The 57,671-nt window shown below is 67.1% G+C and carries 43 protein-coding genes and 1 pseudogene (1 of these 44 running past the window's edge); 24 read left to right on the plus strand and 20 right to left on the minus strand.

What is annotated here, in order from left to right; all coding sequences use genetic code 11:
* Nucleotides 1–37: 37 nt before the first annotated feature.
* Together HV742_RS25860 and HV742_RS25865 are read right to left on the minus strand one after the other, a co-directional pair.
* On the minus strand, nucleotides 38–967 hold the full coding sequence (locus tag HV742_RS25860) for a c-type cytochrome (protein ID WP_175146710.1): 930 nt from the start codon (nucleotides 965–967) through the stop codon (nucleotides 38–40).
* The gene (locus HV742_RS25865) at nucleotides 964–1,689 is read right to left on the minus strand and encodes a c-type cytochrome (protein WP_068950312.1); all 726 of its coding nucleotides are present in this window, start codon (nucleotides 1,687–1,689) and stop codon (nucleotides 964–966) included. The genes HV742_RS25860 and HV742_RS25865 overlap by 4 nt, the downstream gene beginning before the upstream one ends.
* Before the next feature lie 279 nt (nucleotides 1,690–1,968).
* Between HV742_RS25865 and HV742_RS25870 the strand changes: the two genes are divergently transcribed.
* The 8 genes from HV742_RS25870 (at nucleotide 1,969) to HV742_RS25905 (ending at nucleotide 17,126) form a co-directional block, all read left to right on the plus strand.
* Nucleotides 1,969–2,739: an SDR family oxidoreductase gene (locus HV742_RS25870; protein ID WP_049073504.1), complete on the plus strand. Its 771-nt coding sequence runs from the start codon at nucleotides 1,969–1,971 to the stop codon at nucleotides 2,737–2,739.
* Nucleotides 2,740–3,033: 294 nt separating this feature from the next.
* Nucleotides 3,034–4,683 carry a ShlB/FhaC/HecB family hemolysin secretion/activation protein gene (locus HV742_RS25875; protein WP_254601254.1) on the plus strand — a complete coding sequence of 550 codons (1,650 nt, stop codon included), beginning with the start codon at nucleotides 3,034–3,036 and terminating at the stop codon, nucleotides 4,681–4,683.
* Between the two features lie 27 nt (nucleotides 4,684–4,710).
* On the plus strand, nucleotides 4,711–14,580 hold the full coding sequence (locus tag HV742_RS25880) for a two-partner secretion domain-containing protein (protein ID WP_175146712.1): 9,870 nt from the start codon (nucleotides 4,711–4,713) through the stop codon (nucleotides 14,578–14,580).
* On the plus strand, nucleotides 14,580–15,074 hold the full coding sequence (locus HV742_RS25885) for a contact-dependent growth inhibition system immunity protein (RefSeq protein ID WP_175142385.1): 495 nt from the start codon (nucleotides 14,580–14,582) through the stop codon (nucleotides 15,072–15,074). Before HV742_RS25880 ends, HV742_RS25885 begins: the two co-directional genes overlap by 1 nt.
* A gap of 122 nt (nucleotides 15,075–15,196) precedes the next feature.
* The gene (locus HV742_RS25890) at nucleotides 15,197–15,604 is read left to right on the plus strand and encodes an endonuclease toxin domain-containing protein (protein WP_175146713.1); all 408 of its coding nucleotides are present in this window, start codon (nucleotides 15,197–15,199) and stop codon (nucleotides 15,602–15,604) included.
* Nucleotides 15,605–15,609: 5 nt separating this feature from the next.
* Nucleotides 15,610–16,098, plus strand: a complete 489-nt coding sequence (locus tag HV742_RS25895) for a contact-dependent growth inhibition system immunity protein (protein WP_175146714.1) — start codon at nucleotides 15,610–15,612, stop codon at nucleotides 16,096–16,098.
* 117 nt (nucleotides 16,099–16,215) lie between these two features.
* Nucleotides 16,216–16,632 carry an endonuclease toxin domain-containing protein gene (locus tag HV742_RS25900; RefSeq protein ID WP_175146715.1) on the plus strand — a complete coding sequence of 139 codons (417 nt, stop codon included), beginning with the start codon at nucleotides 16,216–16,218 and terminating at the stop codon, nucleotides 16,630–16,632.
* A 5-nt stretch (nucleotides 16,633–16,637) separates the two neighbouring features.
* Nucleotides 16,638–17,126, plus strand: coding sequence for a contact-dependent growth inhibition system immunity protein (locus tag HV742_RS25905; protein ID WP_175146716.1), 489 nt, complete (start codon nucleotides 16,638–16,640; stop codon nucleotides 17,124–17,126).
* 467 nt (nucleotides 17,127–17,593) lie between these two features.
* Here HV742_RS25905 and HV742_RS25910 read toward each other — a convergent pair whose 3' ends face one another.
* The 3 genes from HV742_RS25910 to HV742_RS25920 form a co-directional block, all read right to left on the minus strand.
* Nucleotides 17,594–18,187, minus strand: coding sequence for a C40 family peptidase (locus HV742_RS25910; protein ID WP_175146717.1), 594 nt, complete (start codon nucleotides 18,185–18,187; stop codon nucleotides 17,594–17,596).
* Between the two features lie 210 nt (nucleotides 18,188–18,397).
* On the minus strand, nucleotides 18,398–20,488 hold the full coding sequence (locus HV742_RS25915) for a TonB-dependent receptor (RefSeq protein ID WP_175146718.1): 2,091 nt from the start codon (nucleotides 20,486–20,488) through the stop codon (nucleotides 18,398–18,400).
* A 58-nt stretch (nucleotides 20,489–20,546) separates the two neighbouring features.
* Nucleotides 20,547–20,894, minus strand: coding sequence for a hypothetical protein (locus HV742_RS25920; protein WP_175146719.1), 348 nt, complete (start codon nucleotides 20,892–20,894; stop codon nucleotides 20,547–20,549).
* Between the two features lie 210 nt (nucleotides 20,895–21,104).
* Here HV742_RS25920 and HV742_RS25925 point away from each other — a divergent pair, with 210 nt between their 5' ends.
* Together HV742_RS25925 and HV742_RS25930 are read left to right on the plus strand one after the other, a co-directional pair.
* Nucleotides 21,105–22,604 (plus strand): AMP nucleosidase, encoded by a 1,500-nt coding sequence (locus tag HV742_RS25925; RefSeq protein ID WP_374700498.1) that lies wholly within the window; start codon nucleotides 21,105–21,107, stop codon nucleotides 22,602–22,604.
* Between the two features lie 169 nt (nucleotides 22,605–22,773).
* A complete protein-coding gene (locus tag HV742_RS25930) occupies nucleotides 22,774–24,348 on the plus strand; it encodes an amino acid permease (RefSeq protein ID WP_063581706.1) in 1,575 nt (524 codons plus the stop codon).
* An 81-nt stretch (nucleotides 24,349–24,429) separates the two neighbouring features.
* Here HV742_RS25930 and HV742_RS25935 read toward each other — a convergent pair whose 3' ends face one another.
* The gene (locus tag HV742_RS25935; RefSeq protein WP_049073510.1) at nucleotides 24,430–25,359 is read right to left on the minus strand and encodes a YicC/YloC family endoribonuclease; all 930 of its coding nucleotides are present in this window, start codon (nucleotides 25,357–25,359) and stop codon (nucleotides 24,430–24,432) included.
* A 178-nt stretch (nucleotides 25,360–25,537) separates the two neighbouring features.
* Between HV742_RS25935 and rph the strand changes: the two genes are divergently transcribed.
* Entirely contained in the window at nucleotides 25,538–26,272 is a 735-nt protein-coding gene (gene rph, locus HV742_RS25940) for a ribonuclease PH (RefSeq protein ID WP_049073511.1), read from the plus strand.
* A gap of 145 nt (nucleotides 26,273–26,417) precedes the next feature.
* On the opposite strand, the gene HV742_RS25945 is transcribed toward rph, so the two are convergent.
* Both HV742_RS25945 and HV742_RS25950 read right to left on the minus strand, forming a co-directional pair.
* On the minus strand, nucleotides 26,418–27,788 hold the full coding sequence (locus HV742_RS25945) for an MmgE/PrpD family protein (RefSeq protein WP_174539049.1): 1,371 nt from the start codon (nucleotides 27,786–27,788) through the stop codon (nucleotides 26,418–26,420).
* On the minus strand, nucleotides 27,785–28,945 hold the full coding sequence (locus HV742_RS25950) for an acyl-CoA dehydrogenase family protein (RefSeq protein ID WP_175146720.1): 1,161 nt from the start codon (nucleotides 28,943–28,945) through the stop codon (nucleotides 27,785–27,787). The genes HV742_RS25945 and HV742_RS25950 overlap by 4 nt, the downstream gene beginning before the upstream one ends.
* Before the next feature lie 233 nt (nucleotides 28,946–29,178).
* Here HV742_RS25950 and HV742_RS25955 point away from each other — a divergent pair.
* Nucleotides 29,179–30,612: pseudogene (locus tag HV742_RS25955) on the plus strand (methyl-accepting chemotaxis protein); the annotation flags it as partial.
* Between the two features lie 144 nt (nucleotides 30,613–30,756).
* Here the strand turns inward: HV742_RS25955 and HV742_RS25960 are convergent.
* The gene (locus HV742_RS25960; protein WP_238922503.1) at nucleotides 30,757–32,613 is read right to left on the minus strand and encodes an EAL domain-containing protein; all 1,857 of its coding nucleotides are present in this window, start codon (nucleotides 32,611–32,613) and stop codon (nucleotides 30,757–30,759) included.
* Between the two features lie 127 nt (nucleotides 32,614–32,740).
* Between HV742_RS25960 and rdgB the strand changes: the two genes are divergently transcribed.
* The 5 genes from rdgB to ntrC all read left to right on the plus strand — a co-directional run bounded on the left by rdgB (nucleotide 32,741) and on the right by ntrC (nucleotide 38,979).
* Nucleotides 32,741–33,364: an RdgB/HAM1 family non-canonical purine NTP pyrophosphatase gene (rdgB, locus tag HV742_RS25965; protein WP_100505209.1), complete on the plus strand. Its 624-nt coding sequence runs from the start codon at nucleotides 32,741–32,743 to the stop codon at nucleotides 33,362–33,364.
* Between the two features lie 36 nt (nucleotides 33,365–33,400).
* Complete coding sequence (hemW, locus tag HV742_RS25970) at nucleotides 33,401–34,624, plus strand: radical SAM family heme chaperone HemW (RefSeq protein WP_175146721.1); 1,224 nt, start codon at nucleotides 33,401–33,403, stop codon at nucleotides 34,622–34,624.
* 184 nt (nucleotides 34,625–34,808) lie between these two features.
* On the plus strand, nucleotides 34,809–36,221 hold the full coding sequence (glnA, locus tag HV742_RS25975; protein ID WP_049073515.1) for a type I glutamate--ammonia ligase: 1,413 nt from the start codon (nucleotides 34,809–34,811) through the stop codon (nucleotides 36,219–36,221).
* Between the two features lie 188 nt (nucleotides 36,222–36,409).
* Entirely contained in the window at nucleotides 36,410–37,474 is a 1,065-nt protein-coding gene (glnL, locus tag HV742_RS25980) for a nitrogen regulation protein NR(II) (RefSeq protein ID WP_049073516.1), read from the plus strand.
* Entirely contained in the window at nucleotides 37,474–38,979 is a 1,506-nt protein-coding gene (ntrC, locus tag HV742_RS25985) for a nitrogen regulation protein NR(I) (protein WP_175146722.1), read from the plus strand. Before glnL ends, ntrC begins: the two co-directional genes overlap by 1 nt.
* A gap of 71 nt (nucleotides 38,980–39,050) precedes the next feature.
* Here ntrC and HV742_RS25990 read toward each other — a convergent pair whose 3' ends face one another.
* Nucleotides 39,051–39,965 (minus strand): LysR family transcriptional regulator, encoded by a 915-nt coding sequence (locus HV742_RS25990; protein WP_049073518.1) that lies wholly within the window; start codon nucleotides 39,963–39,965, stop codon nucleotides 39,051–39,053.
* Nucleotides 39,966–40,149: 184 nt separating this feature from the next.
* Between HV742_RS25990 and HV742_RS25995 the strand changes: the two genes are divergently transcribed.
* Both HV742_RS25995 and HV742_RS26000 read left to right on the plus strand, forming a co-directional pair.
* Nucleotides 40,150–40,848 (plus strand): pirin family protein, encoded by a 699-nt coding sequence (locus tag HV742_RS25995; RefSeq protein ID WP_049073519.1) that lies wholly within the window; start codon nucleotides 40,150–40,152, stop codon nucleotides 40,846–40,848.
* 154 nt (nucleotides 40,849–41,002) lie between these two features.
* Nucleotides 41,003–41,908, plus strand: coding sequence for a pirin family protein (locus HV742_RS26000; protein ID WP_175146723.1), 906 nt, complete (start codon nucleotides 41,003–41,005; stop codon nucleotides 41,906–41,908).
* Between the two features lie 57 nt (nucleotides 41,909–41,965).
* Here HV742_RS26000 and prfH read toward each other — a convergent pair whose 3' ends face one another.
* Nucleotides 41,966–42,589, minus strand: coding sequence for a peptide chain release factor H (gene prfH, locus HV742_RS26005; protein ID WP_063583849.1), 624 nt, complete (start codon nucleotides 42,587–42,589; stop codon nucleotides 41,966–41,968).
* On the minus strand, nucleotides 42,589–43,725 hold the full coding sequence (locus tag HV742_RS26010; protein ID WP_175146724.1) for an RNA ligase RtcB family protein: 1,137 nt from the start codon (nucleotides 43,723–43,725) through the stop codon (nucleotides 42,589–42,591). Before HV742_RS26010 ends, prfH begins: the two co-directional genes overlap by 1 nt.
* A 522-nt stretch (nucleotides 43,726–44,247) precedes the next feature.
* Here HV742_RS26010 and HV742_RS26015 point away from each other — a divergent pair.
* Nucleotides 44,248–45,225: a Bug family tripartite tricarboxylate transporter substrate binding protein gene (locus HV742_RS26015; protein WP_175146725.1), complete on the plus strand. Its 978-nt coding sequence runs from the start codon at nucleotides 44,248–44,250 to the stop codon at nucleotides 45,223–45,225.
* Between the two features lie 96 nt (nucleotides 45,226–45,321).
* Here the strand turns inward: HV742_RS26015 and HV742_RS26020 are convergent, their stop codons facing one another.
* The 3 genes from HV742_RS26020 to HV742_RS26030 form a co-directional block, all read right to left on the minus strand.
* On the minus strand, nucleotides 45,322–46,098 hold the full coding sequence (locus HV742_RS26020; RefSeq protein ID WP_049077764.1) for an ABC transporter ATP-binding protein: 777 nt from the start codon (nucleotides 46,096–46,098) through the stop codon (nucleotides 45,322–45,324).
* 5 nt (nucleotides 46,099–46,103) lie between these two features.
* A complete protein-coding gene (locus HV742_RS26025; RefSeq protein WP_049073523.1) occupies nucleotides 46,104–47,774 on the minus strand; it encodes an ABC transporter permease in 1,671 nt (556 codons plus the stop codon).
* A gap of 152 nt (nucleotides 47,775–47,926) precedes the next feature.
* Nucleotides 47,927–48,970: a Fe(3+) ABC transporter substrate-binding protein gene (locus HV742_RS26030; protein WP_006388240.1), complete on the minus strand. Its 1,044-nt coding sequence runs from the start codon at nucleotides 48,968–48,970 to the stop codon at nucleotides 47,927–47,929.
* 299 nt (nucleotides 48,971–49,269) lie between these two features.
* Between HV742_RS26030 and HV742_RS26035 the strand changes: the two genes are divergently transcribed.
* Nucleotides 49,270–50,046 carry a ferredoxin--NADP reductase gene (locus HV742_RS26035; protein WP_026383518.1) on the plus strand — a complete coding sequence of 259 codons (777 nt, stop codon included), beginning with the start codon at nucleotides 49,270–49,272 and terminating at the stop codon, nucleotides 50,044–50,046.
* Nucleotides 50,047–50,152: 106 nt separating this feature from the next.
* Here the strand turns inward: HV742_RS26035 and HV742_RS26040 are convergent, their stop codons facing one another.
* Genes HV742_RS26040 through HV742_RS26050 form a run of 3 tightly spaced genes read right to left on the minus strand, consistent with a single transcriptional unit; the run spans nucleotide 50,153 to nucleotide 52,923 of the window.
* The gene (locus HV742_RS26040) at nucleotides 50,153–51,130 is read right to left on the minus strand and encodes a Bug family tripartite tricarboxylate transporter substrate binding protein (protein WP_175146726.1); all 978 of its coding nucleotides are present in this window, start codon (nucleotides 51,128–51,130) and stop codon (nucleotides 50,153–50,155) included.
* A gap of 54 nt (nucleotides 51,131–51,184) precedes the next feature.
* On the minus strand, nucleotides 51,185–51,568 hold the full coding sequence (locus HV742_RS26045) for an AtuA-related protein (protein ID WP_116791212.1): 384 nt from the start codon (nucleotides 51,566–51,568) through the stop codon (nucleotides 51,185–51,187).
* Nucleotides 51,565–52,923: an acyclic terpene utilization AtuA family protein gene (locus tag HV742_RS26050; protein WP_175146727.1), complete on the minus strand. Its 1,359-nt coding sequence runs from the start codon at nucleotides 52,921–52,923 to the stop codon at nucleotides 51,565–51,567. The genes HV742_RS26045 and HV742_RS26050 overlap by 4 nt, the downstream gene beginning before the upstream one ends.
* A 91-nt stretch (nucleotides 52,924–53,014) precedes the next feature.
* Between HV742_RS26050 and HV742_RS26055 the strand changes: the two genes are divergently transcribed.
* A complete protein-coding gene (locus HV742_RS26055) occupies nucleotides 53,015–53,929 on the plus strand; it encodes a LysR family transcriptional regulator (RefSeq protein WP_054495535.1) in 915 nt (304 codons plus the stop codon).
* Between the two features lie 37 nt (nucleotides 53,930–53,966).
* Here HV742_RS26055 and HV742_RS26060 read toward each other — a convergent pair whose 3' ends face one another.
* On the minus strand, nucleotides 53,967–55,247 hold the full coding sequence (locus tag HV742_RS26060; RefSeq protein ID WP_175146728.1) for a hypothetical protein: 1,281 nt from the start codon (nucleotides 55,245–55,247) through the stop codon (nucleotides 53,967–53,969).
* A gap of 17 nt (nucleotides 55,248–55,264) precedes the next feature.
* Nucleotides 55,265–55,735 carry a YbjN domain-containing protein gene (locus HV742_RS26065; RefSeq protein ID WP_175146729.1) on the minus strand — a complete coding sequence of 157 codons (471 nt, stop codon included), beginning with the start codon at nucleotides 55,733–55,735 and terminating at the stop codon, nucleotides 55,265–55,267.
* 185 nt (nucleotides 55,736–55,920) lie between these two features.
* On the opposite strand from HV742_RS26065, the gene HV742_RS26070 reads away from it, so the two are divergent.
* Both HV742_RS26070 and recG read left to right on the plus strand, forming a co-directional pair.
* Complete coding sequence (locus HV742_RS26070) at nucleotides 55,921–56,307, plus strand: Rid family detoxifying hydrolase (RefSeq protein ID WP_049073531.1); 387 nt, start codon at nucleotides 55,921–55,923, stop codon at nucleotides 56,305–56,307.
* Between the two features lie 35 nt (nucleotides 56,308–56,342).
* Nucleotides 56,343–57,671 carry the 5' portion of an ATP-dependent DNA helicase RecG gene (gene recG, locus HV742_RS26075; protein ID WP_175146730.1) on the plus strand. It continues 762 nt past the right edge of the window, so the window shows 1,329 of its 2,091 coding nt (coding positions 1–1,329); the start codon lies at nucleotides 56,343–56,345; the stop codon falls past the right edge of the window.

A 57,671-nucleotide genomic window follows, 5' to 3' on the forward strand; every position in this document is an offset into this window, starting at 1 on the left:
CTGGCCCGCCGGCGGGCCGACGCCGCGCGCGGCCGCGTCAGCGCGCCGCCGCCTGCGCCAGCTTGCCGCCGGGGGCGGGCGAATCGCTGCCGAGCAGGTGCCCGTTGACCTCGATGCCGTACAGCGAATCCTCGGAGTCGTGATACTTGGCGCGGGTCTTGGCCACCGACTCGGTATAGCGCGGATCCTGCGGCCGCTCGTGCGCGTTCATGAAATACGCCACGTCCCAGGCGTCCTGGTCGCTCAGCATGCCAGCCTGTCCCAGCGGCATGTTGGCCTTGATGAAGCCGGCGGCATTGCCGATCTGGTGCATGCCGGCGCCCCAGTTGAACGAATCCGGCCCCCACAGCGCGGGAAAGACCCAGTGGTCGCCGTTCTTCTGTCCCTTGCCGTCGGCGCCGTGGCAGACGGCGCAGTACTGCGCGTAGACCTCGCTGCCGCGCACGTAGTCGGCCTTCTGGGCCGGCTTGGGCAGTTTGAGGTAGCCCTGGCCCTTGAGCGGCACGCCGGTGGGCGCTTTGCTGGCCAGCCAGAACATATACGTTTGGAGGGCCGTCAGCACCGGGTCGTCGGCCGCCGGCGGCTTGCCGTTCATGCTGAAGCGGAAACAGCCTTGCAGGCGTTCGGCCAGCGTGTTGACGTGCCCGTTCTTCGCGCGGTAGGCCGGATACAGCACGTAGGCCGCCCACATCGGCGCGGAATCGGGGCGGCGGCCGGCGTCCAGGTGGCAACTGGCGCAGTTCAGGTCATTGCCGACGAACTTGCCGGCATTCTGCGGCGTGTGCAGGAAGATCTGCTCGCCCTGGCGCACGATCTTGCCGAATTCCGTGTCGGGCAGCGAGGCGGCGCTGGGCGGCGTGAATTCGGGACGCGTGTCGGCGGCGAAGGCCGCCGTGGCCGACAGCAGCGCGCCGGTTCCGGCGACGGCGAGCAGGAGACGGGCGATTGGGTGGCGGATCGGATTCATTGCTTGGCTCCCGGGGCGGCGTTGGCTTGCGCGGCAAGCAGGTCGGCGGCCTTGGGCAGGCCCGCGTAGTAGGCGGACACGGCGTCGATCTCGGCGTCGGTCAGACGGGTGGCCACGGCCGGCATCAGGCCGAGCGGGCCGGGCGGACGCTGGCCCTGGCGCCAGGCGCGCAACTGGCCGGCGATGTAAGCCGCGGGCTGACCCGCCAGGCTGGGGAAATTGGCGCCCACGCCGATGCCACCCGGGCCGTGGCATTGGTTACAGGCCGGGACGTTCTTGTCCCATGCGCCACGCGTGGCCAGCCAGGCGCCGGTATCGTCGGGCTTGACCGGATGCAGGGCCGTGGCCGCCAGCCGGTCGACGTTCAACGGCGCCGGCAGGCCGGCGTAATAGGCGGCGACCGCCTGGCGCTGCGCCGGGTCCAGCGCCTTGGCGGTGGCGGCCATCACCGGGCTCACGCGCGAGCCGTTGGCCATGGCGTCGAGCTGCTCGGCCAGGTAGGCGGCGCCCAGGCCCGCCAGATGAGGAAAGCCGGCGGCGGGATTGCCTTCGCCATTGGCGCCGTGACAGGTCACACAGGCCGGCGCGCCGTTGGCGCCCTGGGTGCTGATCTGGCGCCCGTCGGCGGCGGCCTGCGCGGGACCGGACAATGCGCCGAGCGCGCCGGCCCCCAAGGCCAGCGCGCCCGCCCAGCGAATGGCGGAATAGGGCAGTGATGCCATGGTCGAACTCCGAAGATTATTGGAATTTTGGTAATAAGTTAATTTCCCAAAATTATATGGAAATTTGTGACAGATCAAAGCTCGATCCCTTGATTTGCCTGCGCTCAATTCGCAACAGGGCGACCGGGCAACGCAACGGCGCGTCATCCGCCCGCCGGCCCGGGCGCCGGTTTCTCCTCTGTCCGGCCGAGAGCCGGGTGTCGCGAATGGAACGTTCGCTTGCACCATCGCCAGAATGATTCGGGTAGCATTTCGCCGACAGATAACAAGGAGCATCCGATGCACACGAACGAGATCGACCCTCCCCGCGTTGCGCTGGTCACCGGCGCCGGCACCGGCATTGGCCGCGCGGTGGCGCTGGAATTCCTGGCGCAAGGCTATCGCGTGGTGCTGGCCGGCCGCCGGCGCGAGCCGCTCGAGGCCACGCGCACGGCGGCGGGCGAGGACGGTGTGCGGGCGCTGGTGGTGCCCACCGACGTGTCGAACGAACAGGCGGTGCGCGAACTGTTCGACACCACCCAGCGCGAATATGGCCGCCTGGATGTGCTGTTCAACAATGCCGGGCGCGGCGCGCCGGCCATGCCGATCGAGGAACTGCCGGTGGCGGTCTGGCGCGAGGTGGTCGATACCAACCTGACCGGCATGTTCCTGTGCGCGCAGGCCGCCATCCGGGTCATGAAGGCGCAGACGCCGCAGGGCGGGCGCATCATCAACAACGGTTCGATTTCGGCGCATGCGCCGCGGCCGTTCTCGATTGCCTACACCGCCACCAAGCACGCGGTGACCGGCCTGACCAAGTCGATTTCGCTGGACTGCCGGCCCTACCACATTGCCTGCGGCCAGATCGACATCGGCAACGCCGCCACCGACATGACCGAACGCATGGCCGCCGGCATCCTGCAGGCCGATGGCAGCACCAAGGTCGAGCCGCGCATGGACGTCGCCCACGTCGCGCAGGCCGTCGCCGCCATGGCGCGCCTGCCGCTGGAGGCCAATGTGCAGTTCATGACGATCATGGCGACCAACATGCCGTTCGTCGGCCGCGGCTGACCGGGGCTTCGCCCTCAACAAAAAAGCGCCTTCGGGCGCTTTTTTGTTGAGGGTCGCTTTCCTTTGCCGTGCCCGACGCCTGCGGCGCGGCAGCCGTTTACCGCCGATAGGTTAGGTGATCCGAGATCGCTAGTGACGGCTAACGCCTGGTCTGACAAACCAGCTCGCCGTATCCCCATAACCGCCTTACCGCCATCCAATCCCGAAGCACACCTGCGCACGGAGACATAGGGAGGGAGGATGGTCGGTTGGTTGTGGCAGCACGCGTGGATCTCGTTCAGCCTGCTGCTGTTCATGGTGTCGGCGTCCGCACAGACGCAGGCTGGCGCCGCGCAGGAACTGCTGCGTCAGCAGGAGCGCGAAAGGATATTGCGCAAACAGCAGGAAGCCGCGCCGAATGTACGGGCGCGGTCGCCGCACGCGCCGTCGCCGGACCTGTTGCCTCGGGACGAGACGCCATGCTTTCCGATTGGCCGTATCCGTCTTGATGGCGAAGACGCGCAGCGCTTTCTCTGGGCCTTGCGCGCCGCCGACCCCGAGAGCGACGCCGCCACGGGGCGCTGTCTTGGCGCCGTGGGCATCAGCGTGGTCATGGCGCGCGTGCAGAACGCCGTCGTTGCGAGGGGTTTCGTCACCACTCGCATCCTTGCCGCGCCCCAGGATCTGACGAGCGGCACGCTGACGCTTACCGTCGTGCCCGGTCGCATCCACGCCATTTTTTTCGCGCCCGGTACTTCGCGCGCGGCCACCGCCTGGAATGCCGTGCCGGTCGGGCGTGGCGACCTGCTCAATCTGCGCGATATCGAACAGGCGCTGGAAAACTTCAAGCGCGTGCCGACGGTGGAGGCTGACACCCAGATCGTCCCCGCCGATGGCGAAGATGCCCGTCCCGGCCAAAGCGACCTGGTCATCGCCTGGCGGCAGCGCTCCCCCCCGATCCGCGTGTCCGCATCCCTGGATGACGCCGGCAGCAAGGCGACCGGCAAGCGCCAGGGTGCGTTGACCGTCTCCCTTGACGGCCTCCTCATGCTGAACGACCTGTTCTACGTCAACCTCAGCCATGACGTGTTCAACGGCAGCCGCAAGGGCACCAGGGGCTACACCGCGCACTACAGCTTGCCCCATGGCTATTGGTCGCTCAGCGCCACGGCCAGCGGCTACGGGTATCGCCAGGCGGTCGCCGGCTATAGCCAGAACTATGTCTACAGCGGCGCCAGTCATAACGCCGAGCTGCGCCTGTCGCGGCTTGTCCATCGCGATGCCACGCGCAAGACCGCCGTCTACGGCCGCGGTTGGCTGCGCCGGTCCAGCAACTTCATCGACGATACGGAAATCGAGGTCCAGCGCCGCCGCGCCGGCGGCTGGGAGCTGGGCCTGACGCACCGGGAATACCTGGGTGAAAGCACGCTCGATGCGAGCCTGGCCTACCGGCGCGGCACCGGTGCTTTCAACGCGATGGCCGCGCCCGAGGAAGACTTCGGCGAAGGCACTTCGCGGATGAAGGTCATCACCGCCGACGCCCAGCTCATGGTTCCCCTGTCGCTCGGGTCGCAACGTGCCCGCTACATCGGCAGCTGGCGGGCGCAATGGGACCGCACGCCGTTGGTGCCCCAGGATCGCTTCTCGATCGGCGGGCGCTACAGCGTGCGCGGCTTCGACGGTGAGCTGACCCTGATGGGCGAGCGCGGCTGGGTCTGGCGCAACGAATTCGGTCTGCTGCTTGGCGCCGGCCAGGAACTCTATTTCGGCGCCGACTACGGCCACGTCGGCGGCCCGTCAACGCGCTGGCTGCGGGGCCGCAACCTGGCCGGCTCGGTCATTGGCCTGCGCGGCGGCGCCAAGGGATTCCATTGGGACCTCTTCGCCGGTACGCCGCTCTCCAGGCCCAAGGGCTTCAAGACCGACGCGCTCACCGTCGGCTTCAGCCTTGGCTGGTCCTGCTGAATCCGCGCAGGCAAGGGCAGTGATGACATGAACAAGAACTTTTATCGCGTCGTTTTCAACCGGGCGTTGGGCCTGTTCCAGGTCGTCGCGGAGATTGCCCGCCGCGATGGGCCGGGCGCGAGCCGCGCATATGTCGCCGCCGCCGGCAGCAGGTTCCTTGCCACAGTAAGGCCCTTGCGCGTTGCGCTGGCGCTCGCGTTCGGCCAAGCCGTCATCGTGCCGCTGGCGAACGCCCAGGTCGTCGCCGACCCCGGCGCTCCCGGCAATCAGCGCCCGACAGTGCTGGAGGCCGCCAACGGCGTGCCCCTGGTGAACATCCAGACGCCGAGCGCCGCTGGCGTCTCGCGCAATACCTACAGGCAATTCGACGTCGACCAGCAGGGCGCCATCCTCAACAACGCGCGCGTCAACACGCAGACGCAGTTGGGCGGCTGGGTACAAGGCAACCCGTGGCTGGCGCGCGGCACCGCCCGCGTCATCCTCAACGAAGTGAACGCCAGCGACCCGAGCCGATTGCGCGGCTACGTGGAAGTGGCCGGCGACCGCGCGCAACTGGTCATCGCCAACCCGGCGGGCATTTCCTGCGACGGCTGCGGCTTCATCAACGCCGACCGCGCCACCCTCACCACCGGCAAGCCGATCATCAACGGCGGATCGCTGGAAGGCTATCGCGTGGCAGGCGGCGCCATCCGGGTCGACGGCAAAGGCATGGACGCCAGCGCCATCAACTATACGGACCTGATCGCCCGTTCCGTGGAGGCCAATGCCGGCATCTGGGCGCGGCAACTCCAGGTCACCACCGGGACCAACGAGGTCAGCGCCGACCACGGCAAGGTGCAGAACACCGCCGCCAGCGGCGATGCGCCGGCCTTCGCGCTGGACGTAGGCGCGCTCGGCGGCATGTACAGCCAGAAAATCGTGTTGGTGGGCACCGAGCACGGTGTTGGCGTGCGCAACGCCGGCACCCTCGGCGCGCAGGCCGGTCAATTGGTCGTCACCGCCGATGGCCGCCTGGAAAACAGCGGCACGATGCAGGCCAGGACCGACACCCGCATCGACGCGAGCGGCGGCCTTGCCAATGCCGGCGCGGTCAGCGCCGGCCGCGAACTGGCGGTCAGCACGCCGAAGGACATCGACAACAGCAACGGCACGCTCAATGCACGGCGTATCGAGGCCAACGCCCAGTCGCTGAAGAACCGCGGCGGCGCCATCGAGCAGACCGGCACACAGGACATGGCGCTGCGCGCCGCGCGGTTGAGCAATCGCGATGGAGGCCGTGTCGGGCTGGCGGCAGCCGATACCGGCGCCACGCCGGACAACGGCGGCAACACGGGCAATGGCAGCGCCACGGGCGTAGAAGCGGGCGGCACCGGCGACGGCGGCCAGCCCGGCGCCGGCGTCGCGCCGCTGGCCAGCGGCGTGCTGAACATCGCGTCCGCGCTGGACAACGACGGCGGTCGCATCCTGGCCGGCGGCGATATCGACGTGACGGCCAGGGCAGGCCTTAACAACGATGGCGGCCATCTTGGCGCGCGGCGGCTCGACGTGAGCGGCGGCGACCTCGGCAACCGCAAGGGCGAATTCAAGGTCGCCGAGGCGCGCATCGCGGCGGGCCAACTCAACAACGATGCCGGCCTGATGCAGCTGGCCGGTCCCGTTGCCCTGAGCGCGCAGGACTTCTCCAACCGCGCCGGCATCTTCCAGCACAGCGACGAGGCCGACACCCACATCAAGGTCAAGGGGCAACTCGACAACAGCGAGGGCACCCTGGCCAGCAATGCGAAGCGCCTGACTCTGGACGCCGGCCAGTTGGTCAACACCGATGGCCACATCACCCATGCCGGCGAAGGAGGCCTGCAGGTCAATGCCGGCGCGTTCAGCGGCGTGGGCGGCGAGACGGCCACGGCCGGCGCCGCCACCCTGCGCCTGGGGGACGGCGACCATCGCAAGGCCACGCTCAGCGCCGCCCGGATCGACCTCGCTGCACTGTCATTCGACAACCGTGGCGGCAAGCTCTTCGCCGGCGGCAACCAGGCCAACCGCATCGACGTGGCCGGTATGTTCGAGAACGGCAACGGGGGCACGCTCGCCAGCAATGCCGACCTGGACATTCGCGCCGGCGCCCTCCGCAATTCGGAGGGCGGCATCCTGGAAGTTGGCGACGGCCGCCTCGACATCCAGGCCCAAACGCTGCGCGGCGAGAACGCCACGATTGCCAGCCACGGCGCGTTGAGCCTGAAAGGCGAAACGACCGACCTGACCGGCGCCACCACGCGGGCCAAGGCCATCACCGTCAACACCGGCACGCTGACCACCGCCAAGGGCTCGCTCGCGGCCAGCGGCGGCCAGCCGCTGGAACTCACGGTCCGCGGCGCGATGGACAACCGCGACGGCACTATCGCCGGCAACGGCGCCGTGGATCTCCGCGCCAAGTCTCTCGATAATGCCCGCGGCACGGTATCGGCCGCCGGCACGGACGCGAGCCACTTCACCGTCACTGACCGACTCGACAACACTGACGGCGCCTTGGCCGGCAACGGCGCGCTGGCGCTCCAGGCTGGCGCGCTCATCAATCGTGGCGGCACGGTGCGGGCGGCTGGCGATGCCGCGACCCGCATCGATGTGACGCGCATGCTGGACAACACCGGTGGCGCCCTGGTCGCGGCCGGCGCCGCCATCGTCACGGCGAGCGAAATGGCCAATCTGGGCGGCAAGGTGCAGACGTCCAGTGCCGCCGGCCTGGCCGTGTACATCGGCAGCACGCTGGACAACCGGCACGATGGCCTCGTTGCCAGCGCCGGCAAGGCCGATGTCAGCGCCGGCTCCTTGGAAAACCGTGGCGGCGCGGTCAATGCCGCCGGCCCGTTGACCGCCATTGTCCGAGAGGCCGTGGACAACCGGGGCGGCAAGCTGGTCAGCGCCGAAGACCTCGCCGTCAGGGCGGGCACGCTGGTCAACCGTGACGCCGGCCTGATCGTCTCCACCGACGGCAAGCTCAACGTGGATACCCAGGGCCGTATCGAGAACGCAGGCGGCACGCTGCAAGGCGGCGGCGATGTCCGCGTGGCCGCGGCGGGGCTCGGCAATGCCGGTGGCACGGTGCTCGGGGCCAATGTCGAAGTCGATACCCGGCTGGGCTCGCTCGACAATGGCGGCGGCACCATCGCCAGCACCCGCGGCACACTCAGCGCGGACAGCGGCGTCCTGAACAACGCTGGCGGCCTGTTGCAGTCGGCGCAAGGGATGCGCGTGGACACTCACGGCCAGTCGCTGGCCAACTCCGGCGCCGGCAACACGGGCGGCATGCTCAGCGGCGACGCGCTGGCGCTTGCCAGCGGCAGCCTGGACAATCGCGGCGGCATCGTGCACAGCCAGGGCGATGCCCTCATCCGTAGCGGCGGCATCCACAACACTGCCGGCCAACTGGGCGGCAATGCCCATGTCGATATCGCTGGCGCCGCGCTCAGCAACGGTGGCGGCCGGGTCCGGGCAGGCCGGGACCTGAACGTCCACCTATCCGGCGTGGCGGACAACAACGCTGGCCTGATGGCCGCCGGCGACGGGCTGACGGTCAGCGCCGCGCGGATTTTCAACCGCGACACGCAGGGCGCGCAGGCCAACAAGCCCCTCGGTTTGCAGGGCGACAGCGTGGCCCTGTCCGCGAACCGCATCGACAACACCGCCGGCGCCATTGTCGCCGACACCCACGTCGGGATCCTTGGCGCGGGCACGGACAGCGTCCTGGACAACACGCGCGGCACCGTCACCGCCGGCGGCGGCATAGAGGTGGGGGTCAACCGGGCGCTCAACCCGCTCGGCACGCTGCTGGCGGGCAAGTCGCTCAGCGTCACCGCGGACAGCCTGGGCGGCGACGGCAGCCTGCTGTCCAAGGGAGATTCGAGCCTCATCCTCCAGCAGGACTTCACCAACCTCAAGGAGATCACCGCCAACGGTCGCGCGCGCATCAGCACCGCCGGCCTGTTGACCAACCGCGGCCTGCTTCGGGCGGGCGACCTCGAAGCGCGCGGCGCCAACGTCGACAACACCGCCACCGGCGAAATGAGCGCGGGCCGCGCCACGGTCGTCGCGCTCGACACCCTGACCAACCGTGGCCTCATCGACGGCGGCCAGGCCCGGATCGAGGCCGGCACGCTCGACAACGTCGGCACCGGCCGCATCCATGGCGACCACCTGGCCATCAAGGGGGGCACGGTCATCAACCGCGAGGAAGGCGGCCGCGCCGCCGTCATCGCCGCGCGCGGCCGGCTGGATATCGGCGCCAGCACGCTCGACAACCGCGAGCATGCCCTGATATTCAGCGCGGGCGGCGGCAGCGATGCCTTGAACATCGGCGGCACGCTGGACGCGGACACCCAGGCGGCTGGCCGCGCCAGTCTCATCCTCAACGACAGCGCCACCATCGAATCGCTGGGGGGGCTGACCATCGACAGCGCTCGCCTGCTTAATCGCAACCTGCATTTCCGCACGGAGCTGGCACGGATCAGCGGCCCGACCAGGTATTTTTACATCCAGCCTGAAGGCGATCCCGAAAAACACGATGCCAGCGAATACCGCTGGGAGCACTGGAGCCACGCCAATCGTTATCGCCACAGGGAAACCGGCGCGAAGATTCACGACTGGACCCAATACGACGTAAAGCAGACCGAGTACCAAACGCAGGTGATCGAAAGCGCGCCGGCGCTCATCCGCGCGGGCGGCAATATGACCCTGCGCGGTGACGGGCTTGTCAACGACAAAAGCCGCATTGCCGCCGGCGGCACTCTGCAGGGCGATCTGGATCGCCTCGACAATGTAGCCGCCGTTGGCGAACATGTAATCCACCAGACCGGCACCAGCCAGTACACCTACTCAAGGTGGCGCGGTGGCGGTAGACGCTACCACCAGCGCAAATGGCGCGGAAAGATTGCCTACGCCCCCAAGGACATTGCGACAACGTTCGACCTCAATGTTTCAAGCGTCGCGCAACACGCCGCAGGCGCAGGCAGCGGCTTGACGGTGACTGACCGCCGGGACCATCAGCTCGGCGGCGCCATCGAGGGCGGCCTCGTCCGTGCCACGGGCACTATCGGCCCTGGACAGATAACGGAAGTCCGGGCTGGCGTAAACAACGTCGACAGTCCCGCCACTGTCACGGGCCCACACGTCACAGACCTCAATGCTCCCGTCCGGGGCCCCGCACAGGGGGTGACAGGTGCTAACAGCAACGCGGTGACGATCATTCGTACGGTCCAGATCGACACAGCCGCACCTGCCAACAGCCTGTTCCGCACTGGCCCCGACGCCGCCGGCTACCTCATCGAAACCGACCCGCGCTTCGCCGACTACCGCAACTGGCTCAGTTCCGACTACATGCTGTCACAGCTCGGCCATGACCCGGCCGCGGTGCACAAGCGGCTGGGCGATGGCTTTTACGAACAGAAGCTGGTGCGCGACCAGATAGGCCAGTTGACGGGCCTCCGATTCCTCGCGAACTACGCCAGCGACGACGCGCAGTACCAGGCCTTGCTGGATGCAGGCGTCACCTACGCCAAGGAATGGAATCTGCGTCCCGGCGTGGCGCTCAGCGCCAGGCAGATGGCCCAGCTCACCAGCGATATCGTCTGGCTGGTCGAACGCGACGTGACGCTGGCCGACGGCAGTATCACGCGCGCCCTGGCGCCGCAGGTCTACGTCCGCGTACAACCTGGCGACATCGACGGCAACGGCACCCTGCTGGCCGCCAGCGCCATCGATCTCAACCTGAAAGGCGATCTCGTTAATTCCGGCGCCATTGCGGGACGCGCGGTGGTCAATCTCAGCGGCGACAACCTGCGTATTCTCGGCGGCCGCATCACCGGCGATGCCGTGGCGCTCAGCGCCCGCGCCGACATCGACAGTATCGGCGGCACGCTGGATGCCGGTTCTACGCTGCGGCTCGGTGCCGGACGCGACCTCAACGTGGTCAGCACCACTCGCGGCGGCGCCACGCGGGCCGGACGCAGCGACTTCAGCCGGACCAACCTGGATCGCGTGGCCGGTCTCTACGTCACCAACCCGAATGGCCTCCTGCTGGCCTCGGCGGGGCGTGACGCCAAGCTGATCGCGGCCCGGGTCGGCAACCGCGGCAAGGATGGTCAGACCGCCATGGTCGCCGGCCGGGACCTGACGCTGGGCACCGTCACCATTGCCGAGCAGGAGAACAACGTACGCGATGCCAGCAACTATCTCAGGCAGGGTTACGAGCAGGATGTCGGCAGCACCATCACCACGGCCGGCGACGTGCGCCTGCAGGCTGGCCGCGATCTGAGTAGCACCGCGGGCGCTGTCACCAGCGAGCAGGGAGCCCTGATTGCCGTTGCGCGGGGCGACGTGAATATCCTGGCAGGCAAAGCGAACCGCAACTGGGCCGAAGGCCATCGCCATTCGTCCAAGAGCCTGCTGGGCTCCAGCACGAAGACGACCCACGACAGCCTGGAAGAGACCACGGCGCTATCCAGCACCTTCAGCGGCAACACCGTCGCCATCCGGGGCGAGAACGTCACCATCACCGGCAGCAACGTCGTCTCCGATGCCGGCACGGCCATCGTGGCCAACAACAACCTGACCCTCCTGGCCGCCTCCGAAACCAGCCAGGAAAGCCACTTCAAGGAAAACCGGAAAAGCGGCTTCCTCTACAACGGGGGGCTCGCCTTCACCATCGGCAGCCAGATGCAAAGCGGCGACCGCCGGGACGCCAGTACCCATGCGGCGGCCTCAACCGTGGGTTCCACGGCCGGTGACGTGACCCTGGCGGCGGACGGCCACTACCAGCAGACCGGCAGCCATGTCCTGGCGCCCAAGGGCGGCATCGATATCCAGGCCAAGAAGGTCGATATCGTCGACGCGCGGGAAACCGGCAAGCGCGTGGAACAGAGCAAGTTCCGCCAGTCCGGCCTGACCGTGGCGATTTCCGCGCCGGCGTTGTCGGCCATTGAGACCGCCGGGCAGATGAAGCGCGCTGCCGGCCAGACGAATGACGGACGTATGCAGGTGTTGGCAGGCGCGGCCACGGGGCTGGCGGCCAAGAACGCCTACGATGCGGTCCAGGCCGACCCGCAGTCGGCCGGCGGCGTCAATATCTCGATCACCGTTGGCGCCAGTAAAAGCGACAGCAAATCCACCGCCACCACCGATACGGCCGCCGGTTCAGCCGTGGCTGCGGGCGGCGATGTGCGCATCGACGCCAGCGGCGGCCCGGATTCCAACCTGACCGTGCGCGGCAGCGACATCCGCGCGGGCGGGGACGCGGTGCTCAAGGCCGATGGCGATATCAATCTGCTGGCGGCGCAGAACATCATTGAAACCCGCCGAACCAGCAGCAACTCCAGCGCGGGAGTGGGTGTGGCGATCTCTGTCGGCCAGGGCGGCGCCGCCATGGGCGTCACGGCGAACGCCAGCATTGGCAGAGGTAAGGGAGAAGGCAAGGATGTCACCTGGACCAACAGCCACGTAACAGCCGGCGAACGTTTGATCCTGGGATCCGGCGGCGACACCCGCCTGCGCGGCGCGGTCGCCAGCGGCAGGCAGGTGGTGGCCGACGTAGGCGGCAACCTCAGCATCGAGAGCCTGCAGGACACCAGTACCTTCAGGAGCAAAGACACCAACGTTGGCGGCAGCGTGACCGTGGGCGCGGGCTTCTCGGGCAGCGTAAACCTCAGCCAGCAGAAGATACACAGCGACTATGCCAGCGTCACCGAGCAGTCGCGCATCGAAGCCGGCGCGGGCGGGTTCCAGATAAGAGCCAGGGACAACACCGACCTCAGGGGAGCCGCCATCACGTCGTCCGAACAGGCGGTCAGGGATGGTCTGAACACGCTGACCACCGGCACACTCACCACGAGTGAGATCAGCAACCACGCCGAATACTCCGCCAGCAGCATCAGTGTTGGCGGCGGGTACAGCAGTGGCAATGGCGACAGGAAGGAAGCCGGCCCCGGCGGCGGTGTGGGTACCAACCAGCAGGGGCAGGCCGCCACCGGCGGCCAGGTGCCCGGCAGTACCTTGCCGACCCTGGGCAACTTCAGCGCCAGTCCGCCGGTTGTCATGGCCGCCAGCGGCAACGGTACCCGTACAACTCGCAGCGGTATCAGCGGGGCGCGCGTAACGATCGCCAACGAACCCGCTCAGCAGGCCCTGTCGGGCAGGTCGGTCGACGAAATGATGGCCGGACTGAACCGTGACGTGTTCACCGGACAGGACGGCGCCAACGCTCTCAAACCCATCTTCAACGAGCAGGAGATCAGGGCAGGCTTCGAGATCGTGGGGGCGCTGACGCGGGAAACCGGCACGCTGCTCAACAATATGGCGAAGAAGGCCGATGTCATAGTCAGCGAAGCCAAAGCAGCTGAAGCAATGGCCGCGGACCCCGGCAATGGTCTTTCGGATGCTCAACGGCAGGCTCTCAGGGATCAGGCAGCGGCAAGCTACGCCGAAGCACGAAACATTGACGCCAATTGGGGGGCGGGCGGCACGTACCGGCAGATTGCTGCCGCCCTTACCGCTGCGGCTGGCGGCAACGTTACTGGCACGACTTCGCAGTTCGCTCAGAACATGCTGGTCAACTACGTGCAGCAACAGGGGGCGGGCTACGTCGGCAAACTGGTCGCCAACGGAACGCTGACCGAAGGCAGTGCGCTGCATGCGTCGATGCACGCGATAGTGGCCTGCGCCGGCGCCGCGGCGAGTAGCCAGAGTTGCACTAGCGCCGCGCTGGGAGCATCGGCCAGCAGTCTTCTGACAGGATTGTTCGGCGAAACGACACCCAATGAAAAAGCGACTGAGCGCGAAGCCAAACGCAATCTCATAGTCAGCATCGTGACAGGCATCGGTGCGGCAGGCGGCCTGGATGCAGCCCCGGCATCGACCGCCGCGGCAACCGCGGTGGACAACAACTGGCTGGCAACCCAGCAGATCGTCCAGATGAACAAGGAACTCGCGGCCGCCGACGGCATGCTTGAGTACCTGAAGATTCAGGGCAAATGGGTCTACATATCGGGCAAGCAGGATGTGCTGACGACTGCCGGCATTGGCAAAGGTCTCGCCCTGGCGGGCTGGGATGACGTCAAGGGTCTTGCGGCATTCCTGTCCGACCCGATCGCGGGATTGAACGGAATCAAGGAGCTCATCACCGATCCTGATATGCGGAAACAACTCGGCGACTCGCTGGTCGCCGAATTCGACGCGAAGATCACTCGGATGCGTCAGGCCATTGAGGTTGGTGGCACCGACCATGCCCTTCAACTTGGCGAGGACCTCGGCAATCTGGCGTGGCAGGTTGGCACCGCAGTGACGGGTGTCGGTACTGCGGCAAAGGGGGGAATTGCACTTGCAAAGGCAGGCATCAACGTAAGCGCCAAGACCCTGGACGTCATGAAGCTTGGCGCTCAACTGCTGAAGGCTGAAGGCAAAGGCCTGGGCGGTACAGTTTCGATGAGCGAGATCGGGATGCAATGGGGGAAGGGGATCGAACAGCAAGGCAAGCCATTCGAAGCTTTCGTTCAGGCGAAATTACCGCCGGGATCACGCGATCTAAACGCGGTCAAAAGCAATTTCTCAACCTTTGATCATCTTACCCCGGACGGAATCGCTATAAGCACAAAAACGCTGGATACAACGGCAAAAACCTATCAACAACCTGCGGCAATTACAAGAAAACTCAACAACTATGTGGATGATATGGTGAATTTCACGAGAGATGGCGTAGATAATAATATCATCAGTTCAAGTTCTTTTACCGGACGCGAGATGCATCTTGCTGTCCCGGCGAGTACGACGGCTGAACAGTTTTCAGCCATCGCGAAAACCATTGAATATGCAAAACAGTTTGGCATAAATGTCGTTGTGACTAAGATGAGGTAATGGATATGCAGAAATTTGCCCCGCACGCCATCGTGTATTCAAATGATAGATTTTACAAAATTAGTTCCCAGGCCGTTGAATTGATGATTATTGGCGATCCGGAGGGGGTTCGACTATTTCTGCCTCCGGACGAAAAAGACGAAGTGCTGGGCCGCGCTGTTAGGCAGGCTCTTGCTGCGAGCAGAGCTGTACCTAGAGAGTATGTGAGTCAACTGATTAATTCTGGTGAGCTTAAAAGAATGGGGGAGGAAGAAAGCTCCTTGATGATGCGAAAGTTTGGGTATACGGGCAAGCGGGCTTTATATAAGAGCATGAAGTTTTGTCCGGTCTCCGTGATGAGCGAGGGAATCGAATTCCAGCCGACTCACCGCAAAGGGTTGAACGGCTTCACGGTGCGTACAAATTTAGATCTTGTCCCAGTAATCGTTCCGCAGACTGCCAGCGACATGGAGCTGGGTCTTGCTTTGCGGGAGGCATTTACTCGCTGCACATGATCGATCGCATCGGCCCAAACGGAGAGCGTGGCCGTTTATCTACTTCTGAGCCTGCATCTGGCCGTTGGCCGTATCGAGGTAGCTGAGCGCGGCGAGATAACGCTTGTATAAGCGAAATTGCAATGGGGAAGGGGATCGTTCAGCAGGGCAAACCATTCGAAGCTTTCGTTCAGGCGAAATTACCGCCGGGAACACGCGATCTGAACGCGGTCAAAAGTAATTTTTCAACCTTTGATCATCTCACCCCGGACGGAATCGCTATAAGCACAAAAACGCTGGATACAACGGTAAAGACTTATCAACAACCTGCGGCGATTACGAGGACGCTCCGTAAGTATGTGGATGAGATGGTTAAGTTCACGGAAGATGGCTCAAAGGGAGAAGTGATCTACGGGAGTTCTTTTACGGGGCGCGAGATGCATCTGGCTGTCCCGGCAAGTACAACGGCAGAACAATTTTCAGCTATCGCGAAAACCATTGAGTATGCAAAACAGTTTGATATAAATATCGTCGTAACCAAAGTGAGGTAATGGGTATGCAGAAATTTACTCCGCGTGCGATCATTCTTTTGAATGAAAAATTTTACCGGGTAAGTTCCCTGGCCGTTGCGCCAATTACCATTGGCGATCCGGATGGGCTTCGACTATTTCTGCCGCCGGAGGCAAACGATGAAGTATTGGGCAGCGCTGTCAGGCAGGCTCTTGCTACGAGCAGAGCCGTTCCTAGAGAGTATGTGAGCCAAATGATTAATTCGGGTGAACTTAAAAAAAGGGACAAAGAAGAAGACACCTTGATGATGCGAAAGTTTGGATATACCAGCAAGCGATCTTTATATAAGAGCATGAAATTTTGCTCGATCTCTATGGTAAGCGAGGGGATTAAATTTCAGCCGACTCATCGCAAAGGGTTGGATGGTTACACGGTACGCACCGATTTAGACCTTGTCCCAGTAATCGTCCCGCAGACTGCCAGCGACATGGAGCTGGGTCTTGCTTTGCGGGAGGCATTTACTCGCTGCACATGATCGATCGCATCGGCCTGAAGCGCATAGCGTGGCGGCTTATCCACTTCTGCACCAGCATCTGGCCTTGGCCGTATCGATGTGGCTGCGCGCGCCGAGATAGCGCTCGAATAAGCGAAATTGGAATGGAATGGGAGAGGAATCGCTCAGCAGGGCAAACCATTCGAAGCATTCGTTCAGGCGAAATTACCTCCGGGAACAGACGACCTGAATATGATCAAAAGTAATTTCTTAACTTTTGATCATCTCACCCCGGATGGAACCGCCATCAGCACAAAAACGCTGGATACAGGGGCAAAGAGCTATCAACAACCTGCGGCGATCACAAGAACGCTCAACAAATACGTGGATGAGATGGTTGAGTTCACAAGGGATGGCGCACAGGGAGAAATGATCTATGGAAGTTCTTTTGCGGGGCGCGAGATGCATCTGGCTGTCCCGGCAAGTACAACGGCAGAACAATTTTCAGCCATCGCGAAAACCATCGAATATGCAAAGCAGTTCGATATAAATATCGTTGTAACCAAAGTTAGGTAAGAGGCATGCAGAAATTTACTCCCCGCGTAATGACGCTTCTGAATGAGAAATTCTACAGAGTGAGTTCCCTTGCCGTTGAGTTAATGGCCATTAGCGATCCGGAGGGCTTTAAAATATTTCTGCCGCCGGAAGAGAGCGATGAGGTGCTGGGTGACGCAATTAGGCGGGCTCTTGCCGCGAGCAGGCCTGTTTCTCGAGATTATATAAATCAAATTATTAATTCGGGTGAGCAAAAGCGAAGAGGTGACGAAGAAAACCTCTTGATGATGAAAAAATTCGGATATGCCGGGAAGCGGGCTTTATATAAGAGCATGAAGTTTTGTCCGGTCTCCGTGATAAGCGAGGGAATCGAATTCCAGCCGACTCACCGCAAAGGGCTGGACGGCTTCACGGTGCGTACTAATTTAGATCTTGTCCCAGTAATCGTTCCGCAGACTGCCAGCGACATGGAGCTGGGTCTTGCTTTGCGGGAGGCATTTACTCGCTGCACATGATCGATCGCATCGGCCCCAAGCGCTTAACGGATGTTTCGGCGCAAGCAGGGCGCGTCTACACCCTCAAGGCTCGTCCGAAGCGACGGTGAGGGGGAATGCCGTGATGAGGCGAAGCTTGACCGTCAGTGACATCGAGAGCGGCAGCTTTACAAGGTGCCCCGGGCGAGCCTGTTGTGCGGCTTCAGCGTTACCGGGGATGCGAGCTGTTCAGAACTTGGGTGCCGGCGCCAGCGCCGGGCATGCGCACGCTCCTGAGCAGCAAAGCAACGTGACGCACAGCAGTATCTGCCGTGCGGCCGTGTCCATCGCCGGTATCAACGCCCAACGGAATCGCACCGGCAAGACCGCCAATCAGGTGCTGGCAATGCCGGATCCGAACTCGCGGAAGGGCGACGGCGCCGCGCCCTCACGACAAGACATTCCCTACACGGCGCCGCGAGCACACGGCACGCGGCGCGGCGGCTTATCTACTTCTGCGCCAGCATCTGGCCCTTGGCCGTATCGATGTAGCTGCGCGCGCCGAGATAGCGCTTGGACCAGTACGGATTCTTCATCTCGTCCACGCGCACTTTGGCGCCTCGGCGCGGGGCGTGCACGAATTTGTCCTGGCCGATGTAGATGCCCACGTGCGAGGTGATGCCGCGCCCGCGGGTGGCGAAGAACACCAGGTCGCCGGGCTTGAGCTGTTTCTTGTTGTTGACCGTATCGCCCTGGGTGCGCTGTTGGCGCGCGGTGCGCGGCAGTTCCAGGCCGGCGATCTCGCGAAACACGTACAGCACCAGGCCGCTGCAGTCGAAGCCTTCGGCGGCGTCGTCGCCGCCCCAGCTGTAGGGCGTGCCGATGGCGGCCAGGCCGGCTTGCACCACGCGTTCGCGCAGGGTGGGCACGGTGGGTTCCTGCGCCAGGCTCAGGCCGGACAGGGTGGCGCGGGCTTGTTGGGAGGGGATGGACGCCTGGGCGGCGCCGGGTAACCAGGAGAACGTCAGGGCCAGCAGGGGCGCTGACAGCAAAGCGGGGAGGCGGAAAAAGGCAAAGCGGGCTTTTCGCGTAGGCGGCGTCATTACGTCACTTCAGGAATCGGAGTGGGCGGCATGGCTTTGTCCGGGGGACAAGCCGGCGGAAAGGGGGCAGGGGAGGCTTGAGCTTCACGAACTGCCATCGCATTGTAATGGAATAAAGTTTCATTACATTTGTAGTGCAATGCAGCATTCTCACGTCCCGCCCGTTACCTCATTCCTTCGGGAAAAGGTAACGGGCGCCAGGCGTGGGGCTTAGAAACTGCCGCGCAGGCCGACCATCACGGCGCGGCCGCCCTCGGGAGCGACGTCGCGCAGCACCGAGGTGGCGTAGCGGATGTCCTGGTTGGTCAGGTTGATGCCGCGCACGTAGGCCTGCCATTGCACCGCCGCAACCTTGAAGCGGTAGCCGGCGTTGGCGTCCAGGCTGTAGTAGCCGGCGGTGGCTGTGTCGTTGTCCGGGCGGCTGTGCTGGGCGAAGGCCTTGGATACGCTGACACCGGCGCTGTAAGGCCCATAGCCGTAGTCCAGCGCCACGCGCAGGCGCAGCGGCGGAATGCGCGGCAGCGAGCGGCCGGTGTCGCTGTTGCGGGCCACCGTGTAGTCGCCCGACAGGCCCAGGTCCAGTTTGTGGCCTCCCGATTGCAGCACGCGCGTGCTGCTTTCGGCTTCCACGCCGTACAGGCGCGCGGACACGCCCTGGTAGCGGGCCTCGGGCAGGGCGCCGTCATCGCCGGCCGCGACCAGGTCGCCGTCATCGTTGCGGAAACGGCCGGTGTTCATTTCGGCCAGGTAGTTGGAAAAGCGGCTGTAGAACACGCCGATGCTGGCGCTGTCGGCGTCCTTCTTGTAGCGCAGCGACAGGTCGCCGGACCAGGCGCGTTCCTTGGCCAGATTCTGATCGCCCACCAGGTATTGGCCGGTGGCGGCGTGCGGGCCGTTGGCGTACAGCTCGTAGAAGGTGGGCGCGCGCTCGGTGTAGGCGGTGTTGGCGGCCACCGACCAGGCGCTGTCCAGCTTGTAGATGCCGCCCAGCGAGAAGCTGCCGGCGGTGAAGGTGCGGCGGTTGGAGCCGTCGAAGCGCTCGTTGCCGCCGCCGCCCGGCGTCAGGCGGGTGTGGTCGGCACGCGCGCCAGCGCTCAGCGTCAGGCGGTCGTTGATCTTCCATTCCTCCAGTGCGAACAAGGCGACGGAATCGGTGTCGGTGGTGGGCACCAGCGCTTCGTCGCCCAGCGCCGAGAAGCGCGTCTGGCCCAGTTGCAGGCCGACCACGCCGCGCAGCGGTCCGATGTCGGCGTGGCGGGCCTCGATGCGGGCCTCGTAGCCGCGGTTCTTGAAGATGGTGCCGGTTTCGCCGTCCTCGATTTCCTTGTGCTGGTAATCGGTGTAGGCGAAGTTCATTTTGACGCTGGTGAACAGGCCTTCCAGGTCGCGCAGCTCGCTGGCGAAGCCGAAGCGTTCCTGGCGCATCCTGATGCGCACGTCCGGCTCGGCCACCGAGCCGTAGTTCGAGTCGTAGCCGCTGTAGGACAGGCCGGCGTAGCCGCGGTCGCCGGTCCAGGACATGCCGAGCGCGCCGCCGCTGGCCTGGCCGTCGCTGTTGGGCAGGGTGCCGCGCGGCTGGTCCCGGTCGGGGCCGTCGATCGCGCGTTGCTGTGAAGTGCGGGCGTAGCCGGGAATGCGCAGGTCGCCGGTCTTGCGGCTGAAGGCGTCGGCGTGGATGGCGAAGTTGCCGTCGCCGCCTTCGAGCTGGATCGCGCCGTTGCGGTCGTTGTTGGCGCCGCCGTACCCGCCGGCGACGTCGCCGTGGATGCCGTCGATGGGTTCGGTGGGGATGCGGTTGTCGATGGTGTTGACCACGCCGCCGATGGCGCTGCCGCCGTACAGCAGGGCGGCCGGGCCGCGCAGGATTTCGACGCGGTTGGTGGTCAGCGGGTCTTGCGGCACGGCGTGGTCGAACGACAGCGACGAGGCGTCGAGTGAGCCGACGCCATTGTTGAGCAGGCGGATGCGGTCGCCGTCCATGCCGCGGATGATGGGGCGGCCCACCATCGGGCCATAGGTGGTGGTCGACACGCCGGGCAGGCCATTGAGGGTTTCGCCCAGGTTCGAGGCGCGCCGCAGGTCCAGGCCGGCGCCTTGCACCACGGTGGATGGCGAGGCCAGCGCCTCGCTGCCCAGCGGGTTGGCGGTGATGATGACGGGAGACAGGGTGGGGGCGTCGGGGGCGGCGGCCTGGGCGCGTGTGGCTTGCGGCAGGGCGAGCAGGCAGGCGAGGGCGAGTGGGCTCAGGGAAAAGGCGCGCAGGGACGAACGCGTCCCCGCGTGGGAAGAAGCAAAAGACATGGTGGCAGTCCTGGTGGCCGCCCGGCGGGCGGCGCGGTTGAAATCGGGCGGGCGGATGTCAGGCCGTGGCGGGCGGCGCGCGCGATTGGAACCAGGGCAGGGCGGCGATGGTGTTGCCGCGCGGGGCCGGCGCGGGCGGCGCGATACGGGGCGCGCTGCCGGTGACGGGGACGAAGGACGCCGGGAGCGTGGCATCCAGCAGATCCCAGATATGGCACAGGTCGCAGTGTCCCGGCTTGTCCGGCGCGTGGGCATCGTCCTGGCTGGAGGCCGGGGCGCCCGGCAGGTGCGACAGCACGTGGCGCACGCCGCCCAGCGGAGACAGCAGCAGGCAGGCGCACAGCCAGCCCAGCGCCGCCCATCGGGCAAGGCGCGGAGCGGGGCGGAGACGGTGAGCCGGCGGCATGGGCAAGGGGGGAATACGAGAAAAACGGAATGATATATTGTTTCTGTGACTGTGGCGATATGTGTCCGCCCCGTCGCGCCGCTCGCCGCGGCCGAATATGACACTTCATGGCGTCCTAGGCTCGGGCATAATCGTCGGCATCGGCCCTCCCGGCTTGATCGCCGAGAGCAGCCGCTGAAAGAAGACCATAAGAAAGCGGAGTCAAGCTCAATGATGAACGCAGTACACCCTTTGTCCTCGATGAACCGGCCCGAGGCGATTCCTTTCGAGCCCTACCACGATGCGGTCGCGGCAGTGGACCGGCTGGCCGAAATCTATGCGCGCAACACGGCCTTCCTGCGCGCCGCGTTCCGCGACGTCCTGAAGGGTTCGTCCAGCGGCCGCGAACGGGCCCGCGCCTACTATCCCGCCATCCGCATCCTGGTCGAGACCTACGACCCCATCGACACCCGCCTGTCGTACGGCCACGTGGCCGAACCCGGCATCTACCAGACCACCATCACCCAGCCGGCGCTGTTTCGCGACTACCTGATCGAGCAGGTCGGCCAGCTGCTGCAGAACCACCGCGTGGCGGTGGAGGTCGGCGAATCCGATTCGCCCATTCCGTTGCATTTCGCCTTCCCCGAGGGCGCGTATGTCGAAGGCGAGCACCTGGAGGCGCTCAAGCGCCCGCTGCGCGACCTGTTCGACGTGCCCGACCTGGCGGTGACGGACGACGCCATCGTCAACGGCTCATGGCGCGGCAAGGACGGCGAACCCAAGCCGCTGGCGCCCTTCACGGCGCAACGGGTGGACTACTCGCTGCACCGGCTGCAGCACTACACCGCGACGGCGCCGGCGCATTTCCAGAATTTCGTGCTGTTCACCAACTACCAGTTCTACGTCGACGAGTTCTGCGCCCGCGCCCGCGCGCTGATGGCCAGCGGCAACGAGGACTACGAGATGCTGGTGGAGCCGGGCAACCGCATCACCCGCCGCGGCGAATCCGGCCCGGCCGACGACGGCCAGGCGCAGCGCCTGCCGCAGATGCCGGCCTACCATCTGGTGCGCGGCGACCATTCCGGCATCACGCTGGTGAACATCGGCGTGGGGCCGTCCAACGCCAAGACCATCACCGACCACATCGCGGTGCTGCGCCCGCACGCCTGGCTGATGCTGGGCCACTGCGCCGGCCTGCGCGATTCGCAGCGCCTGGGCGACTACGTGCTGGCTCACGGCTATGTGCGCGAAGACCACGTGCTGGATGACGACCTGCCCACCTGGGTGCCAGTGCCGGCGCTGGCCGAGGTGCAGGTGGCGCTGGAGCAGGCGGTGGAAGAGGTGGCCGGGCTGTCCGGCTGGGACCTCAAGCGCATCATGCGCACCGGCACCGTGGCCACCATCGACAACCGCAACTGGGAATTGCGCGACCACGTCGAGCTGGTCGAGCGCTTCGCGCAGTCGCGCGCCATCGCGCTGGACATGGAGTCCGCCACCATCGCCGCCAACGGCTTCCGCTTCCGCGTGCCGTACGGCACGCTGCTGTGCGTGTCCGACAAGCCGCTGCATGGCGAACTCAAGCTGCCGGGCATGGCCAGCGCGTTCTACCGCCGCCAGGTCAACCAGCACCTGGAAATCGGCATCCGGGCGCTGGAGCGCTTGCGCGACATGCCGCCTGAGCGGCTGCATTCGCGCAAGTTGCGCACCTTCATGGAAACGGCGTTTCAATAGACCCGTAGCAGGGATATCCGGGGCGGGGACGGATCCTCGCCCGCCTTCGGCCGTTTCGACGGCCGGGGGCAGTTGCGCTATGCTCGCGCGTTGCGTGGAAATCCCACGGCGCCCGGGGGCACAATCCGCGGGGGCTTTTTCGCTCTGAAGGAACACGACTTTGGCATTGATGGAACACGACCCGCACCGCGACGGCGGCAAGAAAGGGACGACGGAACCGTCCGAATTGCGCCGCGCCCTGTCCGCGCGCCACCTGACGATGATCGCGGTGGGCGGCTCCATCGGGACGGGCCTGTTCGTGGCCTCCGGCGCCACCATTGCCCAGGCCGGACCGGGCGGGGCGTTGCTGGGCTATGTGCTGATCGGCGTGATGGTCTATTTCCTGATGACCAGCCTGGGTGAACTGGCCGCCGCGATGCCGGTATCCGGGTCGTTCTCGACCTACGGCGCGCGCTACGTCGAAGACGGCTTCGGCTTCGCGCTGGGCTGGAACTACTGGTACAACTGGGCCGTCACGGTGGCGGTGGACCTGGTGGCCGCGCAGCTGGTGATGGCGTATTGGTTTCCGGACGTGCCGGGGGTGTACTGGAGCGCCTTGTTCCTGGCCATCACCTTCGGCCTGAACGCGCTGTCGGCGCGCGGCTTCGGCGAGGCCGAGTTCTGGTTCGCGCTGATCAAGGTGATCGCGGTGCTGGCGTTCGTCGCCATGGGCGTGATGATGCTGCTGGGCATCATCCGCGGCGGCGAGGATGGCGGCGTGGCCAACTGGACCGTGGGCGACGCGCCGTTCGCCGGCGGTTTCGCGGCGTTGATCGGGGTGGCCATGGTGGTGGGATTTTCGTTCCAGGGCACCGAACTCATCGGCATCGCCGCGGGCGAATCCAAGGACCCGGCGCGCAACCTGCCGCGCGCCGTGCGCCAGGTGTTCTGGCGCATCCTGCTGTTCTACGTGATGGCGATCCTGGTGATCGGCCTGCTGATCCCCTATACCGACCCGCACCTGCTGCGCAACGACGTCACCGACGTCAGCGTCAGTCCGTTCGCGCTGATCTTCGAGCGCGCCGGGCTGCTGGCGGCGGCCTCGATCATGAACGCGGTGGTGCTGACCTCGGTGCTGTCGGCCGGCAATTCCGGCATGTACGCGGCTACCCGCATGCTCTACAGCCTGGCGCGTGACGGCAAGGCGCCGCGTATTTTCGGCCGGGTGGCGCGCAACGGCGTGCCGCTGTGGGCGCTGCTGGCCACCACCGTGGTGGCGGCGCTTTGCTTCTTCTCGTTCATCTTCAGTCCCAAGGCGGTCTATATCTGGCTGCTGAACACCTCGGGCATGACCGGCTTCATCGCCTGGCTGGGCATTGCCATCAGCCATTACCGGTTCCGCCGTGGCTACGTCAAGCAGGGCCGCAACCTGGCCGACCTGCCGTACGTGTCGCCGTTCTTCCCGTTCGGCCCGATCTTCGCTTTCGTGCTGTGCCTGGTGATCACGCTGGGGCAGAACTACCAGGCCTTCCTGGAGCATCGGATCGACTGGGGCGGCGTGGCCGCCACCTATATCGGCATTCCCCTGTTTCTGCTGATCTGGCTGGGCTACCGGCTGGTCAAGGGTTCGCGCTTTGTCAGCTACAAGGACATGACGTTCCCGGACGCCCGGGCGCGCAGCGCCTACCTGGATTCGGCCCTGCGCGGCGAGCCCGCCACGGTCGGGCCGGAGACGGCGACAGCGCCCGGTACCAACGCGCGATGAGAAAAGGCCGCGGAACTCCGCGGCCTTCTTGCATCCGGCCAAGGCCGCCGCAGTGATTGCGGCGGCCTTGGCGTTTGCGGGTCACTCGATGTTCTGCGCCTGTTCCCGCATCTGCTCGATCAGCAGCTTCAGGTCCATGGCGGCGCGGGTGACTTCCATGCTGCCGGCCTTGGAGCCCAGCGTATTGGCCTCGCGGTTCATTTCCTGGAACAGGAAGTCCAGGCGCTTGCCGGCGCTGCCGGCGTTTTTCTTGCCTTCGGCCTTGCCGCCGCCGTCGGTCAGCAGGTGACGCAGCTCCGCCACGTGCGAGCGCAGGCGCGACAGTTCCTCGGCGACGTCGATACGCAGCGCGAACAGGTTGGCTTCCTGCGACAGCCGCTCGGACAATTCGGCGCCCGAGATATGGGTGAAACCGCCGGGGAAGGCCGTTTCCACGCTTTCGCGCAGCTTGGCGGCGAGCTTGTCGCGGTGGTCGGCCAGCAGCTGGGGCAGGTGGTTCTGCACCAGTTCGACGATGCCGGCCACGCCATCGGCGCAATCGCGCATCATGCCGGCCAGGCGTTCGCCTTCGCGCGCGCGGCCTTCCTGCAGCTGCTTGAGCGCTTCCTGGGCGGCCTGCATGCAGGCCGCGCCCCAGACCTGCGGGTCGAGCGCGTCGTTGGCGCGCTGGCCGGGCCAGTTGAACAGCTCGACCAGTCGAGGCGCCGCGATGTCGGGCAGGACGCGGCGCGCGGCCTGCAGTTGTTCGGCCAGGGTTTCGAGCCAGGCGGGGTCCAGCTTGGACAGGTCGGCGCTGACGTTGCGGGTGTAGGACACGCGGATCTCGACCTTGCCGCGCGCCAGCTGCGCCGTCAGCAGTTCGCGCAGCGGCGTCTCGACGTGGCGCAGCTCGTCGGGCAGGCGGAAATAGAGGTCGAGGAAGCGGCTGTTGACGCTGCGCAGTTCCAGCGCCAGCGTGCCTTGTTCCAGGTCTGCCCGGGCGTTGCCGAAGGCGGTCATGCTGCGAATCATGGTGTCGATATCCTGTTGCTTGTTTTGGATCGGGCCGCGCCGGTTCCGCCGGTCCGCCGTGCGCGGACCCGGGCGGGTATATGCAGCCCGTGTATCGCGGCAGGATACTCCAAACCCGGCCGGGGCATCGATTCCAGCCCGTACAATGCCGCCAATCGAATCTGATTGGAGCCTTGTCATGACCACTGCCACCGCCATTGCGCGCCCGTCGGGCCGCGCCGTCGACGAACTGCGGCCGTTCAGCCTGGAGCGCGGTTTCACGCGCTACGCCGAAGGGTCGGTGCTGGTGAAGGCCGGCAACACCCACGTGCTGTGCACCGCCAGCGTGCTGGAAAAGGTGCCGCCGTTCCTCAAGGGCAAGGGCGAGGGTTGGGTCACGGCCGAGTACGGCATGCTGCCGCGCGCTACCCATACCCGCGGCGACCGCGAGGCCGCGCGCGGCAAGCAGAGCGGCCGTACCCAGGAGATCCAGCGCCTGATCGGCCGCAGCCTGCGCGCCGTGTTCGACATGCGGGCGCTGGGCGAGCGCACGCTGCACCTGGATTGCGACGTGCTGCAGGCCGACGGCGGCACGCGCTGCGCCAGCATCACCGGCGCCTGGGTGGCCGCGTCCGACGCGGTGGCGCTGCTGATGCAACGCGGCGACCTGGCCGTGAACCCGATCCGCGACGCGGTGGCGGCGGTGTCGGTCGGGTTGGTGCAGGGCCGCCCGGTGCTGGACCTGGACTATGAGGAAGACTCGGCCTGCGACGCCGACGTCAACGTCATCATGACGGGCGGCGGGGCCTTCGTGGAAGTGCAGGGCACGGGCGAGGGCGCGACCTTCACGCGCGCCGAACTGGACGCGATGCTGGGCCTGGCCGAGACCGGCATCGCCGGCTTGGTGCGGGCGCAGCGGGCGGCGCTGGCGTAAGCGGCGGGGGACGCTTCGGCTCGGGCATGCATCGCGGCCCCGGGCCGGAAATGGCGCCGCGCGCGCCAAACAGAACGGGATCACGGCCGAGCGCGGCGTGATCCCGTTTTTGGTTTGCCGGCGCTCGTGTCGCGGGCGCGGGGCCTCAGGGCAGCAGGGCGCCCACCTTGCCGGCCCGCTCCAGGTCCCAGATCGCTTTGATCAGGCCGCGCAGCTCGGCCTCGGTGGCGGCGTCGGCATAGCGGCCAAGGCTCAGTGTCTTGGTTTCGATCTCGTCGCGCGACAGGGTGTTGCCGGGATCGCCCTTGGGTTCGTCGACGCGGCCGTGCAGCACGCGGCCGTCGCGCGTATGCACCGTGACCTTGCCGATCCAGCGCTGCGGATAGGCGCCGTCGACTTCCGGATCCAGTTCCATCGTGACCCGGCCTCGGAAGTCGGCCACCGCCGGATCGTCCAGCGCGGCGTCGAATTCCGGCAGGCCGGCGCGGCCCTGGCGCGCGATCAGGCCCAGCACCGTGCCCATCGAGAACTTGGACTGGTGCACCGTGCGCGGATCAACCACCGGCCCCAGCACATCGATGGCGCCCTGGTGCACGTGCGCCACCACGCGCGCGATATCGCTTTCGGCCAGCTTGTGTTCGCGCAGCACCTGTTGCAGCGCGTCCGCCGCCGGATGGGTGTGCCGGCACGATGCATGGAACTTGAACGAGGTTTCGGCCAGCGCCCAGCGCGTGCCAAGGCGGTCGGTCAGGCGGGCCGGGTCGGCGTCGCTCGACATGCCGGCGGCCATGCCCTGCGGCCCTTCGAGGATGTGGCGCGCGCCGGTGAAACCTTCCTGCGCCAGATAGGCCGCGGCGATGCCGTTGGCGGCGGCGCGGGCGGTATGCAGTTGTTTGGAATCGGCGGCGTCGCGCAGGAATTCCCACAGGCCGGCGGCCTGGGTGCCGGCCGAGCCAAAGGCGTCCAGCATGGCGGCGGGCGACAGGCCCAGCAGGCGGCCGGTGGCCGCGGCGGCGGCCAGCGTGCCGGCGGTGCCGGTGGTATGGAAGATCTTGTAGTGCGAGCGGCCCAGGAATTCGCCGACGCGAATGCCGACCTCGTAGCCGGCCACGGCGGCCACCAGCAGGTCGCGGCCGGAACGGCCCAGCGCCTGGGCCACCGCCAGCACCGGCGGGAACACCACGGCCGCGGGGTGGAACACCGACCCGTTGTGCACGTCGTCCTGCTCGACCACGTGGGCGGCGGCGGCATTGACCATGGCGGCGAACACCGGCGAGGTGCGGCGCCGGTTGATCAGGATCTCGCTGGGGCCGTCCGCCGGCCCCATGGCGGCGGCGTAGCGGTCGATGGCCTGCACCGGGCGCGACGCGGCGCCCGCCAGGATCGAAGCCAGGCAGTCCAGCAACAGGTCTTCGGCGCGGCGCAGCACCGGGGCGGGGATGTCCTCGAAGCGCAGGTTGGCGGCGAAGGCGGCGAGGGTGGCGCTGGGGTGGGAGGTGTCGGGGGTCATGGTCAGAAGGAGCGCGGCAGGCCCAGGATGTGTTCGGCGACGTAGGACAGGATCAGGTTGGTCGAGATCGGCGCGACCTGATAGAGACGGGTCTCGCGGAACTTGCGCTCGACGTCGTATTCGGTGGCGAAGCCGAAGCCGCCGTGGAACTGCAGGCAGGCGTTGGCGGCCTCCCAGGACGCGTCGGCGGCCAGCAGCTTGGCCATGTTGGCCTGCGCGCCGCAGGGCTCGTGGGCGTCGAACAGGCGGCAGGCCTCGTAGCGCATCAGGCTGGCGGCCTCGACGTTGATGTGGGCGCGGGCGATGGGGAACTGCACGCCCTGGTTCTGGCCGATGGGGCGGCCGAACACCATGCGCTCCTTGGCGTAGGCGGTGACCTTGTCGACGAACCAGTAGCCGTCGCCGATGCACTCGGCGGCGATCAGGGTGCGCTCGGCGTTCAGGCCGTCCAGGATGTACTTGAAACCCTTGCCTTCCTCGCCGATCAGGTTGTCGACCGGAATCTCCAGGTTGTCGAAGAACAGCTCGTTGGTCTCGTGGTTGACCATGTTGGGAATGGGGCGGATCGACATGCCGTGCTTGACCGCCTCGTGCAGGTCCACCAGGAAGATCGACATGCCCTCGGACTTGCGCGTGACCTGGTCCAGCGGCGTGGTGCGGGCCAGCAGGATCATCAGGTCGGAATGCTGCACCCGCGAGATCCAGACCTTCTGGCCGTTGATGACGTAGCGGTCGCCGCGGCGCACGGCGGTGGTCTTGATCTTGGTGGTGTCGGTGCCGGTGGTGGGCTCGGTCACGCCCATCGACTGCAGGCGCAGCTCGCCGGCGGCGATGCGCGGCAGGTATTCGCGCTTCTGCGCCTCGGAGCCGTGCCGCAGCAGGGTGCCCATGTTGTACATCTGGCCGTGGCAGGCGCCGGAGTTGCCGCCGCTGCGGTTGATTTCTTCCATGATGACCGAGGCTTCGGTCAGGCCCAGGCCGGAGCCGCCGTACTCCTGGGGAATCAGCGCCGCCAGCCAGCCGGCTTCGGTCAGGGCGCGCACGAAGGCGTCGGGGTAGCCGCGTTCTTCATCGACCTTGCGGAAATATTCGGCGGGGAATTGGGCGCACAGGTCGCGGACGGCTTCGCGGATGTCCTGGTAGGCGTGGGAGGCTTGAGGCATGGGGTGGGCTGCGATGTCGACAATGAAATGGAATTCGGGACAGGATCGAATGTGCCGCAAGGCGCCGCGCCTGCCAATTCACAATTCATTAATACCGGGTTCCTGTTCGCAAAAGCGCATTTGTGTGACGGCCGTTCGTCATGTGGCGGGCGGGGTTGTGTCAAGAAATTGCCAAACTGCATCTCCATAATCGCCGGGATACGCCTAGGTGGCGATGCAACAGACGGATGGATATGCGGAAAAATCTCAGGGTGACGACGGCGGTTTCCGCCATTCTCGCGGTGTTCGTGGCGCTGTTCGCGCTGGCGGCGGCGGCCGGCATCCATGTGCTGCGCGAGAACCGCGCCGACATCGAGGCGCTGGGCCGGGGCAGCATCGAGCGCGCCAGCGACCTGTCGGACATGACGAGCCGCCTGTTCCAGGCGCGCGCCGCGCTGACCGATGCCAAGACCGCCATGGAGGGCGGGCTGGAAGAGGCCCGCGACCAGTCGCTGAACCACGCCGACGCGCTGCTCAAGCAGGCCGCCGCCAGCCTGGCGCGGCTGCGCGCCAATCCCGACACCAGCGCCGAGGGCGCGCCGTTGTTCGACCAGGCGCTGGCGGCCTATGCCGCTTTCGCCGACCAGACGCTGGCGCCCATGTTCAAGGCCATCAAGGGCTGGAACGGCATCGAGGTGAATCGATTGGTCGACAAGGTGTTGCCGGCATCCGGCTCGGCCTACGTGAAGCAGGCCGACGCCTACCAGGCCTACGCCCGCCAGCAGGGCCAGGCCGCGGTGGCCGGCGCCAGCCAGACCATGCAGCGCGTGACCGTGGTGGCCGCCGCGGTGCTGGGCTTCGTGCTGGTGCTGGCGGTACTGATCCGGCTGGGCTTTCGCCGCCGCATCCTGCGGCCGCTGAACGAGGCCGGCGCGCATTTCGACCGCATCGCCGACGGCGACCTGACCGGCCACATCGCCGTCCATGGCGACAACGAGATCGGCGTGCTGTATTCGGCCATGCGCCGCATGCAGACCGGCCTGTCGGCGGCGGTGGCGTCGGTGCGCCATGGCGTCGAGGAGATCCATACGGGCTCGGGCGAGATCGCGGCCGGCGGCGCCGACATGTCGGACCGCACCGCGCGCCAGGCCGGCTCGCTGCAGGAAGCGGCGGCCAACATGACGCAGCTGGCGCATACGGTGCAGATGACCGCCGGCAATGCCGACCTGGCCAGCCGCCAGGCGCTCAGCGCGACCCAGCTGGCCCGGCATGGCGGTCAGGCCGTGCAGGAGGTCGTGGCCAGCATGCAGGGTATTGCCGACAGCGCGCGCCGCATCGGTGAAATCGTGGGGGTGGTGGACAGCATCGCCTTCCAGACCAACATCCTGGCATTGAATGCGGCGGTGGAAGCCGCGCGCGCCGGCGAGCAGGGCAAGGGCTTCGCGGTGGTGGCGGGAGAGGTGCGCTCGCTGGCCCAGCGCAGCGCCCAGGCGGCCAAGGAAATCAAGGGCTTGATCGAGGATTCGGCCGCGCGCGTCGAGGCCGGCGTGCGCCAGGTCAACCTGGCCGGCGACACCATGCGCGACATGCTGGCCTCGGTCGATCGCGTGACTCAGATCGTGGCGGAAATCTCCAGCGCCACCGCCGAGCAGGCCGCCGGCATCGCCTCGGTCAATGACGCCGTCGCCGATATCGAGCGCGCCACGCAGGAAAACGCCGCGATGGTGGAGCAGACCGCGGCCGCCGCCGCCGCGCTGGAACAGCAGGCCCAGGGCCTGCAGCGCGCGGTCTCGGTGTTCCAGATCGCCCCGGACGCGGCCGGGCAGCAGGTGTCAGGGGCCGAGTTGCGGCAGGGTGGCGCCGCGATAGCGCTCGCTCACCAGCGACAGGTTCCCATGCTTGACCTTGTGCTTGACATGGGCGGCGGCCGACGCGATGTCCTCCGGGCGGATGCGCTCGCATAGCGACGGGGTGACGGTCAGCGCGCCGACTCCCAGCGTGACGAACGGGAAGAAGCGCGGCACGCCGTAGCGGTCCTCGGCCTCGATGCCGCCGTTGCGGCGGCCTTTGTCGTCGTACAGGTCAATGGCGCGCTCGTTGAACTCGGCGATGACGCGCTGGATGCGCTCGTTCCAGTCGGGGCTGCGCAGCAGCACCACGAAGTCGTCGCCGCCGACGTGGCCGACGAAATCGCGCAGCGGATCGCAGTGGCGCTTGATGACGTCGGCGGTCAGCATGATCATGTCGTCGCCGCGCCAGTAGCCATAGACGTCGTTGAACGGCTTGAAGTTGTTCAGGTCGCCATAGCAGATGGTGAAATCGGCGGCGTCCTCCAGCAGCGTGGCGATGTGCCGGCTGATGGGAATGTTGCCCGGCAGCGAAGTCAGCGGGTTGGCGTAGCGCGCGGCCTCGATGCGCATCTCGGTCACCGACCGCACCAGCGTCTCGCCGGTGGCCAGGCCGTCGTAGCGGCCGTCGCGGGTGATGATGAGGCCGTCCATCAGGTAGCGCTGGTCTTCCGAGATCAACACGTGGCTCAACTGGTCGATCGACACGTCCAGGTCAACCAGCACCGGCTCGCCGTTCATGAAGGTCGAGCAGGCGTCGCGGCCGAACAGCTCGCGGGTGTAGCGCTGCGCATAGTGTTCAGAAAAATCGCGGCGATTGATGATGCCCACCGGCCGGTTGTCGCCATCGACCACGGCCACCGCGTGCAGGCTCTTGTGTTCGATGAAGAGGCGGTGCACGTCGTCGTTGGTGTGCTTGTTCAGCAGCGCGGCCGGGGCCTCGACCCGCAGGCTGGCGGCGGTGCCGCCCGTCGAACGCTGCGACAGCGGGGCGGGCGCGCGCACCCGCAGCGAGTCGCGCAGCGGCGGGGTCAATTCGGTCAGCAGGGTTTCGTCGGGGCGCCCCAGCAGCCAGCCCTGGGCGTAGCGGATCTCCAGGTCGCGAACCACCGCCAGGTCCTCGGCGGTCTCGATGCCCTCGGCCACGATGGCCGTGCCCAGGTACTGCGCCACCTTGAGGATGGCGCGCACCATGTTCTGCTTGCGATCGTCGTGGCCGATGCCGTTGAAGAAGTAGCGGTCGATCTTGACCAGGTCGGGCTGCATCTCGGCCCACAGCTGCAGGTTCGAATTGCCGACGCCGTAGTCGTCCAGCGCGATGCGCATGCCGTATTCGCGCAGGCAGGCGAAGGCGCTGCCCAGCGTCGACATGTGTTCGGACAGCGGGTCCTGCTCGGTCAGCTCGACGATGATGTTGGACGGCGCCAGCGTGCAATCCTTGAGCAGCCGCAGCGGCATTTCGTCGCCCCACAGTGTCCAGTAGTGGATCAGCGCCGAACCCGACAGGTTCAGGAACAGCTTGCCGGCGGCCGCGTTCTGGTGGAAGCCCTGGGCGCCGGCGCGGAAGCTGGCCAGCTCCAGTTGCGGATGCAGGCCCTGGCGGCGGGCCTCGGCGAACAGGGCGTCGGGAAAGTGCAGGGAGGTATCGACCGGACCGCGGATCAGGCTCTCATGGCCGTAGATGCGGCTGTGCGACAGGTCGATCACCGGTTGAAAACGGGGGCGCAACAGCCGCTCGCGCAGGATGCCCGCCAGGCTGACCGGGGCGGGCGCGGCGGCGCCGGTGGAGAGGGCAGGCGCGCTGGCCGCGACCGGCCGGGGCAAAGCGTGACGTGGGTTCATCGCCGGAGCGTTCAGATACGATCAGTGACAAGATTGATCATATTGACAATGAAATATGTCGGTGTTGTTTCGCGCCCCGCGGCCGTTGCGCCCCGGCATCGGCGCCGCGCCCTATACAATTTGCGCCATGACCTCCCCCAAGATTCCCGATTCCCTGCGCCGCGTCGTGCTGGCCTCCAACAACCCCGGCAAGCTGCGCGAGTTTTCCGCCTTGTTCGCGCCGCTCGGCATCGAGCTGGTGCCTCAGGGCGAACTCGGCGTGCCCGAGGCCGAGGAGCCTCACGTTACGTTCGTCGAAAATGCCTTGACCAAGGCGCGCCACGCCAGCCGCCTGACCGGTCTGCCGGCGCTGGCCGATGATTCCGGGCTGTGCGTGGCCGCGCTGGACGGCGCGCCGGGCGTGTATTCGGCCCGTTACGCCAAGATGCATGGCGGCGAAAAATCCGACCAGGCCAACAACACGCTGCTGGTCCGCAACCTGGCCACGGCCAGCGATCGCAGCGCCTGCTACGTGGCGGTGCTGGCGCTGGTGCGCGGCGAGAATGACCCGCGTCCCCTGATCGGCGAGGGCCTGTGGCAGGGCGAGATCATCGATCAGCCGGAAGGCGCCAACGGCTTCGGCTACGATCCGCACTTCTACCTGCCCGACCAGGGCTTGACGGCCGCCGCGCTCGAGCCGGAGGAAAAGAACCGCATCAGCCATCGCGCCCGCGCCTTGCGCGAACTGTTGAGCAAGCTGAACCAGGCCTGACCCGGGGCGCGCCCGCGCCGCCTCCAGGAACACCGAATGTCCATCACCATCCCCATCCGCTCCGAAATGGGCGCGGCCCGCTCGCGCCTGGTGACGCCGGCCGGCGCCACCCTGACCAGCCTGCCGCCGCTGTCGGTCTACGTGCACGTGCCGTGGTGCGTGCGCAAGTGCCCGTACTGTGATTTCAATTCGCACGCGGCGCCCGGCGGCGAGATTCCCGAACGCGCCTACCTGGACGCGTTGCGCAGCGACCTGGAACAGGCGCTGCCGTCGATCTGGGGCCGGCAGGTGGTCTCGGTGTTCATCGGCGGCGGCACCCCCAGCCTGTTGTCGGCCGCCGGCCTGGACGAACTGCTGGCGATGCTGCGCGCCTGTCTGAACGTGTGGCCCGACGCGGAAATCACCATGGAGGCCAACCCCGGCACCGCCGAGGCCGACCGGTTCCGCGACTACGCCGCCAGTGGCGTGACGCGCTTTTCGCTGGGCATCCAGAGTTTCGACGACGCCCAATTGAAGAAGCTGGGCCGCATCCACGACTCGGCCCAGGCCCGCGCGGCCATCGAGATGGCCCAGCGCGCCGCGCCACGGGTCAACCTGGACATGATGTTCGCGCTGCCGGGCCAGACCCTGGACGCGTGCGTGGCCGACCTGCGCCAGGCCGTCGGCTTCGGCACCGAGCACCTGTCGCTCTATCACCTGACGATGGAGCCCAACACGGTATTCGCCAAGTTCCCGCCCGAGGACCTGCCCGACGACGACACCAGCGCCGCCATGCAGGACGCGGTCGAGGCCGAGCTGGCGGCCGCCGGCCTGGCGCGCTACGAGGTCTCGGCCTACGCCCGGCCGGGCGCGCGCTGCCGCCACAACCTGAACTATTGGGAGTTCGGCGACTACCTCGGCCTGGGGCCGGGCGCGCACGGCAAACTGTCGTTCCATGACCGCATCGTGCGCGAGGCGCGCTTGCGTAGCCCGGAATCCTGGATGCGCGCGGCCGCCGCCCGCGACGGCAGCCACCTGGCCGAGAGCCGCCAGGTCGGCCCGGACGAGCTGCCGTTCGAGTTCATGCTCAATGCCCTGCGCCTGAAGGACGGGGTGGCCACCACCTTGTTCAACGAGCGCACCGGCTTGTCGCTGGCCGCCATTGCGCACCAATTGGAGGCAGCGTCCGGCAAGGGCCTGCTGGACGCCGATCCCACCCGGTTGCGGGCCACGCCCCTGGGCTGGCGCTTCCTGAATGACCTGCAGGAAATGTTCCTGTAGCAATAAAGCACCATGATGGGGCATTCATGCCCCATCTTTTGCACCAGATTGGTGCTACATTTTCCCATCGACTTGCCTCTGCCCCCGGGCAATCCCGGGGGTGAAACCTGGCACGCTTATTGCTTCCCTCTTTTATGCCAGTCGAGCGGCACAGCCCTCGACCCTTTTATCTAATGGAGATGACATGGCAAGCCCGAAAGACGTCCTGAAACAGATCGCCGACAACGAAGTCAAATTCGTGGATTTCCGCTTTACCGATACGGTTGGCCGCGAGCACCACGTGTCGGTGCCCACTTCCGCTATCGATGAAGACAAGCTGGAAAGCGGGCAGGCTTTCGACGGTTCGTCGATCCCGGGCTGGAAGGGCATCGAAGCCTCCGACATGCTGCTCATCCCCGACCTGTCGACCGCCAACCTGGATCCGTTCCGCGAAGAGCCGACCCTGATCCTGTCGTGCGACGTGGTCGAACCGTCGGACCTGAAGGGCTATGACCGCGACCCGCGTTCGCTGGCCAAGCGCGCCGAAGCCTACCTGAAGGCCTCGGGCCTGGGCGACACCGCCTACTTCGGTCCGGAACCCGAATTCTTCGTGTTCGACGGCGTGACCTGGAACACCGACATGTCGGGCACCTTCGTCAAGATCAAGTCGGAAGAGGCCTCCTGGTCCACCGGCCTGGAATTCGAAGGCGGCAACACCGGCCACCGTCCCGCGGTCAAGGGCGGCTACTTCCCCGTTCCTCCGGTCGACTCGTTCCAGGACATGCGTTCGGAAATGTGCCTGCTGATGGAACAGATGGGCGTGCCGGTCGAAGTGCACCACCATGAAGTGGCCGGCGCCGGCCAGCTGGAAATCGGCACCAAGTTCAGCACCCTGGTGCAACGCGCCGACTGGACCCAGATCGTCAAGTACATCGTGCACAACGTGGCCCATGCCTACGGCAAGACCGCCACCTTCATGCCCAAGCCCGTCGTCGGCGACAACGGTTCCGGCATGCACGTGCACCAGTCGATCTGGAAGGACGGCCAGAACCTGTTCGCGGGCAATGGCTACGCCGGCCTGTCGGAATTCGCGCTGTACTACATCGGCGGCATCATCAAGCACGCCCGCGCCCTGAACGCCATCACCAACCCGGGCACCAACTCGTACAAGCGCCTGGTCCCGCACTACGAAGCCCCGGTCAAGCTGGCCTACTCGGCCCGCAACCGTTCGGCCTCGATCCGCATCCCGTACGTGGGCAACCCGAAGGGCCGCCGCGTCGAAGCGCGCTTCCCGGACCCCCTGGCCAACCCGTACCTGGCCTTCTCGGCCCTGATGATGGCCGGCCTGGACGGCGTGCAGAACAAGATTCACCCCGGCGATCCGGCCGACAAGAATCTGTACGACCTGCCGCCGGAAGAAGACGCCAAGATCCCGACCGTGTGCTCCTCGCTGGAGCAGGCGCTGGAAGCGCTGGACAACGACCGCGAGTTCCTGACCCGTGGCGGCGTGTTCAGCAACGACATGCTCAACGCCTACATCGACCTGAAGATGGCCGATGTGAACCGTCTGCGCATGACCACGCACCCGGTCGAATTCGACATGTACTACAGCCTCTGATCCCAGGGGCCGTGGCTGGGGGAGCGCGATGATGTAGGCAGAAACCAGGGCCGACACCACGCGCACCGCCAGGTCGCCGACCGACAGCCTGTCCCGCCGGCCCCGCGCCGGCGGGCAGGGCAGCGCGCACAAGCGCCACCGGACCGGTGTGCCGATTTCCCCCTTGTAGTCATTCGGGTACGTTGAAAATGAATGTAGAAGCTCTCGATCTGCTTGCCACGTCCGTTTTCCTGGTCAACGAACGCGGGCACATCGAATATGCCAATGCGGCCGCCGAGGATCTTTTCGGCCGTTCCCGCAAGCAGTTGTGCGGCCATTCCGCCGCCACGCTGTTCGACAATCCGGAAAACATCCAATCGTCCATCGACCGCGCCGCGGCCGGCAGATATGCCGACGTCAGGCAGCTGGCCTCATTGCGCCGCGCCGCCGAATCGGTGGAAGTGGCCGTGACCACGGTGGGACTGAGCGGCCAACGCTGGCCCGCCCTGATCGAGACCCGCGAGATCGAGCAGCGCGTGCTTGCCGACCGCAACCATCGCCTGGTCGACGAGATCGAGGCGCATCGCGAACTGCTGCGCAACCTCGCGCACGAAGTCAAGAATCCCCTGGGCGGCCTGCGCGGCGCCGCGCAACTGCTGGAAGCCGAGTTGCCGAGCGCGGCGCTGGCCGAGTACACCCAGGTCATCATTTCCGAAGCCGACCGCCTGCAGGCGCTGGTGGACCGCCTGAGCGGCCCGCAACGCGTGCCGCTGAACGCGCGGCCGGTGAACATCCACGAGATCTGCGAGCGCGTCTGCGCCCTGATCCAGGCCGAATTCCGCAACGACGTCACGCTGGTGCGCGACTATGACGCGTCCATGCCCGACCTGAAAGGCGACGCCGCCCGGCTGATGCAGGCGGTCCTGAACGTGGCCCGCAACGCCGCGCAGGAACTGGTCGCGCGGCCCCAGGCGCCCGGGCTGGAGCCCGGCGTCGTCACGCTGCGCACCCGCGTCGCGCGGCAGGTCATGCTGGCGCACCGTCAGCATCGCCTGGCGCTGGAGCTGTCCATCATCGATAACGGTCCGGGCGTGCCGGAGCACATCCGCGACCGCATTTTCCATCCCCTGGTCACCGCCCGCGCCGGCGGGACCGGACTGGGCCTGAGCCTGGCCCAGGATTTCGTGCAGCAGCACGGAGGCATCATCGAATTTGAATCCCGACCCGGGCGCACCGAATTTCGCCTGGTCCTACCGATGGAGCCCGCACTCTGATGAAACCCGTATGGATCGTCGACGACGACCAGGCCATCCGCTGGGTCCTCGAAAAGGCCCTGGCCCGCGCCGGAGTCCCCACCCGTAGTTTCTCCCAGGCCGCCGACGTGCTCGATGCGCTGGCGCACGACACGCCCGTCGCCCTGGTTTCCGATATCCGCATGCCCGGCGGCAACGGTCTTGAATTGCTGCGCCAGCTGAAAGAACGCCATCCCGGCCTGCCGGTCATCGTTATGACCGCTTTCGCCGACCTGGACAGCACCGTGTCCGCCTTTCAGGGCGGCGCTTTCGACTACCTGGCCAAGCCTTTCGACGTGAACGAGGCGGTGGCGCTGATCCAGCGCGCCATGCAGGAATCGGCCCAGCCCGAAAGCCCCGAAGGGCAGGGCGAGGCCCAGAACAACGAACGCTGGATGATGACGCAGTCGTCCTCCACCGCCATGCAGGAAGTGTTCCGCGCCATCGGCCGGCTGGCGCAGTCCAAGGTCACCGTGCTGATCACCGGCGAATCCGGCACCGGCAAGGAACTGGTGGCGCGCGCGCTGCACGGCCATGGCGTGCGCGCCAGCGGCCCGTTCGTGGCCCTGAACGCCGCCGCCATCCCGCGCGACCTGCTGGAAGCCGAACTGTTCGGCCACGAGCGCGGCGCCTTCACCGGCGCCAACACGCTGCGCCGCGGCCGCTTCGAGGAAGCCCACGGCGGCACGCTGTTCCTGGACGAAATCGGCGACATGCCGATCGAACTGCAGACCCGCCTGTTGCGGGTGCTGGCCGAGGGCAGCTTTTACCGCGTCGGCGGCGCCCAGCCGGTGCGGGTCGACGTGCGCATCGTCGCCGCCACCCACCAGCCGCTGGAACAGCGGGTCGAGCAGGGGCTGTTCCGCGAAGACCTGTTCCACCGCCTGAACGTCATCCGGCTGCGCCTGCCGCCGCTGCGCGAACGGGTCGAGGATATCCCGGCGCTCGCCAACCACTTCCTCACCGCCAGCGCCCGCGCGCTGGGCGTGCCGGTCAAGCGCCTGACCCCGGAAGCGCTGGCGGTGCTGACCAAGTTCGACTTCCCCGGCAACGTGCGCCAACTGGAGAACTTCTGCCATTGGCTCACCGTCATGGCGCCGGGCCAGACCGTTGAACGCGCCGATCTGCCGCCCGAGATCCGCGCCATGGAACACGCGCCCGCAGCCGGCACGGTTTCGCCCCGTCCGCCGGCTGGCAGTCCCGTGCCCGCCATCGGCACCGTGGTCCAGCACGCGCCATCCATCGTGCCCACGGACGACGGCGCTCCGCGCAACTGGCAGGACTCGCTGCTGCGGGACGCCCAGTACCGCCTCGAACGCGGCGAACCGGCCGTCATGGCCACCCTGACGCGCCAGTTCGAGAAGATCCTGCTGCAAAGCGCCCTGGACGCCAGCCGCGGCCGCCGCGTCGAAGCGGCCTCGCGCCTGGGCATCGGCCGCAACACCATCACCCGCAAGCTGCGCGAACTCGGCATCGAGGACGAGTAGGGCGCGTCTGCCAGGAACACGCGGGCGGCTTCGCGCCGTCCGCGTGACGTCCCGCCGCGCAGACGGCATGCTCACGCCATGCCGAGCAGCCCTTCGCAAAGGCGCGGCGACTTCAATTTCTGCAGCCACCACTTCAACGCTTCGCCCGGCGCTTCCGCCCGCCACGCATACGCCACGTGCTCGGTCAGCGACATGCCCTCGTCGGTATCGCAGATCACCAGCACGCCCTGCGCCAGATAGGGCGCCGCCAGCGTCAGCGGCAGGTAGCCGCATCCCAATCCCCGAATCTGTGCCTCGATCTTGGCCTGCATCGTCGGCATCACCAGCGTCGGCTGCTCGGCCAGGATGCCGCGCGACTGCGGCGGCAGGTTGCGCGAGGTATCGGCCACCACCACCGCGCAATAGCGCGTGATGTCGGCGCGGCTCAGCGGCTGCGGCGCCGACGCCAGCGGATGGTGCGCCGCCACGCAGAAGCCGAACTGCGCCTGGCCCATCGTCACCGAGCGGTAGGGGCCGGTGGGTTCGCCCGCCGCGCCCGCGCCGATCACCAGGTCGGCGCGATTCGAGGTCAGCGCGTCCCAGTTGCCGCTCAGCACCTCGGTCGAAAAGCGCAGCGTGGTCGCGCTGCCCAGCGCCTGGAACTCTTCAACCAGGTCGTACAGCGGCCGCCACGGCAGCACCGCGCTCACGGCGATGCGCAGTTCCACCTCCCAGCCCGTCGCGATACGCTTGACCCGGCAGGCCAGGTCGTCCAGCGACTGCAGCACGTGGCGCCCGTCCTTGAGCAGCGCCTCGCCTGCCGGCGTCAGCAGCGCCCGGTGGCCCGAGCGGTCGAACAGCAGCACGTCCAGCCCATCCTCCAGCTTGCGGATCGCGTAGGTCACGGCGGAGGGCACCTTGTCCAGTTCGCGCGCCGCCTTGGCGAAGCTGCCGTGGCGCGCGATCGCATCCACCAGGACGAGCAATTCGGGGGTGATCGGCTGCATCGGCGCGCTCCGGCAAGTTTCGTTCAAATAATTTGAATGGTTTCTTCAAATCATAGCGTCAAATCGGCCTTCAGGTACGCGCACAATGTCACTCATGCCGGTTGAGCAGTGAGGCTTTCAGCAATACCGCAAGACAAGCCGGTCACCGCAAGACCATTCACTTATTTGAAACAGGGAGTCCACTATGCTTACCCTTCGCCGTAGCGCCGAACGCGGTCACGCCAACCACGGGTGGCTCGATTCGTTCCACACCTTTTCGTTCGCCAACTACTACGACCCGGCCCATATGGGTTTCGGCGCGCTGCGCGTGATCAATGACGACCGCATCGCCGCCGGCCGCGGTTTCGGCACCCACGGCCACCGCGACATGGAGATCATCACCTACGTGCTGGACGGCGCCATTGCGCACAAGGACAGCATGGGCAGCGGCTCCACCATCCAGCCCGGCAACGTGCAGCGGATGAGCGCCGGCCGCGGTGTGATGCACTCCGAGTTCAACCCGCGCGCCGACAAGGAAACGCACATGCTGCAGATCTGGATCGAGCCGAACGTCACCGGCATCGCGCCGGAGTATGAAGAAAAGGCCTTCACCGACGCCCAAAAGCGCGGCCGTCTGCAAGCCCTGGTGTCGGGCGACGGCGTCGACGGCTCGATGACGATCCATCAGGACGTGCGGCTCTATGCCGGCCTGTTCGACGGCGACGAGTCGGCCACGCTGGAATTGGCTCCCGGCCGCCGTGCCTGGGTGCACGTGGCCCGGGGCAGCCTGACGGTCAACGGCGTGGCGCTGGCGGCCGGCGACGCGGTCGCGATCAGCGATGAAACGCGGGTGGCGCTGTCCGGCGGCGACAACGCCGAGGTGCTGGTGTTCGATCTGGCCTGACGGTCGGCGGCCGGGCGAACCTGACGGTCCGTCCGGCGTTGTTTTCGATACGCGTCGCCCGCCCGACAACGGGCGGCGGCGCGGCAGGCGGTTCAGCAAAGCCCCCCCGGGCCTTAACATGGTCCCGAGACGGCCAACCTACAGGAGTATTCCCATGTCCACTTTGTCCCAAGCCGGCGACAGCCAGATCGAAACCGTGGTGGTGCCGCGCAGCAGCGACCTGGGCGGCTTTGAAGTCCGGCGCGCACTGCCCTCGGCGCAGCGCCGCACCGTCGGCCCGTTCGTCTTCCTGGACCACATGGGCCCGGTTGAATTCACGGCCGGCTCGGGCATCGACGTGCGCCCGCATCCGCACATCGGCCTGTCCACCGTCACCTATCTATACGAAGGCTCGATGGTGCATCGCGACGGCGCCGGCAACACCCAGACCATCCTGCCCGGCGAGGTGAACTGGATGACGGCCGGCCGTGGCATCGTGCACTCCGAACGCTCCTCGCCCGAAAGCCGCCAGGCCGCGCAGCGCCTGGCCGGCCTGCAGATCTGGGTCGGCCTGCCCAAGGCCCACGAGGAATCCGATCCCGGTTTCACCCACTATGGCCTGGACGCCCAGCCCGTGGTCGAGGGAGAGGGGGTGCGCGCGCAGGTCGTGGCCGGCTCGCTGTTCGGCAAGACCTCGGCCGTCAAGACCCATTCGCCGCTGTTCTATGGCGACATGCAGTTGCAGGCCGGCGCCGTCACCGTGCTGCCCGCGGAACACGAAGAGCGCGCCGCCTACCTGGCGATCGGCTCGGTCGAGGTGGACGGGCAGGTGTTCGAGAGCGGCCGCCTGATCGTGTTCGCGCCCGGCCGTCCGGTGCAGATCCGCGCCTGTACCGACGCGCGCTTCGCGGTGCTGGGCGGCGAACCGCTGGAAGGCCCGCGCTTCCTCTGGTGGAATTTCGTCTCCAGCAGCAAGGACCGCATCGAGCAGGCCAAGGAAGACTGGCAGCGCAACCGCTTCGGCCAGACCGTGCCGGGCGACGAGACCGAGTTCATCCCGCTGCCGCCGCCGCGGGCCTGACGCGCCCGGCCGGAGCGCCGGGCGACATGCGCCTGGCGGCTCCGGCCGGTTCGCCGTCTATCCGGCTTTCAACAACTCGAACGCCTCTCCCTTGAACACGCGCGCGGGATCACCCCGTGCCACCTCGTGGTGGAATTGGCGCCGCCGGGCCCGCTCCGTGGCATGCGCGGCCTGCTCATGTTGGACCAGCCGATGCGCGATCAGCAGCGCGGCGATGCGCTTGTTGGCATGCTGGCTGCGCTCGGACTGCACCTTCACGCTGATGCCCGTCGCCACGTGCGTCGCGCGCACCGCGGATTCCGTCTTGTTGACGTGCTGGCCGCCCGGCCCGGATGCGCGCGTCGTTTCGAAGCGTATTTCCGTGTCCTGGCGGATGGCCGGCGGGTCGCAACGCAACGCGCCGATGAACCAGTTCTTGCGCGGGTGGCCAGGGCGATAGGGGCTGGGGCAGATCCACTGGATCGATCCTTCCCAGCACGCGGCCAGGCCGGCCGCGCCCGGACCATCGAGGGCCAGCAGCACCGAGCGATAGGTGCCGGCTCGGGCGCCGGTCTCCTGTTCGAGGATATCGATGCCAACGCCGCGCGCCTCGGCCTCGCGCAACAGGTAGGCAAGGGCCTTGGCGACCGCCAGGCAGCACTCATCGGGGCCCTGGGCCGCGGATAACTGTAGCAGCATCATCAGCAGCACTCCCCCCGGGTCTTGTAGGTCAACACCGGGCGCAGCCTGGCCAGCGCCGTCAGCAGGCCCGCCTGTTGCAGGCTGGCGATGATGCTGTCCACGGGTTTGTACGCTTCCGGCGCTTCCTCATAGATCAGTTGCTTGTCCTGGCAGATGACATGGCTGCCCAACCGGGTCTTGCTCAGTTGCGCGGGACTGTAGCGCTTGAACAGCCTGTCCTTGCACTCGCTGCGCATCCACTTGCGGCCCGCCCCGTGTGCCAGCGAGAACAGGCTGGCCTCGCTGGCGATCGGCGCCACCAGATAGCTGAAGTCGCCGCGCGAACCGGGGATGATGACCGGCCCGCCGTCGGACGGGGTCGCGCCCTTGCGGTGCAGCCAGCCCGCTTCTCCGGCGATGACGGCGGGGGTTACCAGGTTGTGGTCGACGTCCAGCACCTGTTCGCCATCCACGCCCCAGCGTGCCAGCATGCGGCGCGCAATGAGGTGGCGATTGGCCTGCGCGAATCGCAACGCGTCATCGTGTTGCGCCAGGTAATCCCGGCATGCGGCGCTGTCCTGCTCGAGGCCGTCATGGCCATGGCGACGGACGTGTTCCTCCAGGATCGAGCGGCCCAGGCCCCGCGAACCGCTGTGCTCCAGCAGCAGCAACTTTTTCTCGTCGATGCGCAAGGCCGCCAATGCCTGCGCATCGTGGATTTCGTCGATGCACTGCAGCTCGGCGAAGTGGTTGCCGCCGCCGATGGTGCCCAGCGCCTGCCGATGGCCGACGCCGGCGGGCGCCAGTTCCGACACCAGCGCCTGCCACGAGTCGTCCAGCGGTTCGTCGATGTTGCGCAGCCGCTTGTCGAGCTTGTCGGGCGCGACTTTGCGGCTTTCGAGATGCGTCGACCAGAGCGCCATGCCGCAGCCGATGTCGCCGCCGATCAAGGCCGGATACAGGCGGCCGAGCGAGAAGAACGCGGCGCCCACCGGATAGCCGCGTCCGGGATGCAGGTCCGGCATGCCCGCGACGCGGCGCATGCCGGCGAGCCTGGCGGTGGTATGGAGTTGTTGGATCGCGTTGCCTTCGATCCAGGTGTCGTCCGAGGCGATCAATGTGACGCGCTCGGACAGTGCTTGAATGCAATTGCCCATGGAAAATTCCAGATCAGGTCATGAGGAGGGCTTGCTCTCATTGCGCTCGCGCGCGCCCAGGTCACGCCAACACTCGCCGCGAAAGCGCGGCGGGCGCAGGCGACCCATGGCGAGGCGTTCACAGCGGCCGCGGCCGTGTGGATGCGGTACGGATGAGAGACCCTGTCAGGCAGGTCCGGGCCAAGGCAATGCGAATGGTCTGCCGCCAGGAATGCGGCAAGGAAATTCGAACGTGCTAGACGCGGCCTGCAACGGGGGAAGTCTGTTGTTGCATGGTGCTTTCCTCCTGTGCAGTACGGTGTGTGGGGGTAGGGCGGCGCATCGGGCGCGGCGCCTGGGGGCCGGCGAAGCCGCGACGCAATCAAGGCGCCGCTTGCCGGGAAGTCCGCACTGTATCACCGATCGCGGCGGATTGATCGGCGCACGTGCGAAGAACCGCGATTTCGTTCGTCATGGCGTCTGAATTGCGCCACACAGTATGATGCGCATCCCTAACGTGATAACAATCGGGATGGAGACATCATGCAACGCTTTACCCTGAACGCGCTGCGCGGCCTGGCCGCGCTGGCGCTGGTCCATGGCGCCGCTGCCGCCCAGGCCGCCGGCTATCCGGCCAAGCCCATCGTGTTCATCGTGCCGTACACCGCCGGCGGCACCACCGACCTGGTGGCGCGCACCGCCGGCGCGAAAGTGGCCGAGAAACTGGGCCAGCCGGTCATCGTCGAAAACCGTCCGGGCGCCGGCGGCAACATTGGCATGGACGCCGTGGCCAAGGCCGCGCCGGACGGCTACACCATTGGCTTCGGCGCCATCTCCACCAATGCGCTGAATCCCTTCGTCTATCCGTCGATGCCGTTCGATCCGACCAAGGACTTCACCGGCATCAGCATGCTGGGCGCGTCCTCGGTGGTGCTGGAGACCGGCCCGTCGCTCAAGGCGGGCAGCGTCAAGGATCTGGTGGCCTACGCCAAGCAGCATCCGGGCACGGCCTTCGGCACGCCGGGCACCGGCACCTCGATGCACCTGGCCGGCGTCATGTTCGACCAGCTCACCGGCGCCGGCATGCAGCACATTCCCTACAAGGGCAGCGCGCAGGCGCTGAACGACCTGCTGGGCGGACATCTGCCGATCCTGTTCGACAACCTGCCAGCCTCGCTGCCGCACATCAAGTCGGGCAAGGTCCACGCGTTGGCCGTCACCGGCAGCAAGCGCGCGCCGGCCCTGCCGGACGTGCCGACGCTGGCCGAGCTGGGCTATGGCGGGGCGGTGGTGGATCCGTGGTTCGCCGTCTATGGCCCGGCCAGGATGCCGCCGGAAATCACGGCCGCGTTGAGCGAAGCCTTCCAGGCGGCGCTGGCGATGCCGGATGTCAAGGACAAGCTGGAGCAGGCCGGTTTCATGCCGTATGGCTCGACGCCGGCGGAAGTGGAACGCCTGACCCGCAGCCAGTACGAGTCGTTCAAGGCGCTGTCGCAGAAGGTGAAACTGTCGGCCGACTGATCGGCCGTCGTGGGCGCGGGCCGCGCCGCCGGCCGGACCCGCCGCAATCGCCGGTTCGTTGCGTGCCGCGCCCATGCCCCGGGCGCGGCCCTTGGATCAGCGTCCGCGCGCGAAGACCTGCTCGCGTTGCTCCACCAGCGCTTCGCGGCGGATGAAGTCGCGCACGAAGTCGTCCGTCGGGTGGTGGTGCAGGTTGTAGGGCGTGTCCCATTGAGCGATGCGCCCGGATGCCATGACGCCGATGCGGTCGGCGATGGCGAAGGCCTCGGCCTGGTTGTGGGTCACCAGGATGGCGGTGTGGCCCGTGGTCTTCAGGATCTCGCGCACCTCGAAGGCGAGGCGCTCGCGGGTGTCGACATCCAGGTTGGAAAACGGTTCGTCCAACAGCAGCAGGTCGGGCGAGGGCGCCAGGGCCCGCGCCAGCGCCACGCGCTGCTGCTGCCCGCCGGAGATCTCGTGCGGATAGCTGTTGGCGGCATGCGCCAGGCCGACCAGCGCCAGCATTTCCTCGACGCGGCGGGCGCGCTCGGCGCGCTCCAGGCGGCGCAGGCCGAAGGCCACGTTCTGCGCCACCGACAGATGCGGGAACAAGGCGTAGTCCTGGAACATCATGCCGACGCGGCGCTTTTCCGGCGCGACCTGCTCGGCGGGCGAGGAGATGACCGCGCCATCGAGCAGGATGCGTCCGGCGCGCACCGGTTCGAAGCCGGCGATGGCGCGCAGCACCGTGGTCTTGCCGCAGCCGGATTCGCCCAGCAGGCAGCCGATGTGGCCGGCGGGCAGGCCCAGCGTCAGGTCCTGCACCACGGGCCGCAGGCCCTTGGGGGTGTCGTAGGCCAGCGAGAGGTGATCGAGTTCAAGCAGATCGGGCACGATGTTCAATGTCCCATTTTCAGATTGGTGCGGGCCAGCAGGATGACGGGCAGCAGGCCGGCCAGCACGATCGCCAGCGCGGCGACCGCGCCTTCCTCGTAGGTGCCGCGGGCCGCTTCGGCGTAGAGCCAGGTGGCGAGCGTGTCGAAATTCATGGGCCGCAGCAGCAGCGTGGCCGGCAGCTCCTTCATGGCGTCCACGAACACCAGCAGCGCGCTGGCCGCCAGCGCCGGGCGCAGCAGCGGCAGGTGGACGCGGCGCAGGGTGCCCGCCGAGCTTTCGCCCAGCAGCCGCGAGGCCTGTTCCAGCGACGGCGGAATGCGGGCCAGGCCGGCTTCCAGCGCGCCGGTGGAAATGGCCAGGAAGCGGATGGCGTAGGCGCATACCAGCGCCGCCATCGACCCCATCAGGAACAGGCCGCCGCCGCCAAAGACCTTGGCCACGGCGGTGTCGATCCAGACGAAGGGGGTGAGCAGGCCGATGGCCAGCACGGTGCCGGGCACGGCGTAGCCCAGGCTGGCGACGCGGGCGCAGGCGCGGCCGGGGTTGAAGCCGGCGCTTTCGCGCAGCGTGCGGCCGGCCCAGGCCACGATCAGGCCGCAGAGCAGCGTCACAATGGTGGCGCTGAACGCCACGATCAGCGTGTTGCCCAAGCCGTTGAGCAGTTGGTTGGAAACGCCGCCCACCAGGTGCAGGCGCTTGTAGGTCTCGACCACCAGGTACAGCGCCGGCGCCACGAAGCCGATGATCACGGGAATCCAGCCCAGCACCGCCGCCAGCACGGCGGCCGCGCCGCGCAGCCGCCGCGGCTGCATCGGCCGCATGCGTTGCGTGTTGGCGTAGCGCTGGCGCTTGCGGCCATGGCGTTCGAGCAGGATCAGGCCGATCACGATGGCCAGCATGGTCAGCGCGATCTGCGCCGCGCCGGCCAGGTCCGAGCGCGTGACCCAGGTGGTGTAGACGGAGACGGTCAGCGTCTGAACGCCCAGGAACTCGGACGCGCCGATGTCGTTCAGGGTTTCCAGCAGCGCCAGGCTGACGCCCACCACGATGGCCGGACGGGCCAGCGGCAGCGCCACCCGGAAGAACACGCCATAGCGGCCCGCGCCCAGCGTGCGCGCCGCTTCCAGCAGGCTGGCCGCCTGCGTCATGAACATGACGCGGGTGCTCAGGTAGACATAGGGATACAGCACGAAGCCCAGCACGAAGATCGCGCCTTGTATCGAGCGCAGGTCCGGCAGCCGGAACTGGCGCGGGCTGTCGTAGCCCAGCAGCGCGCGGATGGCGCTCTGGATCGGGCCGATCGGGTGCAGCAGGTCGAGGTAGGCGAAGGCGATGATGTAGGTCGGCACCGCCAGCGGCAGCAGCAACGCCCAGGTCAAGGTGCGCCGCGAGGGGAATTCGTAAGCCGTCACCAGCCAGGCCGAGCCGGTGCCCAGCAGGGTCACCAGCACGCCCACGCCGGCCAGCAGCGCGGCGGTGTTGGCCAGCGCCTGCGGCAACACGTAGGTGGCCAGGTGGCGCCAGTGCGACAGATCGCCGCCCAGCGCCCACCAGACCAGGGTCAGCACCGGCGCCAGCACCGCCAGGCCGATCAGGGCGGCGCCGGCCAGCCAGCCGGCGCCGCGTTCAGCCCAGCGCAAACGCAGTGGCCGGGGCAGGGAATCTGTATGCATGCTTCACAAGGGTTACTGCGGGGAAGGCGCTGCGCGGGCGGCGCCTGTAGTAGCGTCAAGGCCTGCCGTCGCGCGTCCCGGGAGTTTTCCGGGCGAGCAAGGGCAGGCCTGAGTGCCGCGAGACGGCGCCGGCGGGCGCCGCCTTGCCGCGTTTAGTTGTCGAAACCGACCTTGTCCACCAGCTCGCTGGCTTGCTTGCGGTACTTGGCGATCTCGGTCAGGGGCAGGGGATCGACCTTCAGTTCGCCGAAGCTGGCGATGACCGGGTCGAGCTTGACGCCCTTGCGCACCGGGTACTCGTAGTTGGCCTGCGCGTACAGGGCCTGCGCCGGCTCGGACACCAGGAAGTCCAGCAGCTTGATGGCGTTGGCCTTGTTGGGCGCGTGGGCCGCCACGGCCGCGCCGCTGACGTTCACGTGGGTGCCGCCGCTCTTTTCGTTGGCGAAGGTCGGGCGGACCACCTTGATGGCGTCGCCCCACTTGCGGGCGTCGGTGCCGGGCTCGGCGTTCTTCATGTGGCCGACGTAGTAGGCATTGGCCAGGCCGATGTCGCAGATGCCGCCCAGGATGTCGCGGGCCACGTCGCGGTCGCCGCCGGCGGCCTTGCGGGCCAGGTTGGCCTTGACGCCGCGCAGCCACTTCTCGGTGGCCTCGGCGCCGTCATGGGCGATCATGGAGGCGACCATGGCGGTGTTGTAGGGGTGCTGGCCCGAGCGGATGCAGACCTTGCCCTTCCATTTCGGGTCGGCCAGGTCTTCGTAGCGGAAGGATTCCAGCTTCAGGTCCTTTTCGACGTACAGCACGCGGTCGCGCAGCGACAGGGCGTACCATTTGCCATCGGCGCCGCGCAGGTTGGCGGGGATGACGGATTCCAGCGTCTGCGACTTGATCGACTGCGTCACGCCGCCATCCACCAGGTCGAGCAGGTTGCCGATGTCGACCGTCATGAGCACGTCGGCGGGCGACTTGGCGCCTTCGGCCTTGACGCGCTCGAGCAGGCCGTCCTTGACGAACACGGTGTTGACCTTGATGCCGCTTTCCTTGGTGAAGGCGTCCAGCAGCGGCTGGATCAGCTTCGGTTCCCGGGTGGTGTAGAGGCTGACTTCCTCGGCCGCGTGGGCCGGGACGGCGAAGGCGGCGGCGCCGGCCAGGGCCAGGGCGCGCAGCAGGGTGGTCATTTGGGGACGCTTGGACATAGGGACTCCGGCAAAGCGGTCTGCTAACGAAAATGATTATCAAGTCAGAGCGGGACGATAACAGGAAGTTTTATCGTATTCAACTCAATGTAAGACTGCGCATAAGACCCTTGATCCCCATCAATACGGCATAAGGGTATTACGGAATAATGAGAGCAATTATCATCAAGTCCCTGTAGAATAGGGACAACCCTAATGCCGGGCGCGTCCTTTGTGCGCCATGGCGAACCCCTCGCGGAACGAGCCGAGGCCGTCGCGGTTTCCCGTCGACCCCTGGTCCCGCCCTTACTAGATACGACATGGCTGCTTTCAATACCGAGCGCGTGCTGAGCGTGCACCACTGGAACGACACCCTGTTCTCCTTCACCACCACGCGTGACGCGGCCCTGCGGTTCCACAACGGCCACTTCGTCATGATCGGCCTGGAAGTCGAAGGCAAGCCGCTGCTGCGGGCGTACAGCATCGCCAGCGCCAATTACGAAGAGAACCTCGAATTCCTCAGCATCAAGGTGCAGAACGGTCCGCTGACCTCGCGCCTGCAGCACCTGAAGGAAGGCGACACCATCCTGGTCAGCCGCAAGCCGGTCGGCACGCTGGTGGTCGACGACCTCAAGCCGGGCAAGCACCTGTTCCTGTTCGGCACCGGCACGGGCCTGGCGCCCTTCATGAGCATCATCAAGGATCCGGACGTCTACGAACGCTTCGACAAGGTCATCCTGGTGCATGGCGTGCGCTGGGTCAGCGAGCTGGCCTACGCCGACTTCATCGAGAACGAACTGCCCAACAACGAATTCTTCGGCGACGTGGTGCGCGAAAAGCTGGTCTATTACCCGACCGTCACGCGCGAGCCGTTCCGCAACCAGGGCCGCATCACCGAACTGATGGAAAGCGGCAAGCTGTGCGAAGACATCGGCATCCCCCAGATCAACCCCGAAACCGATCGCGCCATGATCTGCGGCAGCCCGCATATGCTGGCCGACATCAGCGCCATGCTGGACAAGCGTGGTTTCGTGGTGTCGCCGGGCGTGGGCCAGCCGGGCGACTACGTGGTCGAGCGCGCCTTCGTCGACAAATAAGTCGCGCTTCATCCGCTCCAGCAAAAAGCCCCGTCGCCTCTGCGACGGGGCTTTTTGTTTCTGCGGGAAAGGCGCCAGCAGGGCGGCGCGCAGCCGCCCGGGACGGTCATTCCGGCTGGATGCCGGCCTTCTTGATGATGTCGCCCCACTTCTTCGACTCGGCCTGCTGGAACTGCGCCAGCTCGTCCGGCGTGGAGCTGGCCGGGTCGGTGCCTGTCTGCGCATAGAACTGCTTGGCCGGGGCGCTCTGCGTGGCCTTGACCAGCAGTTCGTTCAGGCGCTTGACCACGTCGGGCGGGGTGCCGGCCGGCGCGTAGGCCGCGAACCAGTAGCCCATCTCGTAGCCCGGCACGCCGGATTCGGCGATGGTGGGCACGTCCGGCGCCAGCGGCGAGCGTGCCTGGCCGGTCACGCCCAGGGCCCGCAGCTTGCCCGACTTGACCTGGGGGAGCCCGGTGGCGGTGTCGGTGATCATCATGTCGATCTGGCCGCCGAGCAGGTCGGTGACGGCCAGCGGGTTGCTCTTGTAGGGCACGTGCAGCAACTGTACGCCGGCCATCTGCTGCAGCAGTTCCCCGGCGATGCGGCTGCTGGAGCTGCCGCTGCCGAAGCTCAGCTTGCCGGGCGACTGGCGCGCCTGCGCCAGGAAGTCGCCGACCGACTTGGCGGTCGAGTTGGGGTTGACCACCATGATCTGGCCGCCCTTGCCGAGCAGCGAGATCGGCGCGTAGTCCTTGACCGGCTGGTAGGTCAGCGTCTTGTACAGGTGCTCGTTGGCGGCGTGGGTGGTGTTGGTGGTAATGAGCACGGTGTAGCCGTCGGGCGCCGCGCGGGCCGCGGTGGCGGCGCCGATCATGGCGCTGGCGCCGGGCTTGTTCTCGATCACCACGGCCTGGCCGGTCTGTTCGGTGACGCCCTGGCCGATGGCGCGGCCGATCTGGTCGGTGGCGCTGCCGGCGGCGAACGGCACGATGAAGGTGATGGGCTTGGTCGGAAAGCCGTTGGCGGCGGCGCCCTGGGCCAGGGCGGCCAGCGGCATGGCGGCCAGCAGCAGGGCCAGCCGGCCCTTGAGGGTAAAGCGCATGATGTGTCTCCTGTCGTGTGTTGTGTGTGTTGTTGTCGTGGTGGTGCTGCGGGGTCAGGCGGGGGCGGGACGGTCCTGCGGAATGTCGGGCAGGCGGGCGGCCAGCGCGGCGCTGACCGGCACCGTCATGTCCAGCAGGCGGAAAGACAGGCTCTTGCCGTGCGCGTCCAGGTTGAGCGCGTCGTTGACGCCGCCGTCCAGCACGCCTTCGAGCACGAAGTTCATGGCGTGCAGGGTCGGCAGCAGGTAGCGGGTGACGCGGGCCGGCTGGCGATAGGCGAACCAGGCGGCCACGCGCGCCTCGGTGACCTGCGCGGCCAGCACTTCATAGCATTCGGGGTCCCAGGCGATCAGGCTGAGGTTGGAGGTGTCGCCTTTGTCGCCGGAGCGGCTGTGCGCCAGGCGGTACAGGGGCACGGTCATCGACGGGGTGTTCATTGCGGGATCTCGTCCAGGAAGCGCCAGCCGCTGGGCACGGCATCGCGGGGGATGGTGCAGGACACCATGTTCAGGCGCGGGCGCAGCGCCGTGCGCACCCCGCCGCCGCCGGCAGGGCCGCAGGTATAGAGCGCAGTGACTTCGCGCAGCACGCGTTCGGCGATGGCGCGATCGGTGTGCTCGCCGGCGATCCGCAGGCGCACATCGCGGGCGTGTCCGGCCGCCTGGCCCTGCCGCAAGGCGCCGGCGTCGTTGTCCAGAATGCTGATGGCGCCAATGAGGTCGGCGCGCAGGCGCAGCGCCGGGCCGATGCGCTGGCGCACGATGTCGGCGGCCAGCCGGGCGCGCGCCTCGGCCTGCACGCCGGCGTAGGAAATTTCGGCCTCGGCCAGCCAGCCGCCGTGGTGGCAGACGTTGACCTTCAGTTCCGCGGGGCGCGCGTGGCCGGTGATGCCACGCACGGCGACGAGGTCGGGACCCCGTTCCTCGACGCGCGCCTGGCTCAGGTCGGCCACCACGTCGGGGGTGAGGTAGCGGGCGGGGTCGTGCACCTCGTACAACAGCTGTTCCTTGACCGTGCGGGCGTTCACCGCGCCGCCGGTGTCGGCGGCCTTGCCGATGACGAACTCGCCGTCGGCGTCGATCTCGGCGATGGGGAAGCCGGCGGCATGCACGTCCGGCACTTCCTTCAGGCCGGGCACGCAGAAATAGCCGCCGGTGACCTGCAGGCCGCATTCGAGCATGTGGCCGGCCATGGTGGCGCGACCCAGGCGCGGCCAGTCTTGCGCGTCCCAGCCGAAATGGGCCAGCGCCGGGCCCAGCGTCAGCGACGGATCGGCGACGCGGCCGGCGACCACGATCTGCGCGCCGGCGGCCAGCGCCTGCGCGATCTCGCTGGCGCCCAGGTACGCGGTGGCGCTGACCACCTCGACCCCGTCCAGCGCCGCGCCCAGGCGTTGCCGCAGCAGGTCGCGCTGTGCCGGTGTGTCCAGCGCGTCGCCATGGATCACGGCGATGCGCGGCGCCGGCAGGCCCTGCTGCGCCGCCAGTTCGGCAATGCGGCGCGCCGCGCCCACCGGGTTGGCGGCGCCGAAGTTGCTGACGATGGCGATGCCGTGGCGCAGGCAGTCGGCCAGCACCGGCGCCACCAGTTCGTCCAGCAGCGGCTCGTAGCCGCGGCGCGGGTCGGCATTGCGCGCCAGTTGCGCCAGCGCCAGGGTGCGCTCGGCCAGTGTTTCGAAGATCAGCGTGCCGCCGCCCCGGGCAGCCAGCGTACGCACCACGGCGGCGGCGCCGTCGCTGCGATCGCCGGAGAAGCCGGAGGCGCAACCGATGAGCAGGGGAGAGGAAGGCATAAAAGTCGCGTGAGGGAAGCCGGAGCCCACTATAGGCAGCGTCCGATCATCCGTAAAATAGAAATATCGGATCAATTAATCCAAAAAAGCCATGAATCTATCCGCCCGGCAATTGCGCGCTTTCGTGGCCCTGGCCGAAGAAAGGCACTTCACCCGCGCCGCCCAGCGCTGCCACCTGACGCAGCCGGCCTTCAGCGCGTTGATCCGGCAGCTGGAAGACAGCGCCGGCCTGCGACTGTTCGACCGCAACACCCGCAATGTGGAACTGACGGCCGAAGGGCGCGTGCTGGACGCGTCGGCGCGCCGCCTGCTGGCCGATATGGACCTGGTGATGGAAGACCTGCGCGATCACGCCGCCCGCCGTCGCGGCCGGGTGGCGCTGGCCGCGCTGCCGTCGCTGGCGGCGGGCTGGCTGCCGCCGCTGCTGGCGCGGTTCCGCGAGCAGCATCCGGGCATCGCGGTGGACCTGCGCGATGCCTTGCTTGATCCGTGCCTGGACATGGTGCGCGACGGCCAGGTGGACTTCGCGGTGGCTTCGCGACGCCCGGACATGAGCGACCTGGACAGCGAGTTCCTGCACGCCGATCGCTATTTCCTGGTGTGTCGCGCCGATCATCCGCTGGCAACGCAGGCGCGGGTGCGCCTGCGCGACGTGGCGCGTCACGCGGTGATCCAGCTGGCGCGCAACAGCAGCGTGCGCAAGCATCTGGACGCGGCTTTCGGCGCCGACGCGCCGCCGCCGGTGTTCGAGGTCGAGCACCTGGCCACGGTCACCGGGCTGGTGCGCGCCGGCCTGGGCGTGGCGGTGGTGCCGGCGATGACGCTGTTCCACTTCGGCGGCACGGACCTGCGCATCGTGCCGCTGGCGGGCAAGGCGCTGCTGCGGCCGCTGTACCTGGTGTGGCGCCAGGGCCGCAGCCTGCCGCTGGCGGCGCAGGCGCTGTACGACCTGCTGTGGGCCAGCCGGGCGGAGATCGGCGGCCCGCCCCTGGCGGACCGCCGTTGACGCCGGGCGGGCAGGGCGCCAGGCGGGGCGAGCGGCGCTAGGCGGTCAGCTTGCCGCGAGCCAGCGCCAGCAGTTCGTCGGGATGTTCGGCGATGCGCGTGCGGGCGGCGTCGGCGCGTTCGGTGCGCGCCTGGGTCTGGACGGCGGTTTCCAGCGTGCCTTCCTGGAAGGTGAAGTGACGGGCGATGTCGGCCAGCGCATTGGCATGGACCGCCATGTCCGCGTGGGCCGCCACGATCGGCACGCCATTGTGTTCGCCGATCTTGACCAGTACCTGCCCGACCGCCATATGCTCGGCTTCCGCGCGCGCCAGGTCATTGGCGTCCGGGCCATGCGGGTCGACGAAGGCATTGTCGACGGAGACCAGGTACATGGCGGGGGACGCGGCGTCCAGCTTGGTGGTGACCGAGATGACGCCGGCATCGGTGACCGCTTCGCCCGCGTTCAGGCGCCTGAGCAACTCGGCGTTGTGGTCGTTGGTGGCCAGGGTGCGGGCATACACCTTGGGCTCGCCCGACGGCGTGGGGGGCGTCAGCACCCGCAGTTCCAGCCCGGCGATCAGTTTCTCGCGGGATATGTCGCGGGCATCGTGGGTGTCGCGCGGGGGGCGGGATTCTCCCGACCTGAGCGGCGCGTCGCCGCGCAGCGCCTGGTTGAAATCGCGACCGTTGAACGGGGGCGGCACGTGGTTGTCATCCACGCTGCCGCCATCGGTCTGCGCCTGCTGGTACATCCACATCGCCAGATCCGCCTCCGGCGGCATCTGGTCGGCCATGCTCTTGGGCACGCCGAGGCTGGTCGCGGTCTCGCTGGCGCGTTGCTGGTGGAAGCGGACCGCCGCCTGCGCATCGCCCTGGAAGGGTTGCGCCGAGGGGCGTTTGAAGCTGTGGTCGCCCAGATAGGCGTAGACCTCTTTGGCGCGCTCGGGGGCGACGGTCGGCAAGGGCGGCGAGGCCGTGCCGGTCTGCCCGAACAGGGCCGAGACCGCGTTGACGAGGGCGTCGACCGCGATGCTCAGCAGGCCGGGGCCTTGCGAGGATGGCGTGGCGGGACTGGGGTGACCCTGGGTGCCGGCGGTCGAATGGCCGCGCGTGCGTTGAATGCCACTGCCGCCGCCGGTGTCGTCGGGCGGCGTGGACGACGAGCTGTAGTGCCGTATCTGGGTGGTGATGGTGGACGGCTGGTGGCGCATGCTCATGGTGTACTGACGCACGAACGGCAGGGCGACCTGCTTCTGGGTGTGATTGGTGACGACGCGCCTGGCCGTATCGGCGACCTGCGGCGCCTTGGTGGTGAGGACTCGCAATGCGCTCAGCATGATGGATCTCCCCGGGGTCAGGCGCGCAGGGCGCCGGCGGCTTGGCCGAAGGGTTCGGCGCCAGCGGCGGCGGCCACGGGCAAGGCATCGCGATAGGCGTCGAGCGCCTTGCCCGCCAGCACGGCGAAGTTGCCCACGACGTTCTGGAAGCTGGTCTCGTCCATGCCCGGCAGGTCCACGACCCAGCGGTACAGCACGACCTGCTCCTGGGGCTCCAGCGCGAAGGCGCCCGGTAGCAGACCCGGGTCGCAATTGAGTTGCAGCACGTTGCGCAGCAGGGTCGGGTGGACGTCGGCATCCAGAGCGTCGACCTGGACCGCCAGGATGAACACCTCGCTGTTCTCGGGCGGGTGGGCCAGGATGATGGCTTCCGGGAACGGGGATATGCTCAAGACCGTGATGCCGGTCTGTTCGAATTCGTCCGAGTCTTGCGCGCCGGTGGCCTGGCGAATCCAATCCTTGAGGGTGACGCGATAGTCCTGGGCCATGATGTTTTCCTTGGGTGGGAATGCCGGTGGGCGATGCCGGGGCGGTCCACATTGCGTTTTTCCGTCCCGAAGTGTGGGTAACATGGACGGTTCGGGGGTTCCCTTGCCATCGAGCCTTTCGCAAAACCCTATTGCCGATTAAAATCCGATAGTTGTAGCTATCCGTCACCAGAAGGATTCCGCCCATGAGCAAGCAAATCATCCATACCGACGCCGCGCCCGCCGCCGTCGGCCCTTACTCGCAAGCGGTTGCCGTCACTGGCACCAAGACCGTCTACCTCTCGGGCCAGATCGGCCTCGAGCCCGGCACCGGCGACCTGGTCTCCGAGAACTTCGATGCCCAGGTGCGCCAGGCATTCGCCAACATGACGGCCGTGGTCGAGGCCGCCGGCGGCACGCTGGACCAGGTGGTCAAGCTGACGCTGTTCCTGACCGACCTGGGCAAGTTCACCGCCGCCAACGCCATCATGGCCGAACTCATCCCGCAGCCGTTCCCGGCCCGTTCGACGGTCGGCGTGGCCAGCCTGCCCAAGGGCGCGCAGTTCGAGGTCGAGGCGATCCTGGTCCTGTAACGCCTCCACGCGTTTTTCCCAGGGTTTCATCCCATATGCCGGCCGCGGCAGTGGCTACCAAGCGATCCGGCGCCGATTCCAAAGGCGCCGGCAAAGCCATGACGGATACGGAGCGCAAGCTGCGTAACCTGGGTCTGGTGCTGCCCGAGGACTTCGTGCTGCACCTGCCGCTGCGCTACGAGGACGAAACCCGCGTCATCCCGATCAGCCAGTTGCGGCCGGGCTTTGCCGGCCAGGTCGAAGGCGAGATCACCAAATCCGAAGTGCTGTACCGGCCACGCCGGCAACTCACCGCCACGCTGGCGGATGAGAGCGGCGAGCTGCAATTGCGCTGGCTGAATTTCTATCCCAGCCAGCAGAAACAGGTCACCGTCGGCAGGCGCCTGCGGGCGCGCGGCGAAGTGCGCGGCGGCCTGTTCGGGCGCGAGATGGTGCATCCGCGCCTGACCAATGCCGACGCGCCGCTGCCCACCGCCCTGACGCCGGTCTATCCCAGCACCGAGGGCCTGCCGCAATTGACGCTGCGACGCGCCATCGCCCAGGCGCTCGACCGCGCCGACCTGTCCGACACCTTGCCGCCGCAGGCGTTGGCGCGTTACGACCTGCCGCCGTTCGCGCCGGCGATCCGCGCGCTGCACACGCCCGCGCAGGGCGAATCGGAAGCGGCGCTGCTGGACCGGGTGCATCCGGCCTGGCGTCGCATCAAGTTCGATGAACTGCTGGCCCAGCAACTGTCGCTGGCCGCGGCGCGCGCCGCGCGCCGCGCCAAGGAAGCCGAGGCGCTGCCGGTGCGCGACGAGCCGGGCGGCCTGGTGGACCGGCTGTACCAGGCGCTGCCGTTCAAGCTGACCGGCGCGCAGCAGCGGGTGGTGGCCGAAATCTCGGCGGACCTGGCGCGGCCGTATCCGATGCATCGTCTGCTGCAGGGCGATGTCGGCAGCGGCAAGACCGTGGTCGCCGCGATCGCCGCGGCCCAGGCCATTGCCGGCGGCGCGCAGGTGGCGTTGATGGCGCCCACCGAAATCCTGGCCGAACAGCATTTCCGCAAGCTGGTGTCGTGGCTGCAGCCGCTGGGCGTCAACGTCGCCTGGCTCAGCGGCAGCCTGACGGCCAAGGCGCGCCGAGAAGCCGCCGCCGCCGCGGCCGACGGCAGCGTGCAACTGGTGGTGGGCACCCAGGCCCTGATCCAGGACCACGTCGAATTCCATCGTCTGGGGCTGTCGATCGTCGACGAGCAGCATCGCTTCGGCGTCGGCCAGCGCCTGGCGCTGACGCGCAAGGGCGAGACCGTGCGCGGCCGCATCGTGCCGCACCAGCTCAACATGAGCGCCACGCCGATCCCGCGCACGCTGGCCATGACCTTC

Origin of the sequence: Achromobacter ruhlandii, from assembly GCF_902859695.1 — a bacterium.
In the GTDB taxonomy this organism is placed as follows: Bacteria; Pseudomonadota; Gammaproteobacteria; order Burkholderiales; family Burkholderiaceae_B; genus Achromobacter; species Achromobacter ruhlandii.

Coding starts and splice junctions, on each gene's coding strand:
- HV742_RS25860 (WP_175146710.1), bottom strand. CDS start 967: ATGAATCCGATCCGCCACCCAATCGCCCGTCTCCTGCTCGCCGTCGCC.
- HV742_RS25865 (WP_068950312.1), bottom strand. CDS start 1,689: ATGGCATCACTGCCCTATTCCGCCATTCGCTGGGCGGGCGCGCTGGCC.
- HV742_RS25870 (WP_049073504.1), top strand. CDS start 1,969: ATGCACACGAACGAGATCGACCCTCCCCGCGTTGCGCTGGTCACCGGC.
- HV742_RS25875 (WP_254601254.1), top strand. CDS start 3,034: ATGGTGTCGGCGTCCGCACAGACGCAGGCTGGCGCCGCGCAGGAACTG.
- HV742_RS25880 (WP_175146712.1), top strand. CDS start 4,711: ATGAACAAGAACTTTTATCGCGTCGTTTTCAACCGGGCGTTGGGCCTG.
- HV742_RS25885 (WP_175142385.1), top strand. CDS start 14,580: ATGGATATGCAGAAATTTGCCCCGCACGCCATCGTGTATTCAAATGAT.
- HV742_RS25890 (WP_175146713.1), top strand. CDS start 15,197: ATGGGGAAGGGGATCGTTCAGCAGGGCAAACCATTCGAAGCTTTCGTT.
- HV742_RS25895 (WP_175146714.1), top strand. CDS start 15,610: ATGCAGAAATTTACTCCGCGTGCGATCATTCTTTTGAATGAAAAATTT.
- HV742_RS25905 (WP_175146716.1), top strand. CDS start 16,638: ATGCAGAAATTTACTCCCCGCGTAATGACGCTTCTGAATGAGAAATTC.
- HV742_RS25910 (WP_175146717.1), bottom strand. CDS start 18,187: ATGACGCCGCCTACGCGAAAAGCCCGCTTTGCCTTTTTCCGCCTCCCC.
- HV742_RS25915 (WP_175146718.1), bottom strand. CDS start 20,488: ATGTCTTTTGCTTCTTCCCACGCGGGGACGCGTTCGTCCCTGCGCGCC.
- HV742_RS25920 (WP_175146719.1), bottom strand. CDS start 20,894: ATGCCGCCGGCTCACCGTCTCCGCCCCGCTCCGCGCCTTGCCCGATGG.
- HV742_RS25925 (WP_374700498.1), top strand. CDS start 21,105: ATGATGAACGCAGTACACCCTTTGTCCTCGATGAACCGGCCCGAGGCG.
- HV742_RS25930 (WP_063581706.1), top strand. CDS start 22,774: ATGGAACACGACCCGCACCGCGACGGCGGCAAGAAAGGGACGACGGAA.
- HV742_RS25935 (WP_049073510.1), bottom strand. CDS start 25,359: ATGATTCGCAGCATGACCGCCTTCGGCAACGCCCGGGCAGACCTGGAA.
- rph (WP_049073511.1), top strand. CDS start 25,538: ATGACCACTGCCACCGCCATTGCGCGCCCGTCGGGCCGCGCCGTCGAC.
- HV742_RS25950 (WP_175146720.1), bottom strand. CDS start 28,945: ATGCCTCAAGCCTCCCACGCCTACCAGGACATCCGCGAAGCCGTCCGC.
- HV742_RS25960 (WP_238922503.1), bottom strand. CDS start 32,613: ATGAACCCACGTCACGCTTTGCCCCGGCCGGTCGCGGCCAGCGCGCCT.
- rdgB (WP_100505209.1), top strand. CDS start 32,741: ATGACCTCCCCCAAGATTCCCGATTCCCTGCGCCGCGTCGTGCTGGCC.
- hemW (WP_175146721.1), top strand. CDS start 33,401: ATGTCCATCACCATCCCCATCCGCTCCGAAATGGGCGCGGCCCGCTCG.
- glnA (WP_049073515.1), top strand. CDS start 34,809: ATGGCAAGCCCGAAAGACGTCCTGAAACAGATCGCCGACAACGAAGTC.
- glnL (WP_049073516.1), top strand. CDS start 36,410: ATGAATGTAGAAGCTCTCGATCTGCTTGCCACGTCCGTTTTCCTGGTC.
- ntrC (WP_175146722.1), top strand. CDS start 37,474: ATGAAACCCGTATGGATCGTCGACGACGACCAGGCCATCCGCTGGGTC.
- HV742_RS25990 (WP_049073518.1), bottom strand. CDS start 39,965: ATGCAGCCGATCACCCCCGAATTGCTCGTCCTGGTGGATGCGATCGCG.
- HV742_RS25995 (WP_049073519.1), top strand. CDS start 40,150: ATGCTTACCCTTCGCCGTAGCGCCGAACGCGGTCACGCCAACCACGGG.
- HV742_RS26000 (WP_175146723.1), top strand. CDS start 41,003: ATGTCCACTTTGTCCCAAGCCGGCGACAGCCAGATCGAAACCGTGGTG.
- prfH (WP_063583849.1), bottom strand. CDS start 42,589: ATGATGCTGCTACAGTTATCCGCGGCCCAGGGCCCCGATGAGTGCTGC.
- HV742_RS26010 (WP_175146724.1), bottom strand. CDS start 43,725: ATGGGCAATTGCATTCAAGCACTGTCCGAGCGCGTCACATTGATCGCC.
- HV742_RS26015 (WP_175146725.1), top strand. CDS start 44,248: ATGCAACGCTTTACCCTGAACGCGCTGCGCGGCCTGGCCGCGCTGGCG.
- HV742_RS26025 (WP_049073523.1), bottom strand. CDS start 47,774: ATGCATACAGATTCCCTGCCCCGGCCACTGCGTTTGCGCTGGGCTGAA.
- HV742_RS26030 (WP_006388240.1), bottom strand. CDS start 48,970: ATGTCCAAGCGTCCCCAAATGACCACCCTGCTGCGCGCCCTGGCCCTG.
- HV742_RS26035 (WP_026383518.1), top strand. CDS start 49,270: ATGGCTGCTTTCAATACCGAGCGCGTGCTGAGCGTGCACCACTGGAAC.
- HV742_RS26040 (WP_175146726.1), bottom strand. CDS start 51,130: ATGCGCTTTACCCTCAAGGGCCGGCTGGCCCTGCTGCTGGCCGCCATG.
- HV742_RS26045 (WP_116791212.1), bottom strand. CDS start 51,568: ATGAACACCCCGTCGATGACCGTGCCCCTGTACCGCCTGGCGCACAGC.
- HV742_RS26050 (WP_175146727.1), bottom strand. CDS start 52,923: ATGCCTTCCTCTCCCCTGCTCATCGGTTGCGCCTCCGGCTTCTCCGGC.
- HV742_RS26055 (WP_054495535.1), top strand. CDS start 53,015: ATGAATCTATCCGCCCGGCAATTGCGCGCTTTCGTGGCCCTGGCCGAA.
- HV742_RS26060 (WP_175146728.1), bottom strand. CDS start 55,247: ATGCTGAGCGCATTGCGAGTCCTCACCACCAAGGCGCCGCAGGTCGCC.
- HV742_RS26065 (WP_175146729.1), bottom strand. CDS start 55,735: ATGGCCCAGGACTATCGCGTCACCCTCAAGGATTGGATTCGCCAGGCC.
- HV742_RS26070 (WP_049073531.1), top strand. CDS start 55,921: ATGAGCAAGCAAATCATCCATACCGACGCCGCGCCCGCCGCCGTCGGC.